Source organism: Micromonospora sp. DT178 (assembly GCF_049841695.1).
Lineage (GTDB): Bacteria > Actinomycetota > Actinomycetes > Mycobacteriales > Micromonosporaceae > Micromonospora.
In genome coordinates this window covers 280,333-336,047 of the sequence record NZ_JBNCKV010000005.1, presented here as the reverse complement: position 1 = coordinate 336,047, position 55,715 = coordinate 280,333, and the positions used below count along the sequence as shown (strand labels likewise).

51 protein-coding genes, 2 tRNA genes and 1 riboswitch (1 of these 54 running past the window's edge) are annotated in these 55,715 nt (G+C 73.1%); of the genes, 23 read left to right on the top strand and 30 right to left on the bottom strand.

What is annotated here, in order from left to right; translation table 11 throughout:
- Positions 1-2,411, top strand: a 2,411-nt coding sequence (locus ACLQ22_RS12430; RefSeq protein ID WP_425692396.1) for an LppU/SCO3897 family protein, incomplete at its 5' end; no start/stop codon positions are given.
- Between the two features lie 162 nt (positions 2,412-2,573).
- On the opposite strand, the gene ACLQ22_RS12425 is transcribed toward ACLQ22_RS12430, so the two are convergent.
- Entirely contained in the window at positions 2,574-3,314 is a 741-nt protein-coding gene (locus ACLQ22_RS12425; protein ID WP_425692395.1) for a helix-turn-helix domain-containing protein, read from the bottom strand.
- 366 nt (positions 3,315-3,680) lie between these two features.
- On the opposite strand from ACLQ22_RS12425, the gene ACLQ22_RS12420 reads away from it, so the two are divergent.
- The 3 genes from ACLQ22_RS12420 (at position 3,681) to ACLQ22_RS12410 (ending at position 6,149) form a co-directional block, all read left to right on the top strand.
- Positions 3,681-3,992 carry a hypothetical protein gene (locus ACLQ22_RS12420; RefSeq protein WP_425692394.1) on the top strand — a complete coding sequence of 104 codons (312 nt, stop codon included), beginning with the start codon at positions 3,681-3,683 and terminating at the stop codon, positions 3,990-3,992.
- Complete coding sequence (locus ACLQ22_RS12415; protein ID WP_425692393.1) at positions 3,992-4,237, top strand: flavin reductase; 246 nt, start codon at positions 3,992-3,994, stop codon at positions 4,235-4,237. The genes ACLQ22_RS12420 and ACLQ22_RS12415 overlap by 1 nt, the downstream gene beginning before the upstream one ends.
- Before the next feature lie 70 nt (positions 4,238-4,307).
- Positions 4,308-6,149, top strand: a complete 1,842-nt coding sequence (locus tag ACLQ22_RS12410) for an NHL domain-containing thioredoxin family protein (RefSeq protein ID WP_425692392.1) — start codon at positions 4,308-4,310, stop codon at positions 6,147-6,149.
- A gap of 51 nt (positions 6,150-6,200) precedes the next feature.
- Here ACLQ22_RS12410 and ACLQ22_RS12405 read toward each other — a convergent pair whose 3' ends face one another.
- Genes ACLQ22_RS12405 through ACLQ22_RS12395 form a run of 3 tightly spaced genes read right to left on the bottom strand, consistent with a single transcriptional unit; the run spans position 6,201 to position 8,408 of the window.
- A complete protein-coding gene (locus ACLQ22_RS12405) occupies positions 6,201-6,950 on the bottom strand; it encodes a LamB/YcsF family protein (protein WP_121397300.1) in 750 nt (249 codons plus the stop codon).
- A complete protein-coding gene (locus ACLQ22_RS12400; RefSeq protein ID WP_425692478.1) occupies positions 6,934-7,890 on the bottom strand; it encodes a biotin-dependent carboxyltransferase family protein in 957 nt (318 codons plus the stop codon). Before ACLQ22_RS12400 ends, ACLQ22_RS12405 begins: the two co-directional genes overlap by 17 nt.
- The gene (locus ACLQ22_RS12395; protein ID WP_425692391.1) at positions 7,788-8,408 is read right to left on the bottom strand and encodes a 5-oxoprolinase subunit B family protein; all 621 of its coding nucleotides are present in this window, start codon (positions 8,406-8,408) and stop codon (positions 7,788-7,790) included. The genes ACLQ22_RS12400 and ACLQ22_RS12395 overlap by 103 nt, the downstream gene beginning before the upstream one ends.
- A 107-nt stretch (positions 8,409-8,515) precedes the next feature.
- On the opposite strand from ACLQ22_RS12395, the gene trhA reads away from it, so the two are divergent.
- Positions 8,516-9,193: a PAQR family membrane homeostasis protein TrhA gene (gene trhA / locus ACLQ22_RS12390; RefSeq protein ID WP_425692390.1), complete on the top strand. Its 678-nt coding sequence runs from the start codon at positions 8,516-8,518 to the stop codon at positions 9,191-9,193.
- Between the two features lie 63 nt (positions 9,194-9,256).
- Here the strand turns inward: trhA and ACLQ22_RS12385 are convergent, their stop codons facing one another.
- The gene (locus ACLQ22_RS12385) at positions 9,257-9,541 is read right to left on the bottom strand and encodes a DUF6458 family protein (RefSeq protein ID WP_425692389.1); all 285 of its coding nucleotides are present in this window, start codon (positions 9,539-9,541) and stop codon (positions 9,257-9,259) included.
- Positions 9,542-9,656: 115 nt separating this feature from the next.
- Between ACLQ22_RS12385 and ACLQ22_RS12380 the strand changes: the two genes are divergently transcribed.
- The gene (locus ACLQ22_RS12380) at positions 9,657-10,196 is read left to right on the top strand and encodes a SixA phosphatase family protein (protein ID WP_425692388.1); all 540 of its coding nucleotides are present in this window, start codon (positions 9,657-9,659) and stop codon (positions 10,194-10,196) included.
- Positions 10,197-10,313: 117 nt separating this feature from the next.
- Here the strand turns inward: ACLQ22_RS12380 and ACLQ22_RS12375 are convergent, their stop codons facing one another.
- The 4 genes from ACLQ22_RS12375 to ACLQ22_RS12360 form a co-directional block, all read right to left on the bottom strand.
- Complete coding sequence (locus ACLQ22_RS12375; protein WP_013730795.1) at positions 10,314-10,583, bottom strand: DUF6458 family protein; 270 nt, start codon at positions 10,581-10,583, stop codon at positions 10,314-10,316.
- An 845-nt stretch (positions 10,584-11,428) separates the two neighbouring features.
- Complete coding sequence (locus tag ACLQ22_RS12370) at positions 11,429-13,285, bottom strand: acyl-CoA dehydrogenase (protein ID WP_425692387.1); 1,857 nt, start codon at positions 13,283-13,285, stop codon at positions 11,429-11,431.
- A 150-nt stretch (positions 13,286-13,435) separates the two neighbouring features.
- On the bottom strand, positions 13,436-14,563 hold the full coding sequence (locus ACLQ22_RS12365; protein ID WP_425692386.1) for a PP2C family protein-serine/threonine phosphatase: 1,128 nt from the start codon (positions 14,561-14,563) through the stop codon (positions 13,436-13,438).
- 100 nt (positions 14,564-14,663) lie between these two features.
- Positions 14,664-15,305, bottom strand: a complete 642-nt coding sequence (locus ACLQ22_RS12360) for a septal ring lytic transglycosylase RlpA family protein (RefSeq protein WP_425692385.1) — start codon at positions 15,303-15,305, stop codon at positions 14,664-14,666.
- A gap of 232 nt (positions 15,306-15,537) precedes the next feature.
- Between ACLQ22_RS12360 and ACLQ22_RS12355 the strand changes: the two genes are divergently transcribed.
- Positions 15,538-16,089 (top strand): phosphoribosyltransferase family protein, encoded by a 552-nt coding sequence (locus ACLQ22_RS12355; RefSeq protein WP_425692384.1) that lies wholly within the window; start codon positions 15,538-15,540, stop codon positions 16,087-16,089.
- Between the two features lie 138 nt (positions 16,090-16,227).
- On the opposite strand, the gene ACLQ22_RS12350 is transcribed toward ACLQ22_RS12355, so the two are convergent.
- The gene (locus ACLQ22_RS12350; RefSeq protein ID WP_425692383.1) at positions 16,228-16,764 is read right to left on the bottom strand and encodes an alpha/beta hydrolase; all 537 of its coding nucleotides are present in this window, start codon (positions 16,762-16,764) and stop codon (positions 16,228-16,230) included.
- 104 nt (positions 16,765-16,868) lie between these two features.
- Between ACLQ22_RS12350 and ACLQ22_RS12345 the strand changes: the two genes are divergently transcribed.
- Positions 16,869-17,300, top strand: coding sequence for an ASCH domain-containing protein (locus ACLQ22_RS12345; RefSeq protein WP_425692382.1), 432 nt, complete (start codon positions 16,869-16,871; stop codon positions 17,298-17,300).
- A 75-nt stretch (positions 17,301-17,375) separates the two neighbouring features.
- On the opposite strand, the gene ACLQ22_RS12340 is transcribed toward ACLQ22_RS12345, so the two are convergent.
- Positions 17,376-18,257: an LLM class flavin-dependent oxidoreductase gene (locus ACLQ22_RS12340; protein WP_425692381.1), complete on the bottom strand. Its 882-nt coding sequence runs from the start codon at positions 18,255-18,257 to the stop codon at positions 17,376-17,378.
- A gap of 110 nt (positions 18,258-18,367) precedes the next feature.
- On the opposite strand from ACLQ22_RS12340, the gene ACLQ22_RS12335 reads away from it, so the two are divergent.
- Both ACLQ22_RS12335 and ACLQ22_RS12330 read left to right on the top strand, forming a co-directional pair.
- The gene (locus tag ACLQ22_RS12335; protein ID WP_425692477.1) at positions 18,368-18,688 is read left to right on the top strand and encodes a PadR family transcriptional regulator; all 321 of its coding nucleotides are present in this window, start codon (positions 18,368-18,370) and stop codon (positions 18,686-18,688) included.
- Between the two features lie 163 nt (positions 18,689-18,851).
- Complete coding sequence (locus ACLQ22_RS12330) at positions 18,852-19,949, top strand: hypothetical protein (protein ID WP_425692380.1); 1,098 nt, start codon at positions 18,852-18,854, stop codon at positions 19,947-19,949.
- Between the two features lie 33 nt (positions 19,950-19,982).
- On the opposite strand, the gene ACLQ22_RS12325 is transcribed toward ACLQ22_RS12330, so the two are convergent.
- Positions 19,983-20,762 (bottom strand): DUF4253 domain-containing protein, encoded by a 780-nt coding sequence (locus ACLQ22_RS12325; protein WP_425692379.1) that lies wholly within the window; start codon positions 20,760-20,762, stop codon positions 19,983-19,985.
- Between the two features lie 95 nt (positions 20,763-20,857).
- Positions 20,858-21,559 carry an SAM-dependent methyltransferase gene (locus tag ACLQ22_RS12320; RefSeq protein ID WP_425692378.1) on the bottom strand — a complete coding sequence of 234 codons (702 nt, stop codon included), beginning with the start codon at positions 21,557-21,559 and terminating at the stop codon, positions 20,858-20,860.
- Positions 21,560-22,121: 562 nt separating this feature from the next.
- Here ACLQ22_RS12320 and ACLQ22_RS12315 point away from each other — a divergent pair.
- Positions 22,122-22,934 (top strand): alpha/beta fold hydrolase, encoded by an 813-nt coding sequence (locus tag ACLQ22_RS12315; protein ID WP_425692377.1) that lies wholly within the window; start codon positions 22,122-22,124, stop codon positions 22,932-22,934.
- 233 nt (positions 22,935-23,167) lie between these two features.
- Here ACLQ22_RS12315 and ACLQ22_RS12310 read toward each other — a convergent pair.
- Positions 23,168-23,241: transfer RNA gene (locus ACLQ22_RS12310), tRNA-Gly, on the bottom strand.
- 459 nt (positions 23,242-23,700) lie between these two features.
- Between ACLQ22_RS12310 and ACLQ22_RS12305 the strand changes: the two genes are divergently transcribed.
- Complete coding sequence (locus ACLQ22_RS12305; protein WP_425692376.1) at positions 23,701-24,687, top strand: zinc metalloprotease; 987 nt, start codon at positions 23,701-23,703, stop codon at positions 24,685-24,687.
- Positions 24,688-24,830: 143 nt separating this feature from the next.
- Here the strand turns inward: ACLQ22_RS12305 and ACLQ22_RS12300 are convergent, their stop codons facing one another.
- The gene (locus ACLQ22_RS12300; RefSeq protein WP_121397318.1) at positions 24,831-25,382 is read right to left on the bottom strand and encodes a pyridoxamine 5'-phosphate oxidase family protein; all 552 of its coding nucleotides are present in this window, start codon (positions 25,380-25,382) and stop codon (positions 24,831-24,833) included.
- Between the two features lie 78 nt (positions 25,383-25,460).
- On the opposite strand from ACLQ22_RS12300, the gene dcd reads away from it, so the two are divergent.
- The gene (gene dcd, locus ACLQ22_RS12295) at positions 25,461-26,039 is read left to right on the top strand and encodes a dCTP deaminase (protein WP_121397319.1); all 579 of its coding nucleotides are present in this window, start codon (positions 25,461-25,463) and stop codon (positions 26,037-26,039) included.
- A 54-nt stretch (positions 26,040-26,093) separates the two neighbouring features.
- Here dcd and ACLQ22_RS12290 read toward each other — a convergent pair whose 3' ends face one another.
- Positions 26,094-27,134: an NlpC/P60 family protein gene (locus tag ACLQ22_RS12290; RefSeq protein WP_425692375.1), complete on the bottom strand. Its 1,041-nt coding sequence runs from the start codon at positions 27,132-27,134 to the stop codon at positions 26,094-26,096.
- Between the two features lie 12 nt (positions 27,135-27,146).
- A riboswitch (cyclic di-AMP (ydaO/yuaA leader) is annotated at positions 27,147-27,280 on the bottom strand.
- Positions 27,281-27,518: 238 nt separating this feature from the next.
- On the opposite strand from ACLQ22_RS12290, the gene ACLQ22_RS12285 reads away from it, so the two are divergent.
- Positions 27,519-29,543, top strand: coding sequence for an N-acetylmuramoyl-L-alanine amidase (locus tag ACLQ22_RS12285; protein WP_425692374.1), 2,025 nt, complete (start codon positions 27,519-27,521; stop codon positions 29,541-29,543).
- 62 nt (positions 29,544-29,605) lie between these two features.
- On the opposite strand, the gene ACLQ22_RS12280 is transcribed toward ACLQ22_RS12285, so the two are convergent.
- The 3 genes from ACLQ22_RS12280 to ACLQ22_RS12270 form a co-directional block, all read right to left on the bottom strand.
- Positions 29,606-30,604, bottom strand: coding sequence for an NlpC/P60 family protein (locus ACLQ22_RS12280; protein ID WP_425692373.1), 999 nt, complete (start codon positions 30,602-30,604; stop codon positions 29,606-29,608).
- Between the two features lie 144 nt (positions 30,605-30,748).
- Entirely contained in the window at positions 30,749-31,792 is a 1,044-nt protein-coding gene (locus ACLQ22_RS12275) for a hemolysin family protein (protein ID WP_366641440.1), read from the bottom strand.
- Positions 31,785-33,098, bottom strand: a complete 1,314-nt coding sequence (locus tag ACLQ22_RS12270) for a hemolysin family protein (protein WP_425692476.1) — start codon at positions 33,096-33,098, stop codon at positions 31,785-31,787. The genes ACLQ22_RS12275 and ACLQ22_RS12270 overlap by 8 nt, the downstream gene beginning before the upstream one ends.
- A 122-nt stretch (positions 33,099-33,220) precedes the next feature.
- Here ACLQ22_RS12270 and ACLQ22_RS12265 point away from each other — a divergent pair, with 122 nt between their 5' ends.
- Positions 33,221-33,901 (top strand): GOLPH3/VPS74 family protein, encoded by a 681-nt coding sequence (locus tag ACLQ22_RS12265; RefSeq protein WP_425692372.1) that lies wholly within the window; start codon positions 33,221-33,223, stop codon positions 33,899-33,901.
- 59 nt (positions 33,902-33,960) lie between these two features.
- Here the strand turns inward: ACLQ22_RS12265 and ACLQ22_RS12260 are convergent, their stop codons facing one another.
- Positions 33,961-36,162, bottom strand: coding sequence for a (Fe-S)-binding protein (locus tag ACLQ22_RS12260; protein ID WP_425692475.1), 2,202 nt, complete (start codon positions 36,160-36,162; stop codon positions 33,961-33,963).
- Between the two features lie 383 nt (positions 36,163-36,545).
- On the bottom strand, positions 36,546-36,809 hold the full coding sequence (locus ACLQ22_RS12255) for a cell division protein CrgA (protein WP_121397325.1): 264 nt from the start codon (positions 36,807-36,809) through the stop codon (positions 36,546-36,548).
- A 226-nt stretch (positions 36,810-37,035) separates the two neighbouring features.
- Here ACLQ22_RS12255 and ACLQ22_RS12250 point away from each other — a divergent pair, with 226 nt between their 5' ends.
- From ACLQ22_RS12250 to ACLQ22_RS12235, 4 genes are read left to right on the top strand one after another with little or no spacing between them, the layout of a single operon-like run.
- Positions 37,036-37,842, top strand: coding sequence for a DUF881 domain-containing protein (locus tag ACLQ22_RS12250; protein ID WP_121397326.1), 807 nt, complete (start codon positions 37,036-37,038; stop codon positions 37,840-37,842).
- Positions 37,839-39,950 (top strand): class E sortase, encoded by a 2,112-nt coding sequence (locus tag ACLQ22_RS12245; protein ID WP_425692371.1) that lies wholly within the window; start codon positions 37,839-37,841, stop codon positions 39,948-39,950. The genes ACLQ22_RS12250 and ACLQ22_RS12245 overlap by 4 nt, the downstream gene beginning before the upstream one ends.
- 2 nt (positions 39,951-39,952) lie before the next feature.
- Positions 39,953-40,240 carry a hypothetical protein gene (locus ACLQ22_RS12240; protein ID WP_425692370.1) on the top strand — a complete coding sequence of 96 codons (288 nt, stop codon included), beginning with the start codon at positions 39,953-39,955 and terminating at the stop codon, positions 40,238-40,240.
- Positions 40,241-40,247: 7 nt separating this feature from the next.
- Positions 40,248-40,898, top strand: coding sequence for an aminodeoxychorismate/anthranilate synthase component II (locus ACLQ22_RS12235; RefSeq protein ID WP_425692369.1), 651 nt, complete (start codon positions 40,248-40,250; stop codon positions 40,896-40,898).
- Between the two features lie 171 nt (positions 40,899-41,069).
- Here ACLQ22_RS12235 and ACLQ22_RS12230 read toward each other — a convergent pair whose 3' ends face one another.
- The 8 genes from ACLQ22_RS12230 to ACLQ22_RS12195 all read right to left on the bottom strand — a co-directional run bounded on the left by ACLQ22_RS12230 (position 41,070) and on the right by ACLQ22_RS12195 (position 50,837).
- Positions 41,070-41,687, bottom strand: coding sequence for a SanA/YdcF family protein (locus ACLQ22_RS12230; protein WP_425692368.1), 618 nt, complete (start codon positions 41,685-41,687; stop codon positions 41,070-41,072).
- A gap of 208 nt (positions 41,688-41,895) precedes the next feature.
- Positions 41,896-43,701 (bottom strand): Stk1 family PASTA domain-containing Ser/Thr kinase, encoded by a 1,806-nt coding sequence (gene pknB, locus ACLQ22_RS12225; protein WP_425692367.1) that lies wholly within the window; start codon positions 43,699-43,701, stop codon positions 41,896-41,898.
- Positions 43,698-45,098, bottom strand: coding sequence for a serine/threonine-protein kinase (locus tag ACLQ22_RS12220; RefSeq protein WP_425692366.1), 1,401 nt, complete (start codon positions 45,096-45,098; stop codon positions 43,698-43,700). The genes pknB and ACLQ22_RS12220 overlap by 4 nt, the downstream gene beginning before the upstream one ends.
- Before the next feature lies 1 nt (position 45,099).
- The gene (locus tag ACLQ22_RS12215; RefSeq protein ID WP_425692365.1) at positions 45,100-46,605 is read right to left on the bottom strand and encodes a peptidoglycan D,D-transpeptidase FtsI family protein; all 1,506 of its coding nucleotides are present in this window, start codon (positions 46,603-46,605) and stop codon (positions 45,100-45,102) included.
- On the bottom strand, positions 46,602-48,092 hold the full coding sequence (locus ACLQ22_RS12210) for an FtsW/RodA/SpoVE family cell cycle protein (protein ID WP_425692364.1): 1,491 nt from the start codon (positions 48,090-48,092) through the stop codon (positions 46,602-46,604). Before ACLQ22_RS12210 ends, ACLQ22_RS12215 begins: the two co-directional genes overlap by 4 nt.
- A 25-nt stretch (positions 48,093-48,117) precedes the next feature.
- Entirely contained in the window at positions 48,118-49,560 is a 1,443-nt protein-coding gene (locus ACLQ22_RS12205; protein ID WP_121397333.1) for a PP2C family protein-serine/threonine phosphatase, read from the bottom strand.
- Positions 49,557-50,042: an FHA domain-containing protein FhaB/FipA gene (locus tag ACLQ22_RS12200; protein ID WP_121397334.1), complete on the bottom strand. Its 486-nt coding sequence runs from the start codon at positions 50,040-50,042 to the stop codon at positions 49,557-49,559. The genes ACLQ22_RS12205 and ACLQ22_RS12200 overlap by 4 nt, the downstream gene beginning before the upstream one ends.
- A 6-nt stretch (positions 50,043-50,048) precedes the next feature.
- Entirely contained in the window at positions 50,049-50,837 is a 789-nt protein-coding gene (locus tag ACLQ22_RS12195) for an FhaA domain-containing protein (RefSeq protein ID WP_088996759.1), read from the bottom strand.
- A gap of 226 nt (positions 50,838-51,063) precedes the next feature.
- On the opposite strand from ACLQ22_RS12195, the gene ACLQ22_RS12190 reads away from it, so the two are divergent.
- From ACLQ22_RS12190 to ACLQ22_RS12180, 3 genes are all read left to right on the top strand, one after another.
- Positions 51,064-51,149: transfer RNA gene (locus tag ACLQ22_RS12190), tRNA-Leu, on the top strand.
- A 66-nt stretch (positions 51,150-51,215) separates the two neighbouring features.
- The gene (locus tag ACLQ22_RS12185; protein WP_425692363.1) at positions 51,216-52,331 is read left to right on the top strand and encodes an NAD-dependent epimerase/dehydratase family protein; all 1,116 of its coding nucleotides are present in this window, start codon (positions 51,216-51,218) and stop codon (positions 52,329-52,331) included.
- Positions 52,328-53,134 carry a WecB/TagA/CpsF family glycosyltransferase gene (locus ACLQ22_RS12180; RefSeq protein ID WP_121399152.1) on the top strand — a complete coding sequence of 269 codons (807 nt, stop codon included), beginning with the start codon at positions 52,328-52,330 and terminating at the stop codon, positions 53,132-53,134. The genes ACLQ22_RS12185 and ACLQ22_RS12180 overlap by 4 nt, the downstream gene beginning before the upstream one ends.
- 72 nt (positions 53,135-53,206) lie before the next feature.
- Here the strand turns inward: ACLQ22_RS12180 and ACLQ22_RS12175 are convergent, their stop codons facing one another.
- A complete protein-coding gene (locus tag ACLQ22_RS12175) occupies positions 53,207-55,072 on the bottom strand; it encodes a S8 family peptidase (protein WP_425692362.1) in 1,866 nt (621 codons plus the stop codon).
- 217 nt (positions 55,073-55,289) lie between these two features.
- On the opposite strand from ACLQ22_RS12175, the gene ACLQ22_RS12170 reads away from it, so the two are divergent.
- On the top strand, positions 55,290-55,715 hold the 5' portion of the coding sequence (locus tag ACLQ22_RS12170) for a hypothetical protein (protein WP_425692361.1). Its footprint extends 174 nt past the window's final position; the window shows 426 of its 600 coding nt (coding positions 1-426); it begins with the start codon at positions 55,290-55,292; its stop codon lies off the right edge, out of view.

Sequence of the window (55,715 nt, the reverse complement as noted above, 5' to 3'; positions counted from 1 at the left end):
GCGGCGCCGCCCGGGTCCCGCAGCCCGCCCCGGCCCCCGCACCCGCCCCCCAGCCCTGGCCCGCCCAGGACGACCCCAACCGCTCCGGCGGCTGGGTCAGCGGCCAGCAGCAGGACGAGCAGGCCCGTCCCGGCGGCTGGGCCGACGGTGCCACCCCGGACGATCGGCCCCCGCAGGGCGACTGGGCCGCGCAGCAGGACGACCCGAACCGCTCCGGCGGCGGCCAGCAGCAGGACGACCCGAACCGCTCCGGCGGCTGGGCCGGCACCGCGCAACAGCAGGACGAGCAGCCCGCCTGGGGATCGGCCGAGCAGGCGTCCCCCGCCTGGGCGCAACCCGAGCCCGCCGCCCGCGGCGCCGCCCGGGTCCCGCAGCCCGCCCCGGCCCCCGCACCCGCCCCCCAGCCCTGGCCCGCCCAGGACGACCCCTCCCGCTCCGGCGGCTGGAACGCCGAGTCCCCTCAGGACCCCGCCAACGGCTGGCCCCCCGGGCAGCAGCAGGACGACCCCAACCGCTCCGGCGGCTGGGCCGGCACCGAGCAGCAGCAGGGCGAGCAGCCCGGCTGGGACGCCGGTGCGGAACAGCCTCAGGGTGGCGCCTGGGCCGCCTCCCGCGACGACGCGCCCCGGGACGACCAGCCTCAGGGCGACGAGTGGCCCGCCCGGGATGAGCGTTCCGCGCGGGGTGCCGCGTCCGTGCCCCCGATGCCCGACGACCGGGACGCGAACGGCTGGGGCGCCGCACAGCCCACCTCCACCCCGCCCGGCCGGGCCTCCGTCCCGGTGCCCGGCGACGGCGGGCCGAAGCCGTGGGCTCCCGCTCCGGAGAGCCCGCCGCAGTGGGCCGGCAACGCTGCCGAGCGCCCGGCCGTACCGGATGTCGAGCCGTGGTCGGCGGACGAGGTGTGGGGCCGCGCGGAGGCGAGCGAGCCGGCCCCGGGCCGCGCCGGCAACGGCTGGGAGCCGGAGCAGGCCGAGGAGCCCCCGATCTACCAGCCCGCACCGGGGCCCGGCATCTCGCCGGCCAACGCCGTGCCGCTGCCGCCGCAGGAGCAGCGGGTGCCCGGTGCCAGCCTGGCCTCCGCCCCGCCGGCCGACTACGCGCCGCCGGCCCAGTTCGCCCCCGAGCAGCCCGGCCGGGACGGCGGTCTGCCGGCGTACGAGCAGGAGCAGCCGGCTTGGGCCCAGGCCGGCTCCCGGCACGACGAGCCGCAGTCGCCCGCCGGTCCCGTGGTCCCCGCACCGCGCACCTCGCCGGAGGCGGGCGGACGGGCGGCCGTACCGTCGCCGGAGGGTGCCGAACCGGCCGCCGGCAGCGTCTCGGCGAGCGCCTCGGTGCCGCTGGCCAGCCGGGTGATGCCGCCGACCGACCAGGCCCTCCGCCCGGGTGGTGCGCCCGCGCCGCAGCCCCGGGTGTACGGCCGACCGGCCCGCCCTGAGCCGGCGGACGAGCCGGAGCAGGAGGACCCGCGCGGGCACCGACCGGACCACGCGCCGGCGCCCAGCTTCGACCAGGGCCCGGACCCCCGCTTCGACCAGGGACCGGACCCGCGCTTCGGCCAGGGGCCGGATCCGCGCTTCGAGCAGGGGCCGGACCCGCGCTTCGGCCAGGGCCAGGACAACCGGTTCGACCAGGCCCCCGAGGGCCGGTTCGACCAGGGCCCGGACAACCGGTTCGACCAGGGCCCGGATGGCCGCTTCGACGACCGGGACCGGGCGCCGAGCGGGACCGCCGTCTTCGGCGCGGTCTCCCCGGTGGCGCCCGCCTCGCCGGCCGCGCCTCCCGCCTTCCCGCCGGGCGTGCCGTCCTTCGTCGACGCGCCGGCCAGCAACCGACCGGTGAACGGGGTCCGGCCGCACGACGGCGCGGACCGCCCCGCCGACCCCTTCGGTACGCCGGCAGCCGGCGGCCCGGCACCCGGCTACGGGGCCGCCCCGACGGCCGAGCCCACGCCGGGTGGCGCGTTCCCGCCGGCGTTCCCACCGCCTCCGCAGCAGCCCGGCCCCTGGGACCAGGGCGGCCCGGAGCAGGAGCAGAACCGGTTCGACTCGTTCAAGCCGATCGCGGAGCCGAAGACCGAGGCCCCCACGCCCAAGGTCCGCAACGGCCGGGTGCTCGCGGCGGTGCTCGTCGCGGCGGTGCTCATCCTGGCGGTGCCGCTGGGCCTGCTCATGCTGCTCGGCAAGGTCGGCGGCGAGGACCCGGCCCCGGCGTTCGACCCGGCGGTCGGCAGCTGCGTCAAGAAGTCGGGCGAGACGGCGGCGGCGGCGGAGTGCGGCGAGGCGGGTGCCTTCACCGTGGTCTCCAAGGTGGACGCGAAGGACAAGTGCGCCGACCCGACCCAGCCGCACGTGGTGCTCCAGGGCGGCGGGGCGAACCGCGTGCTCTGCCTCAAGCCGGCAGGTCAGTAGCGACGAACACGGCGGCGGGGCCACGGGAGACCGTGGCCCCGCCGCCGTTTTTCCGGCCGGCAGTGCCGTGGAACGGATGCGAAGAACGACAGTGCCCGTGGTACGGCAACGGAAGCGCCCGCCACCGGGATCGGGGACGGGCGCTTTCGGGAGTCTGGTCGGTCAGGAACGCCCGGCGACCTGGGCGTCCGTCCACAGAGCCTCGAAATGCTCCACGTAGCGGTCGAACGCGCCGCCGGCACCGCGACGGCGCAGGTGCAGGGTCACCGAGTCCTGCCCCAGCCCGGCACCGATATGCGTCGCCACGATCGCCTCATCGTCGAAGATCCAGACCGACATCGCGACATGCCGGTCGGTCAGGCGGGTCGGCAGGTTCTCTGGTGACTTCGCGATCTCCGCCTGCGTCGTGGCGATACGGGTGGCGAGAGTGAGCGGCGTGTCCTCGATCCGCTCCCGACTGGTGGTGACCGAACTGGCCGGGTCGCCCAACAGAAAACGAACGTCGGCGCCCTCGCGCACCTTGGTGCCGAGCGTGACAGCCGCGTTCGGCACCTCCAACCAGACGAAGTAGCTGGTGTATCCGCCGAACCATAGTCGCTTGCGGGCCTGCCCGATCAGTTCACCGAACAGGGGGCGCGGAAGCTCGGACCGGCGCGGGTAGACGCCCACGATCTCGCGGTCTGCCCCTAGCTTGACCGCGCGGCGAACAACATCAGGCCACAGCACATCTACATCCTTACCCAGCACCGAGGCAACACGCACTCGCGATCGAGGGTGGGGAACGCGACCACGGCTGATCCACCGCTCGACCGTCTTCGCGTCCACATCGCACTTGGCAGCGAGGTCGGTGATCGTCAGGCCCGCCACGGTCAGGGCCTCGCGTAGGGCTTCGTTCCTGGGCACGGCAGGGGACCTTTCCTAGACGTCCCTCGATGGTCTCATGGCAGCGGTTCAACCGTCCGTAACTGGCTGGAAGCGTTTCGCAGTGCACGCCGTGAGCCGGTGAGGCGATGGAGGCCCGCCGGTCACGCTGCGGGGCCGCGCTGGGCGAGCAGCCGGGCGGCCCCTCCCACCAACTGCCGCACGAGGGGGAGCCATGCCCGAGGAGAGGCCGACACCGACACCCGCGCCGAGGAACGATCCGCCGCCGGCCCGCCCGGTCGTCCCCGGGCCGATCGGTCCGTTCATCCCGCCGTACCGGGGCCCAGGCCGCGTGAGCAACGTCGTCCCCGCGCCGCGCTGGTCCGCCCGGTGCAACCGGGGTCCGCAGTGACCGCCCGGACGCCGCCTCCCGTACGGATGCTGCGGGCCGGCGAGATCCTCCACCTGACCCGGGCCGCGTCCCCGCAGTTCGTGACCCCGATGCGCGTGCGCGTGATCCGCGAACTCGTCGACCGCTTCCCGCCGTACGGCTGGCTCTGGTTCGAGGGTTACCAGCTCGACGCCAAGGGCCGCGCGGTGGCGAAGCGCGAGCTGTTCGTCCTGCGCGAGGGCCTTGAGTGGGTCGTCACCGCGCCGCCCCCGGCCCGGCCTGCCCTCTCCCGCCGGCTACCGGCCCGGCCCCGCGTGGCGGTGGGCTGATGGTGCACGTCCGCGCCCACGTCCCCAGCCGGCCCACCTGGCGGTGCAGCGCCTGCGGGGTGGCGTGGCCCTGCTCGACGGCGAAGCTTCTCCTGCTCGCGAGGTACCGCGAGAACCGCGACGCGCTGATGGTCCACCTCGCCGAGCTGCGCGAGGAGGCCGCCGCGCAACTCGCCGAGTTGGACCACGGCAGCCCGCCGGCGGACCTGACCGTGCGCTTCACCGGCTGGGCCCGCGCCCGCTAGCCCGGCTCGCCGCTGTCGTCCGGGTCACGGAGCCCGGCTCGGCCCAGCGCGACATGGCAGGCTGACAACCATGGGAACGACACCGCGCGTACGTGCTCCCGAGCTGCGGGGCCGGCAGTGGCTCAACACGGGTGGGCGAGAGCTGAAGCTGTCCGATCTGCGGGGCAAGATCGTAATCGCTGACTTCTGGACCTTCTGCTGCATCAACTGCCTGCACGTGCTCGACGAGCTGCGCCCGCTGGAGGAGAAGTACGGCGACGTGCTCGTCGTGATCGGCGTGCACTCGCCGAAGTTCGAGCACGAGAAGGACCCGGACGCGCTGGCCGCCGCCGTGGAGCGGTACGGCGTCCACCATCCGGTGCTCGACGACCCCGAGCTGGAGATGTGGCAGCAGTACGCCGCCCGCGCCTGGCCCACCCTGTCGGTGATCGACCCCGAGGGCTACGTGGTGGCGACGATGGCCGGCGAGGGTCACGCCGAAGGGCTCGCCCGCCTCATCGACGACCTGATCGCCACCCACGAGGCGAAGGGAACCCTGCACCGGGGCGACGGACCGTACGTCCCGCCCGCCGAGCCGGAGACCACGCTGCGCTTCCCGGGCAAGGCGGTGCTGCTGGAGAACGGCAACCTGCTGGTGTCCGACTCGGCCCGGCACTCGCTGGCGGAGCTGGCCCCCGACGGCGAGACGCTGGTCCGGCGGATCGGCGCGGGCAGCCGGGGCCGGGTCGACGGTCCGGCCGGGGCGGCCACCTTCTCCGAGCCGCAGGGGCTGTGCCTGCTGCCGGCGCACACCGCCGAGGTGGCCGGCTACGACCTCGTCGTCGCCGACACGGTCAACCACCTGCTGCGCGGCGTACGGCTGGCGGACGGCGAGGTGGTGACGGTCGCCGGCACCGGACGGCAGTGGCGTTCCACGGTCGACGACCACTCGCACGACGCGCTCTCGGTCGACCTCTCCTCCCCCTGGGACCTGGCCTGGTACGACGACAAGGTCGTCATCGCGATGGCCGGCATCCACCAGCTCTGGTGGTTCGACCCGGTGAAGCGCACCGCCGGCATGTACGCGGGCACCACCGTCGAGGCCCTGCGCGACGGTCCGCTGGCCGAGGCGTGGATGGCGCAGCCGTCCGGCCTCTCCGTCTCCGCCGACGGCGTCCGGCTCTGGGTGGCCGACAGCGAGACCAGCGCGATCCGGTACGTCGAGAACGACGTCATGGGCACCGCAGTCGGGCAGGGGCTCTTCGACTTCGGGCACGTCGACGGGCCGGCGTCGGAGGCGCTGCTCCAGCACCCGTTGGGGGTGTTGGCGCTGCCGGACGGCTCGGTGCTGGTGGCCGACACGTACAACGGGGCGGTCCGCCGCTTCGACCCCGAGAGCGACCGGGTCTCGACGGTCGCCGACGGGCTCGCCGAGCCGAGCGACCTGGTGCTCACCCCGGCCGGCGAGGTCCTGGTGGTGGAGTCCGCCGCGCACCGGCTGACCCGGCTGGCGCCCGGCGCGCTCTCGGCGGCCGGCGCGAGCACCGTCGACGGTCCCCGGCACCGCACCGAGCGCAAGCCCACCGACGTGGCGGCCGGCGAGGTGACCCTGGACGTGATCTTCACGCCCGCACCGGGGCAGAAGCTCGACGAGACGTACGGCCCGTCGACGCGGCTGGTGGTGTCGGCGTCGCCGCCGGAGCTGCTGGTGGAGGGGGCGGGGACCGGCACCGAGCTGTCCCGCCGGCTGGTGGTCGACGGCACGGTGGCCGGCGGGGTGCTCCAGGTGACCGCCCAGGCGGCGACCTGCGACGCGGACGTCGAGCACGCGGCCTGCCACCTGACCCGGCAGGACTGGGGCGTCCCCGTCCGGGTGGTCGACGGCGGCGCCGCGCGGCTTCCGCTGGTGCTGCGCGGCCTGGACGACGCCTGACGCCGGTCGTCGTCGAGGAAGGGCCCCTCCCTCGGGGGAAGGGGCCCTTTCTCACGCGAACGGGGTGGGGGTGACGCCGGCGTCGATCAGGGCGGCGCGCACCAGTTCGGCGCAGCGGACCGCGCCGGGGGTGTCGCCGTGCAGGCAGATCGACTCGACCGGGCACGGGACGACGCTGCCGTCGACCGCGACCACGGTCCGCTCGGTGGCCATCCGCACGGCCCGGGCGGCCACCTCCTCCGGGTCGGTGACCAGCGCGCCGGGGGCGGTGCGCGGCACCAGCGAGCCGTTGGGCAGGTAGCCCCGGTCGGCGAAGCCCTCGGCGACCACCCGCAGCCCGGCGCCGGCGGCGAGCTGCGCGAGGACCGAGCCGGGCGGGCAGAGCAGCGGCAGCTGGTCGTCGTAGTCGCCGACCGCCGCGACCAGCGCCGCCGCCTGGGCCTCGTCGCAGGCGGCCGCGTGGTAGAGCGCCCCGTGCGGCTTCAGGTAGCGGACCCGGGTGCGGAACAGCCGGCAGAACGCCTCCAGGGCCCCGAGCTGGTAGGTGACCTCGTCGCGCAGCTCCGCGAAGGCGTACGCGATGTGCCGCCGGCCGAAGCCGGCGAGGTCCCGGTAGCCGACCTGCGCGCCGACGGCCACCCCGCGCTCGGCGGCGCCCTCGCAGACCCGCCGCATGGTGGACGCGTCGCCGGCGTGGAAGCCGCAGGCGACGTTGGCGGAGGTGACGAGGTCCAGCAGCGCGGCGTCGTCGCCGAGTCGCCAGATGCCGAATCCCTCGCCGAGGTCAGCGTTGAGGTCCATGGAACCTGACCGTAGTCCCTGGCCGGGCCTGTGCGAGCGGGGTCACGTCGTCCACCACCCCGACGACGGGGTACCCGCCGGTGGTCGGATGGTCGGCGAGGAAGATCAACGGTTGGCCGTCCGCCGGCACCTGCACCGCGCCGAGCACGATGCCCTCGCTGGGCAGTTCCCCGGCCACCGCGCGGGGCAGCGCCGCGCCGGTGAGTCGCGCGCCGACCCGGTTGCTGACCGGGCTCACCGTGTACGCGCTGCCGAACAGATGGTCCAGCGCGGCCGAGGTGAACCAGTCGTCGCGGGGGCCGAGCCGCAGGGTCAGCCGCAGCTCGGTCGGGGTGGGCGCCGCGACGGTGACGTCCACCGGGGCGGGCGGTCCGGTCGGTGTGCCCAGGGGCAGCCGGTCGCCGTCGCGCAGTGGCGGCGGGCCGAGCCCGGAGAGGGTGTCGGTGGCGCGGCTGCCGAGCAGGGGTTCGACGGCGAGCCCGCCGCCGACCGCGAGCCAGTTGCGCAGGCCGTCGCGGGGCGGGCCGATCCGCAGCACGGCGCCCGCCGGCACCGACAGCGGCCGGCCCACGTCACCGGGGCGGTCGCCGACCCGGACGGCGGCACCGGCACCGGTGACCGCGACGGCCGTCGCGCGGCGGAACCGCAGCTCGCATCCGGTCATCGTGATCTCCAGGCCGGCGGCGGACTCCGGGTTGCCGACGAGCCGGTTGGCCAGCCGCAGCGCCGCCGGGTCGAGCGCCCCCGACCGGGGTACGCCCAGGTGAGCCCAGCCGGCCCGGCCCAGGTCCTGCACGGTGGTCAGCGCCCCGGCGCGGAGCACCTCGACCGCCGGGGTCACGCGGCCACCAGGCGTACCCGGGTGCCCGGGGTGAGCCGGGCCGGCGGGTCGGCGTGCACGTCGAAGAGGGCCATCGCGGTGCGCCCGACCAGCAGCCAGCCGCCGGGCGAGGCCGCCGGATAGATCCCGGCGTACGGGCCGGCCAGGGCGACCGAGCCGGCCGGCACCCGGGGGCGCGGGGTCGGCAGCCGGGGCACCGCCAGCTCGGCGGGGAGCCCGGTGAGGTAGGCGAACCCGGGGGCGAAGCCGCAGAAGGCCACCCGGAAGGAGGTACGCCGCAGCCGGTCGACCACCGCGGGCACGTCCACGCTCCAGTGGTCGGCGACGAGGGGCAGGTCCTCCCCGTCGTACGTCACCGGAACCTCGACCAGGTCGGCGGCCGCTGCGGGCGCGCCGGGGGCGGCCGGTCGGGGCGGCCAGGTGGCGATCCTCGCGGCCGTCGTGGCCGGATCCGGCACGCCGTCGAGCAGGACGGTGGTGGCCGCCGGCACGATCTCGACGGCCGTCAGCTCGCCGCGTTCGCGCCGCCGCCACAGCTCGGCCCGCCACGCCTCCACCTGATCGGCGTCGGCACAGTCGATCAGCAGGGCGTGTGCGCCGACGGGTCGGATCCGCATCCCGCCATACTCCCCGACCGGCGCACGGCACCAGGGTCGGTCGACCGCCGTCCCACGTGACCGGACGCACTACTTGAAAGTAACCTACGGTGCCGTAACCTAAGGGCGTGACCACCTCCGCACCGCTTCGACTGAAGCCGGTCGACATCGGTAAGCCCCGGATGCGCGGCTGGCTGCACACGTACGCGTTCTTCGTCGCCCTCCTCTGCGGCATCGTGCTCAGCGCGATCGCCGCCACCCGGCCCGGCTGGGCCCCGCTGGTCAGTTGCCTCATCTACAGCGTGACGGTGTGCGGGCTCTTCGGCACCAGCGCGCTCTACCACCGGCGGGTGTGGTCCGAGCGCGGCTACCAGATCATGCGCCGGATGGACCATTCGATGATCTTCGTGTTCATCGCCGGCACCTACACCCCGTTCTGCGTACTGCTGCTGGAACCCCGGCCGGCCACCATCATGCTGGGGCTGGTCTGGGGCGGCGCGCTCGCGGGCGTGGCGCTCAAGCTGGTCTGGCCGCACGCCCCGCGCTGGGTCTCCGCGCCGCTCTACCTGGCGCTCGGCTGGGTCTCGGTCGCGATGCTGCCCGACATCCTGCATCAGGGCGGCGTCACGGCGCTGGTGCTACTGAGCGCGGGCGGCGCGATCTACAGCGTCGGCGCGGTCTTCTACGCGCTCCGCCGGCCCAACCCCTGGCCCACCGTCTTCGGCCACCACGAGTTCTTCCACGCCTGCACGCTCGTGGCCGCGCTCTGCCACCACATCGCCATCTACTTCGCCCTCTTCGCCTGACGGACACGCACCCGGGGGCCCCGCCGCGTGGCGGAGCCCCCGGAAAGACCGTGTTCCCTGACGTCAGACGGTGCGGCGCGGCCGACGCACCTCGCGGTACTCCTCCACGACCCGGTCGTCCTGCACCGGCACGACCTGCTCGGCGACCACGCGCTCACCGCGCACCGGGGCGACCACGGCCCGACGGCGCGAGTTCCAGAAGTGGAGGGTGAGCAGCAGGCCGGCCACGCCGGTCAGCATCAGCACCCAGCCGACCACGGCCAGGTTGAGCCAGCCGAGATCCGCCTCCACGGCGAACGCGAAGATCGCACCCAACGCGATCAGGAAGATACTGCCACCAAAGCCCATCTCGTCGCCTCCTCGGCTGTCCCCTGGCGTTTCCTTCCGCCGCGGCCATCGGTGAGGTTGCGGCATCCATCGACTTACCCAGGCGCTCTGATCGCCAATCGGGCAAGCTGAGGGCATGACGGACGCTTCCGCCCGGGGACGCACGCTGGTGCTGCTCCGGCACGCCAAGGCCGAGCCGCCCGGGGAGGTGGTGCCGGACGTGCAGCGCCCCCTGGCCGTACGGGGCCAGGCCGACGCGGCCGCGGCCGGCGCCTGGCTGGCCAAGCACGACCTGCTGCCGGACGTGGTCATCTGCTCGGCCGCCCGGCGCACGCGGGAGACCTGGCACAGCGTGGCGATGGGCATGACCGGATCCCCGCCGGAGGGCGGCTCGGCGGGCCCCGCCCCCGTCGTGCGCTACGAGGCCGACGCGTACGAGGCGCACCCGGAGGACCTGCTGGCGCTGGTCCGGGGCGTGGACCCGAGCGCCCGTACGGTGCTGCTGATCGCGCACAACCCGGGCATCTCGCTGCTCTCGGCGCTGCTCGACCCGGAGCGGGCGGACCAGGACGGCATGCGCACCAGCGACGTGGTGGTGCACCGGGCCGACGTCGACTGGCCGCAGCTCGCCGCGGGCAGGGCACCGATCACGGATCGGCACACCGCACGCGGCTGAGCCACCCGCCGGTGCGTGGCGGGTGGCTCAGGACGGCGGCGCCGTCAAACCGCGGCTCAGGGCGGCGGTGCCGTCAGGCGGCGGGCTCAGGACGGCGGTGCCGCCAGGCGGCGTGGCTCAGGACGGCGGCGCCGTCGGCGGCGGCGGATCGGGCGGCGGCGGCATCATCGCGGTCGGGTGCGAGAGTCGGTTCTCCTCGACGATCAGAGTCCGTGCCCGCTTGCGCCGGTCCTGCCAGAACCAGAGCGTGGTGAGCAGGACGCCCAGCCCGGCCAGGATGAACACCCAGCCGACCGCGCGCAGGTCGACCCACCAGACGTTGGCTCTGATGGCGAAGGTCAGGATCGCGCCGATGGCGATCAGAAAGATTCCGCTACCAATGCCCATGTGCGCTGCACTCCCCCGTGCGGTGGCTCTGGGCGTTCTCTGACGTGGCCTCGCGACGGTTACCCGCCACACCGCCCGGCTACCCGGATGGCGTTCCCCAATAGCCGACGGAAGCACACTGCGACGGGCAGCCCACCACTCTTCTCGATCGGCCCGGTTGCATCGCCACGGCTGCGCACGGTAACCGCGCCTCAGAAATCCGCGTCGTTACTCCCGGTAGCTAACGCCACGCGGCGTCACCGTCCGCGAAACGGACACTGCGCCTGAATATGGACCGATTGGCGCGAACAGGCGCTCCCACCGGCACCCCTCCGCAGACGCTTTGCTCTGCATCCATGGACGCAACAGGCACCCAGAGTTGCTGTTGCGTCCATGGATGCAGAGCAAAGGGCGGCGGGGGTGGGGTCGCGGGAGCGGCGCGTCCGTTACAGTGCGTGATCGGCTCGACCCTGGCGTGCCCGGAATGCCGCAGGGCGCCGGCCGCCGACGGAGGCAGCGGAACCCGTTCGTTCGAGGTCCGAGGCAGCGGGACCACCCTCGGGCGAAGGTCGAAAGCTGCGGGGACCGCGCTCGTTCGTGGCCCTCGGCGGGGCCCACGGACGCGACGACCGGATCCGGCTGCGACGAGCGGAATGGTCGGGCAAGTGCAGGTGGGACGGCGTGCACCCGCCCGGGGGCGGGCTCACGCGCCTCCGACGGCACCACTGGCGATGTCCGGCGCGGTCCCGGGTCCGGCGGCGGACGGACGACGACGGCCGGCGAGCTGTTGCCCGCCGGCCGTCGTGCCGATCATCGCCGGGTCGTCCCCGGCTCCGCCGCCGCGCCGTGGCGCGTCACGGCGTACCTCAGAAGGCCTCCTCCGGGAGGTCCATGACGTCCAGGTCGGTGCTCTCGACGATCCGCCGGTCGGCGCCGATGCGGGGCAGCACCTCGCGGGCGAAGAACCGGGCGGCGGCCACCTTGCCGGTGTAGAACGCCTTGTCGGCGGCGGAGACCTCGCCGGCCAGGGCCTTCAGGGCCACGTCGGCCTGCTTCTGAAGCAGCCAACCGACGACCAGGTCGCCGATCGCCAGCAGGAAGCGGCGGCTGCTCAGGCCGACCTTGTAGAGCGCCCGGGTGTCGCCGCCCTGCGCCTCGCCCAGCCAGCCGGTCATCACGCCCAGCATGTTCTGGATCTCGGCGAGCGCCTTGCCCAGCGCCTGCCGCTCCTCCTTGAGCTGACCGTTGCCGGCCTCGGTGGCGATGAACTCCTGGATCTCGCCGGCGACCGCCATCAGGGCCTTGCCGTTGTCCCGGACGATCTTCCGGAAGATGAGGTCGAGGCTCTGGATCGCCGTCGTGCCCTCGTAGAGGGTGTCGATCTTCGCGTCCCGGACGTACTGCTCCAGGGGGTAGTCCTGGAGGAAGCCGGAGCCGCCGAAGGTCTGCAGCGACTCGTGGCCGAGCAGCTCGTACGCCCGCTCCGAACCGACGCCCTTGACCAGCGGGAGCAGCAGGTCGTTGACCCGCTTGGCGAGCTTGGTCGCCTTCTCGTCGCCCGCCGCCTCGGCGATGGCGACCTTGTCCTGCCAGGTGGCGGTGTAGCAGACCAGGGCGCGCAGGCCCTCGGCGTACGCCTTCTGCAGCAGCAGCGAGCGGCGCACGTCCGGGTGGTGGGTGATCGTGACGCGCGGCGCGGTCTTGTCCGCCATCTGGGTCAGGTCGGCGCCCTGCACCCGGCTCTTGGCGTACTCCAGGGCGTTCAGGTAGCCGGTCGAGAGGGTGGCGATGGCCTTGGTGCCGACCATCATCCGGGCGTTCTCGATGATCATGAACATCTGCCGGATGCCCTCGTGCTTCTCGCCCAGCAGCCAGCCCTTGGCCGGTACGCCGTGCTCGCCGAAGGTCACCTCGCAGGTGTTGGAGACCTTCAGGCCCATCTTGTGCTCGACGTTGGTGGCGAAGACGCCGTTGCGCTCGCCCAGCTCACCGGTGTTCTCGTCGAAGTGGTACTTCGGCACCACGAAGAGGGAGAGGCCCTTGGTGCCCGGGCCACCGACACCCTCGACGCCGACCGGACGGGCCAGCACGTAGTGGATGATGTTGTCGGTCAGGTCGTGCTCGGCGGACGTGATGAAGCGCTTCACGCCCTCGATGTGCCAGGAGCCGTCGGGCTGCGGGACGGCGCGGGCCCGGCCGGCGCCCACGTCCGAGCCGGCGTCCGGCTCGGTGAGCACCATCGTGGAGCCCCACTGCTTGTCGGCGAAGAGCTTCGCCCACCGCTTCTGCTGCTCGGTGCCCTCGACGTGCAGCACGTGCGCGAAGGACGGGCCGGAGGAGTACATCCACACGGCGGCGTTGGCGCCGAGGATCAGCTCGGCGAGGGACCACACGAGCGCCCGGGGCGCGTTGCTGCCGTCCAGCTCCGTCGGGAGCTCCAGGCGCCAGAACTCGGAGTTCATAAACGCCCGGTACGACTTCTTGAACGACTCCGGCAGCGGCGCGGTGTGCGTGGCCGGGTCGAAGACCGGCGGGTTGCGGTCGCTGTCCGTGTAGCTGGCGGCCAGATCCTCACGGGCGAGGCGGTCGACCTCAGCGAGGATGTCGCGTGCGGTGTCGACGTCCAGGTCCGTGTACGGCTCCTGGCTGAACGCCTGGTCCGCCCCGAAGACCTCGAAGAGGTTGAACTCGAGGTCCCGAAGGTTGCTCTTGTAGTGGGTCATGCTCGCTGGCCCCGCTTCCGGACAGGTGTTACCGATCAGTAACCCCGACTGTATTACCGATGGGTAGGCAGCGACAAGCCGATCACCGAAGTGACGGCGATTACACACTTCCCGTTCGGGTTGCGGAAGGGGGCGTCGAGCCCGCCCGGCTCAGCTCTCGGCCGCGCCGACTTCCCAGCTCGGCACGGCGACCGTGGCGGCGGCGCGCGAGCCCGTGTACTCCATCAGGACCAGGGCGATGTCGTCGTCGAGCCGGCCGTGCACCCACTCGACCAGAGCGGTCTCCAGCGAGGCGAGCCCGTCGCCGACGGTGCCGTGGCCGAGCAGCCGCCAGGCCCGGTCGGCGGTCGGGAAGAACTCCCCGTCCCGGCGCGCCTCGCCGAGCCCGTCGGTGAAGAGCAGCAGCCGGTCGCCGGGCTCGAGCCGCTCGACCCGGGGGCGTACCACCGGCATGAAGCCCAGCGGCGGGGCGGGGGCCGGCGGTTCGAGCGGGATGACGGCGCCCCGGCGCAGCAGCAGCGGCGGCGGGTGGCCGCAGTTGACGATGGTGAGCGTCCCGCCCCGCTCCTCGACCAGTGCGGCGGTGACGAAGTCCTCGTCGCCCACGCTCCGGGCCACCGCCCGGTCCAGATCGGTCACGACGGCCCGCAGGTCCGCCCGCTCGTACGCCACGTGCCGGTACGAGCCGAGCACGATGCTGGCCAGCCGCACCGCGTCGAGGCCCTTGCCCCGCACGTCGCCGATGATCATCCGTACCCCGTACGGCGTGTCGACCGCCTCGTACAGGTCGCCGCCGATCTCGGCAGTGGCGGTGGACGAGATGTAGCGGGCGGCCACCGAGAGCGAGCCCACCTGTGGCCCGAGCGGGCGCAGCACGGCCTGCTGGGCGACCGAGGCGAGTCGGGACAGCTCGGCGATCCGCTCGGCCTGCCGCTGCCGTACGGCCGCCGTGGCCACCGCGATGGCGGTACCCAGCGCGATGCCCGCGACGGCGACCGTGGTGGGCAGCGCGACGGCCTCCTCCCAGAGGGCGAAGCCGGCCCCCAGGGCCGTGGCGGCCAGGCCCACGCCGAGCACGATCCGCCACGACGCCAGCGCGGCCGTCAGGAACGGCGCGGCCACCATGAGCGCGATGTAGTTCGCCGGACGGCCGTCGGCCAGCTCCACGGCCGAGACGATCGCGAGCAGGACGAAGGCCGCGCCGAGGCCGGCGCGGGATCCGGGGCTCAGCGGGCCGGGGCCCGACTGGAAGGGTCGCGTGCGTACGAGGGACAGCATGCCTGATGGACGTGAGCGGGTGAATGAACCTGGCCCGTCGGGCGAGCATGTTCTGCCCACCCGGATCGTGTCACCGGGCCGATCGCCAACCGGCCGGCGCTCAGCCGAGCACCTCGTACCGGACCTCCACGTGACCGGCGTCGAGCGAGGCGATCTCGGCGAACGCGGCGCGGGACAGGTCCAGGCAGCGCCCCTCGATGAACGGGCCCCGGTCGTTGACGCGCACCGTCACGGACTTGCCGTTCGCCGGGTTGGTCACCCGGACCCTCGTGTCGAACGGCAGGGTCTTGTGGGCGGCGGTCAGCGCGGACGGATCGAAGTTCTCGCCGTTGGCGGTGAGCTGCCCCTCGGAGTAGAACGAGGCGCCGCACGAGCCGCTGTCGACGACCGGGCGGGCGGTGCTGCTCTTCTTCGTCACGGTGGGCTTCGGCGCGGCGGTGCGTGGCTTGCTCCGGGAGGGAGCCTGGGCAGACCGGCTGGCCTTGGGGCTGGCGGTCGCGCTCGGCGACGCGCTGGCGCTCGGCGTAACGGCCGGCGGGGCGGCCGGCGAGGTGGGGGCCGCACTGGTCGGGAGGTCGCTGGGCGCGAGGTCGACCGCGGCCGGCCGGGCGGGCTCCGCGCCCGAGGTCAGCTGGACGGCGCCGACGGTGCCGCCGACGGCGAGGGCGACCCCGACCGCCGCGGTGGCCGCGATGCCGGCCGGCGAGGAGAACATGCGGGTACGGGAGTGCCTGCCAGCCACCGGTGCGGTCCTTTCGTCTTACGAGCAAATCGGGTCGGACCGTAACGAGAGAAGCACATCCGAAGTCAACGTGATCATGGCGGTATGACCGCAATTGCAGTGATACGTGTAGCCGATCATCCGAGTCGACGTGGGCCGGGCGGCCCGGGTGCGGGCGGCCCGGCGTTCCGCAGCCGGATGCGGGGGCGAGGGCCGCGCCGCCCGGGTGGCTCCCGTGGCGCAGGATGAGTCCATGCCCTCCGAGCTGAGCGGACGCCTCGCCGCGCTGGTCAGGTGGATCGATCCCGGCCCCGGCGCCACCCACCTGGTCAGCGACGTCTCCGGCTGGTGGCGGGACCCGGATGTCCTCGCCCGGCTGGGACCGGCCCTCGTGGCGCCGTTCCGGGCCGCCCGGCCGACGGTGGTGGTCTCGCCGGCGGTCACCGGCTACCTGCTCGGCCCGCTCGCCGCGACGGCGCTCGGGGTCGGCTTCGTGCCGGCGCACAAGCCGGGCGACGGCCGGCTGCCCGCCGGGCCGCTCACCTGGGCGCAGAGCCCGCCGGACTTCCGGGGCCGACGGGTCGACCTGGCCGTACGCGACCACGGCCTCGAAAGGGGCGACCGGGTGCTGGTGGTGGACGACTGGGTGGCCACCGGGGCGCAGGTCCGCGCGCTCTACGAGATCTGTGCCGCGCGGGGTGCGGAACCGGTCGGCACTGCCACGGTCGTACTCGACTGCCCCCCGGCGGTCGCCGCCGAACTGCGCGTCCGGGGAATCCTGGGCGGTGCCGACCTGACGGCTTGACCTGCACCTCGGTTCAGGTCGGTGGCCCGGGGCCGCGCGGCACGGCGACGCGCACGTGGTCAAGCTGGTCGACGCGGTCCTGGAGGCGCATGCGGCGAGCGGCGACGAGCGGAGGCTCGCCGCCGCCGGCTATGCCGGTCAGCTGAGCTGAACGAACGTCTCGACGGCCGTGCAGACCCGGCCGAGCGCCTCCGCCGAGCGGGCCAGCGGGCCAGGCACCATCAGCGCGTGGTCGGCCCGCTCGATCTCCACCACGTGCGGGGTGAGCCGGCGGGCGAGCGAGCCGTCCCACGACGGGTCCGCCGTGCCGCCCACCAGCAGGAACGGTGCGGTGGCGCGGTGCAGGCCGTCGACCACGGCGGGCACGTGGAGCAGCGGGGTGAGCCAGACGGCCGGCAGCCCGCGGTCGGCCGCGAGCGGCGTGGCCATCGAGCCGAGCGACTTGCCGACCAGCAGGTGCGTCGGCTCGGCGAGGGTCGGGGCGACCTGCCCGATCACCCATTCGATGGCCGGCCCCGGCCCCTCCCGGTCGGGGGCGAACCGCTCCGGCACCTCCCACGAGACGGCGTCCAGGGCGTAGCCGACGCGGCGCAGCGCCTCGCCGGCGTAGACGAAGAGCGGGAACCGGGTGTCGTAGCCCCGGCCGGGGATGAGCACCGCGCGCCTGTCCGCCATGCCGCCTCCCGATCGTCGCCCTACCCACCGTAGCGCCCAGCGCACCGACGGTGGGGGCGGAAATGCCACGACGGGTGATCGACGGCGACGGTACCGTCGGCAGGATGTGGCCTCGGATCGGTGGACTGCGCACCCTCGCCCTCGGCACCCCCGGCGAGCTGCGGACGCGGCTCAACACCCTGGTGCTCGCCGGGGTGAAGACGGCGACCGCCGGGCTGACCACCGAGTACGACGAGGAGGGCGAGGAGCTGGAGCACGCCGACGAGCGGCTGGCCCTCGTCGACGACGAGGACGCGCTGGTCGGCGTCGTGGAGGTCACCGGCGTCGAGGTGGTCCGCTTCGCGGACGTGCCGTGGGACTTCGCCCGTTCCGAAGGGGAGGGCGACCGCTCCATCGAGGAGTGGCGCGCCGGTCACGCCGCCTACTGGGCGCGCGTGGGCACCCCCGTCACCGACGACAGCGAGGTCGTCTGCATCCGGTTCCGGTTGGTCTCCGGCGGCGACGGCGGGATCACCACCGGAGACCTCGGCACCTGAGCGCGCCGGCTCGACGCGTCCGTCGGCCGGCCGGGCCGACGCCTCCGGCACCACCTGCGCCAGGTAGGCGCCCGGTCAGGCGCGACGCAACTCGGGCAGCAGCCGGGTGGCGACGTCCGCCAGGACGGCCTCGTCGCCGGCGTACCAACTGCTGGACCGGGGCCAGTGGGTGACCACGTCGGTGAAGCCGAGGGTGGCGGCCCGGCCGACCTGGTCGGCGAAGAAGTCGGCGCTGCGCAGCGAGAAGACCGGCGCCGAGTCGAGCGAGAGGTAGCGGTCCAGGGCGCCCGGGTCGCGGCCCGCCGCGGCGAGCGTCGCGTCCATCCGGGCGGCGGCCTCGGCCACCCCGTCCCACCAGCTCTCCAGGTCGTCCACCGTGGGCCCGGTGGTGACCCAGCCCTGGCCGAAGCGCGCCACCAGCCGCATCGACCGGGGCCCGTTGGCGGCCACCACGAACGGCACCCGGGGCGTCTGTACGCAGCCCGGGTCGTTGCGCGCGTCCACGGCGGTGAACCACTCCCCGCGCCAGGTCGTGCCGTTCTCGCGCAGGATGAGGTCGAGCAGCTCGGTGAACTCGGCGAACCGGTCCACCCGCTGGCGCGGCGGCAGCGTCTCCCCGCCCAGCACGGCCGAGTCGAAGCCGATGCCGCCGGCACCGAGGCCGAGCAGCAGCCGCCCGCCGGAGACGTCGTCGAGCGCGGTGACCTGGCGGGCGAACGCCGCCGGGTGACGGAAGTTCGGCGAGGCGACCAGCGTGCCGAGCCGGATCCGGGAGGTCGCCGTCGCGGCGGCCGTCAGCGTGGTCACGGAGTCGAACCAGGGTCCGTCGACCAGGTCCCGCCAGCCCAGGTGGTCGTACGTCCAGGCGTGGTCGAAGCCCCACTCGTCCGCCTGCGACCAGCGGCGACGCGAGTCGGACCAACGCTGGTCGGGAAGGATCACGATGCCAATCCGCATGATCGCCAGCCTAGGCCTCGCGGCGGGGGCGGGGCGGGACAGGCCGTCGCCGTCCGCACGGACCTTGACCATATATCGATGATCTGAATATGGTGTCGCCCGTGACCGCGATGCGAGAGCCGACCTTCCTGATCCTCACCGCACTCGCCGGTGGCCCTCGGCACGGCTACGGCATCATCCGCGAGGTCACCGCCCTGTCCGCGCAGCGCGTCACCCTGCTGCCGGGCACCCTCTACGCCGCCCTCGACCGGTTGCACGCGCAAGGGCTCGTCGCGCCCGACCGCGAGGAGATTGTCGACGGCCGGCTCCGCCGCTACTACCGCCTCACCCCGGACGGGATCGGCGCCCTGGACGTCGAGACCGCCCGGCTGCGCCAGCTCGCCACCGCCGCCGAGACCCGGCTGCGCGCGCTCCGCCCCGGCACCGCCTGACCCGCCCCGCTCACCCGCCCCCGCACCACCGACTCCGGGCAGCACGACCGCACCCGCCGCACCCGCACCACCGCTTCCGGGCAGCACGACCGCACTGCCGCACCCGCTCTGGCACCACCGTCTGCCGCACCGCTCCCGGTGCGTACCGATCGGAAGGACAGTCATGCCGACGACCGGCGACCCGCTCGCCCGCCGCTACCGGCGGCTGCTGTTCTGCCACCCCCGCGCCTACCGGCGGGCCCGGGCCGACGAGATGGTCGGGGTCCTGCTGGACGCGGCGCCGCCGGGCCGCACCCGGCCGACGTCACGCGAGGCCGCCAACCTGATCCGGCACGGCCTGCGCTGCCGGCTGGGCCGACCGGCCAGCCGCACGGTCGGCGTCTGGGCCACCCTCACCGCCGTCGTCTGCGGCCTGTTCACCGCCGCGCTCGCCACCCGGGCCGCCTGGGAGACCTCTCCGCCGCAGCCCGACCGGGCCGAGACCGCCGCCGTATTCGCCGCCGTGCTGCCCGGTCACGACCTCGGCGACGTCGACCTGGCGCCGGCGTTCTTCACCTTCTACAGCCAGCCGCTCACCGTCCGGGCGCTCGACAACCTGCTGCTCGGCGACGGCGGCGAATACCAGCAGAGCGCCGTCGTGGCCGGCGCGGCCGGCACACCCCCGATGCCCGCCGACGAGACGCTCGCGCTGGCGCAGCGGCGCCTGCGCGAGACCGGCTGGCAGGTGTACGAGCCGATGGTCCGCAGCAACCCGGGCTGTGTCGACAAGACGTGCGTCCCGGTCGTCACGATCACCGACACCACCCTGCTCGCCCGGCGCGGCGACACGGTCCTCCAACTCCGTGTCGCCGCCCCGCCCTTGCCCGACGGCAGCAACCTGTCGCTGGCCCTGAGCCGGACGGCCCCGCCGGCCGTGCTGCCGGCCGGCGTCGCCGGCGGCCTGCTGGGAGCGGCCCTCGGCTGGCTGGTCTTCGGGTGGGCCAGCCGGCGCACCGAGGCGGGGCACCCCGCCCGGGGAGCGGTCACCGTCCTGCTCGCGATCACCCTGTTCCTCTGGTGGACGCCCGTGCTGCTGGCCGCCCCGAGCCTGCTCCGGCACCACCGCGCCGAGCCGCACCCGACGTGGCACCCGCTGTGGGAGTGGCTGGGCCAGCCGGCGGCCTCACTGCTGTTCGTGGTGGGCGCGGCGAGCGCGCTGCTGGGGCTGGCGCTGGCCGCCGTACCCCGGCGCAGCCCACTGCCGACGACCGCCGTCGGCTGACCGCCGGGGCATCATCCGGCGGGGCGGCCGTCGTCAGTCCCACCAGAACGACCAGGAGTGCATGCCGAGGAGTTCATCGGCATAGGCGGTCAGCGAGCCGGCGCCCTGCCAGACGTTGTCCGGGCAGAAGGCGAAGTGCTCGGCCGCGACCGCCAGGGCGTGCCCGGTGGACGTCGGTGGCGCGGCGACACTGAGGTTCAGGGTGGCGAAGCCGACGCCGACCACCCGTACGCCGAACCGGTCCTCCCAGCTGCGCAGCACCGCCGAGATCTCCCCGGCGTCGCCGGTGTGGTTCGTCGGGCCGGACCAACCCACCACGGCCAGGGTGTCCGCGCTGCGGGTGGCCGGCACGAGCCCGAGACGCGTCCGCCCGTCCACCAGGAACTCCGCGCACTCGTCGGCGAGCACGTCGGGCGCCTCCGTCAGGTCGCCGGGCCTGACGAGACCGGGCCAGTTCCGGCCGAACGGGGCCCTGGCGGCCGACGTCTCGTCCTCGTCGACCGTCGTGCAGCCGGCCCACCATCGGGCCAGCAGTTCCGTCACGTCGTGGCGCTCCGGCGACGACATGTCGGCCGGCCGGACCTCGCCGTCGGCCCACGGGCGGCTCTCGTCGCTCGACAATCCGCTCAGCAGCAGCGGCCACAGCCCGGACTCCGGATGCAGCGCCCGCATCCGCGCCCACAGTCCCGGATCGGCGGGGGCATCGCTCAGCCAGTACGGCGGCGGTCCGCCGTCCTCCGGCTCGACCATGCGGCCGGGCGGCAGTGCCGCTGGCGGTAGCGAACTCAGCAACTGGGAGAGGTCCGGAAGCACGGCGAGAGCGTAGGGGGCCCGTACGACCAATCCCGGCCCTCCCGCGACAACCCGGGCCTACGGGGCCACGAACGGCTCGTCGTGCCGCGAAGCGGTCAGGCCGGTGTCAGGATCAGCCATCCGAAGCCGACGACGTCGCGGTAGCCGGTGAGGTATTCGACGCGCCGCTCGTCGGCGAACGCGCGCGCCTCCGACGTACCGAGGCGTTCGATGCCCGCACGCCAGTCGGACTCGAAGTCGTCCCACTCGGCGAGGGTGGACACGGCGACGTGCAGCGGTCGGAACCCCGCGTCCACGGCGAGCTGGGCCAGGCCGGCCAGGTCGGGCATGTCGCCGAAGGTCTCGCGGACCTGTTCGCCGGGGCTGGCCTGGTAGAAGCCGTCCGCGAACAGCAGTTTGCCGCCGGGCAGGGTGAGCCGGTGCAGCGCGGCGAGGGCTCCCGCGGCGTCGCCCCAGATGTGGCCGGCCCCGACGTTGACGACGAGGTGGGCGGGCCGGTCCCAGGTGGCCGCGTCAGCGCTGTGGAACGTGACCCGGTCGGAGGCGCCCCGCTCCGTCGCCCGCAGCCGGGCCCGCTCGGCGTCGCGCTCCACGCCGTCGCCGGCGATGCCGTGGGCCGCGCACAGCCGCAGGAGCAGCTCGCCGTTGCCGCAGCCAAGGTCCAGGGCTCGCCAACCCGCCCCGGTGGGGGTCAGTCGCCGGATCAGGTCCGCCACCCGCTCCTCGCCGAGCGGCGAGTTGAAGGTCAGGTTGGCCGCGGCGGCGGCCAGGTACGTACTGCGATCCGGGCTGTTCACCGGCACACGGTACGACAGCGGGCCCGTGCCCGAGGGGCGTCGAAATCGACGGTCGGCGCTCCCGTCCTGGTCAGGGCCTTGGCATAAAACGGGAGACGGAAATCGGACCCGCGTTGCTGGCCGTGATGGTGAACGAGGTGGTGTCGTCCGCCGGGCTCACGTCGGTCAGGCTGGCGATGAAATCCGGGCGGAACGTGTACGAGCCCGTGCCCAGTTCGCCCGCCGGGGGTGCCGGCCGGCGCGGTGAGGATGACGTCGGCACGCCACGGACACGGCTGGCTCAACGCATACGATCATGCCCGTGGAGGGTCTGGGAGCCCTCGGCGCGGTGCTCTGCGGCGCGCTGAGTTGCCTGTTCGTCTGTCTGATGCTCTGTGCCGTCGCCGCGGCTTGGGCAACTTGGCCCAGAGGCCGGGGATGACCGGGGCTGATGCCGCGCGACATGACAGAGCACTGATTGCGGCCTGTGAGTGCGCTTCGGCAATGCCACACTGCACGATACGGCGACTGTGTCTATGCGCCGCACTCTGGTGTTACGTCGGGTGTCCAGCGGAGAGGCGGTATGGATCTTGCGCTGCCGGACGGCCGGGTCCTGGGCTGGGCCGAGTACGGCGATCCGGCCGGGCCGCCGGTGGTGTTCCTGCACGGCACGCCGGGCTCTCGGATCAGCCGCCCGGACGACACGGCGTTGGCGGGCGTCCGCCTGATCACCGTGGACCGGCCCGGGTACGGTCGGTCCACACCTGTCCGACAGCCAACGCTCCTCGGCGTCGCTGACGACGTCGGTACGCTGATGAGTTCTCTGCGGATCGAGCGCTTCGGCCTGATCGGGTTCTCTGGTGGGGCACCGTACGCCGTGGCCTGTGGGGCCCGGTTCCCGCATCGACTGACCGGGGTGGTCACAGCAGGCTTCACCGGCCCTTACCGGGAACTGCGCACGGTGCGTGGCTGGCAGCGGTTTCAGGCGTGGGCCTTGCGGACCGTTCCGGGGTTAGGGCGCCGCTACGTGACCCGCGCCGCCGCGTGGTACGCCGAGGATCCGCTCAAACAGCACCGGCAACTGCTTGCCGCGAACCAGGACCCCTGGTTGCAGCCCTACGAGGAGTCCAACCGCGAAGGTGCCCGCCAAGGCGCGGCCGGGCTGGCCGCCGACTGGCTCGCCACCGACATCCGCCCATGGGGGTTCGGCCTGCGCGACGTCCGCTGCCGCGTCCTCATCTGGGCCGGTCGACACGACCCCGGCCGAGCCGTTCCCGACGCACCGCTGATCGCCGCACGGATACCCAACGCCAAGATTCGCATCAGCGAGGACGCAGCCCACACGCCCTCTCCGGCCCGCTGGCAAGCGATGCTGACGTGGGCAACGAGCGGTTGAGAACCGGCGCTCCCAGATGACCCCGGAACCGGAGCGGATTGAAGCACATCCGCTATTCGACATGGCAGGACGTTGGTCGGCGGCCAACCTGCCGCCCCTCGATGGCCGGCCCCTGTCGCACCGGTGCTGTTCAGGGCCCAGGTACTCAAGCTCGCCGAACTGAGCATGATCACGGGTCCGGAGAACGTCGAAGGCCCTGGCTGGGACCGCAGTCCTGACCAGGGCCTTTCGCGTGGAGCGGGTGACGGGAATCGAACCCGCACTGTCAGCTTGGGAAGCTGATGTTCTGCCATTGAACTACACCCGCAGGCGGCACCACTGTACCTGAGTCGTCACGCCGGTGCACCCAGGTACCCCTCCGACACCACCCGCGCCGCGATCTTGGCAGCAAACGGCCCCCAAAGGGGCCTGAACTTACCAAGATCGCGCAGCACCACCGCCCGCCGCACCACCGCCCGCCGCGCCGGCGCCCGCCGCGCCGCCGCCCGCCGCGCCGCGCGCGCCACCCACGCCGCGCCGCCGCCAGCCACGAGCCGCCCGGCAGCGCAGCCCGACGAGCCCGATCCGCGCGCCCTGGTCCGAACCGGGACCGTGAGTCCCGCCCCCATCGCCGTACGTCGATCATGGAACGCGTACCGCCAGGAAAAAGTTCCACGGCGGCAACATATGGGCGTTCTCAAATACCTCGATCGGTTGTAACGTCTGCCCAACGTTCCAGCCACGGCGTGACATACCCCCTGTCGCGCCGCCAGAAAGAGGTGGGCCCATGGGACTCCGTCCCAACCTGCTGACCCGGCGTACGGCCGGTGTCGCGTCGACGACCCTCGCGCTGCTGCTCAGCACCGCCGCCGTGGGTGTCGTGCCGGCCGCTTCGGCCTTCTCCGCCGCCCCGAGCGAGGTCTGCGTCGAGCCGGCCGACGTCCACTCGGACGCCCGCGTCAAGCCCGGCGGCGGCGCCAAGCACGAGCCGAACGAGCTGACCCTCGCGGAGACCCGCGAGCGCGAGGCCGACCTGGCCGCCGCGCTGCGCGAGCGGGCGCGGTTCCGCGCCGGCGCCGGTGCCTCCACGATGGCCGCCACCGTCACCATCCCCGTGGTGGTGCACGTGATCCAGGAGAACAGCACCCGGGCCGGCGGCAACATCCCCGACTCGATGGTCAACTCGCAGATCAGCGTGCTGAACCAGTCGTTCAGCGGGGCGACCGGCGGCGCGTCCACCGCGTTCAACTTCCAGCTCCAGAAGATCAACCGGGTGACGAACCCGTCCTGGTACCCGATCGTGCAGGGTTCCTCGGCGGAGCGGTCGATGAAGACCTCGCTGCGTACGGGCGGCAAGAACACCCTCAACATCTACCTGGGCGAGCTGAGCGACAGCCTGCTCGGCTGGGCGACCTTCCCGACCCGGAAGCTCAGCAGCATGGACGGCGTCGTCGTGCTGAGCGAGTCGCTGCCGGGCGGCACCGCCACCAACTACAACCAGGGCGACACGGGCACCCACGAGGTCGGCCACTGGCTGAACCTCTACCACACCTTCCAGGGCGGCTGCTCCGGCTCGGGCGACAGCGTCAGCGACACCGCGGCCGAGGCGTCGCCGGCCTCGGGCTGCCCGACCGGTCGGGACACCTGCACCGCGCCCGGCGTCGACCCCATCACCAACTTCATGGACTACAGCTACGACTCCTGCATGTACCAGTTCACCGCCGGGCAGGCCAGCCGCATGCTGACCGCCTGGAACGCGTACCGCGCGGCGTAGTTTCCGCCGTACGACCCGCACCGGTGCCGGCCTCTCTCGACGGGGCCGGCACCGGCGTCTGTGCGGCCGGGCACACGGGGGCGGGGCGGGGGTCACGGTGCGGCGCCCCGGAGGGGGGACGCCCCAGGGCGCCGCACCGCGTCTCAGGCGGCGGGGCGGGCGGCGTGGTCGCCGGCGCACCCCGACCGGGTCTCGGGCATGAGCGCGGTGCCGCCGGCGGCCGCGCGGGGGTCGAGCCACACCTGGACGGCGGGCCGGCCGTGCCCCTCGCCGGCGCCGCCCGCGACGCCGGACTCACGGCGGGCCAGCATCGCCACGTCGACGGTGAACTCGAAGACCCGCCAGTCGACCTGCGGCGCGGCCCGGTGACTGCGGGCCAGCCGGGCGACCCGGGCCGGGTCGGTCACCGGTTGGGCGTGGCCGGCGACGTAGGCCTCGTCGTCGCTCTCCTCCGGCGGGAAGGAGTGCAGCGCGTAGCGGCCGTCGCGCTCCAGGTCGCGCCGCTTGGGCGAGTCGACGACGAAGCAGAAGAGCCCCTCGTCGGTGATCACCGGGGAGACCGGGTGCACCCGGGGACCGCCGTCGGCGCGGACGGTGGCCAGGTAGCCGAAGCCCGGCCCGTACTGCTGCATGAGAAGGCGGATCCCGTCGGCGAGGCGGGGCTCGTCGGCGGCGAATTCGGACCAGGAAGCCATGTGGGCATCCTATCGAACAAACGTTCGAACACGCACTCCGACACGCAGGTCACGCGCACCGCTCGCTAAGGTGTGCGGATGCTGCTCTCCGACCGCGACCTGGCCTCCGAGATCGAGGCGGGCACGCTCGCGCTGGAGCCGTTCGAGCCCGCGCTGGTGCAACCGTCCAGCATCGACGTACGCCTGGACAAGCTCTTCCGGGTCTTCAACAACCACCTCTACACCCACATCGACCCCGCGCAGCAGCAGGACGACCTCACGTCGATGGTCGAGGTGCCGGAGGGCGAGCCGTACGTGCTGCATCCGGGCGAGTTCGTGCTCGCCTCGACGCTGGAGGTGATCACGCTCGGCGACCAGCTCGCCGGCCGCCTCGAAGGAAAGAGCTCACTGGGCCGGCTCGGCCTGCTCACCCACTCCACGGCGGGCTTCATCGACCCGGGCTTCTCCGGTCACGTGACCCTCGAACTGTCCAACGTGGCCAACCTGCCGATCACCCTCTGGCCGGGCATGAAGATCGGGCAGCTCTGCATCTTCCGGCTCTCGTCGCCGGCCCAGCACCCGTACGGCTCGGCCGTCTACGGCTCGCGCTACCAGGGGCAGCGCGGGCCGACCCCGAGCCGCTCCTGGCAGCACTGGCGCACCTGGCCGACCCGCTGACCCGACCTGCGGGCCCGCGGAGGGCCCCCGCCGGGCAGGGACCCTCCGCGCGCCTCAGCCAGGTCGGCCGTAGCTGTGGATCGGGCCGTCGTCGACCCTCTTCATCTTGATCGGCACCCCGGCGCGGGAGGCGTGCACCACCCAGCCCCCGCCGACGTACATGCCGACGTGGTGCAGGTCGCTGTAGTAGAAGACGAGGTCACCCGGGCGCAGCTCGCCCCGACTGACGGACGCGGTGGCCCGGCGCTGCTGCGCGGCGTTGTGCGGCAGCGAGACCCCGGCCTTCGCCCAGGCGGCGAGCATCAGGCCGGAGCAGTCGTACGAGTTCGGCCCCTCGGCGCCCCAGACGTAGGGCTTGCCGATCTGCGCGCAGGCGAACTTCACGGCGGTGCCGGCCGCGCCGCCGGGATAGCTGGCGGGGCAGGGTGCGGGGCGCAGCGGCCCGCCGCCGCCGTTGCCGTAGATCCGCAGCCGCAGCTTCTGCAACCGGTCGATCTCGGCGTTGATCTGCTTCTTCTTCGCCGCGAGCTGGGCCTCGGTGCGGCTGAGCTGGACGACCATCTCGTCCAGCGGCGCCTTCTTGGCGGCCAGCCGGTCGCGCAGCTCGGCGACCTGCCGCACGTCCTGCTGCTGGTGCTGGGCGAACCGGTCGAGCAGTTCGAGCTGCCCGACCATCTCGCTCGGTGAGCGGCTGCCCAGCAGGGCGTTGAGGGCGGAGACGTTCTCGCCCTTGTAGGCGCGGGCGGCCAGCGCGGCCACCTTCTCCATCGCCTGGTCGACCTGCTTCTCCAGCGGCCCGATCTGCGCGGCGAGCGCGTCGGCCTGCTTCCGCCTGGCGGCCAGGTCCTGTCGGGTGGCGTTGTGCCGTTCGATGACCGGTTCGAGCTTGTTCCAGTCCTCGTCGATCTGCCGCTCGATCTCGGCGACCGTCGGTTCGGCATGGGCCGCCGTGGCGCCGCCGGTCAGGACGACGGCGAACGCGGCCAGGGCGGCGAGGGCGGTGGTGCAGCGGTACCAGCGTGGGCGCGGCGCAGCCGTCACCGGGTCGGCGAGGGCCGACCGGGTCGACGGTGGCCGCGGGGCATGGTGTGCCACCGGGCTTCGTACTCCTTCTTCCGGACCGCCTACCGGGTTAGCTGACGGGTTCGGGCGGGAAGGGGCGCCCTACCGCAAAACTGCGGATTCACCCCGGGGAACCTGGGTCCCCGGCTCGCTCGGGAGCGACTCGGCGGTGTCGGACCGTCACCGCCCTGGTTGGACGGATTGTCACCGGCCGACGAATGACCAGAGTAGAGACGACCGTTATCGATCCGCAACCCTGCGGGCAGTGACACTCCGTACCCACCCGGGCCGGGCGGATCCGCAACCCGGGCGACGAAGATTTCCTTCCTTTTGAAGTGTCTGACGGAAAGGTATTGACCAGAGGCGGCGGGCGGGGCGAAGGTGGCCCCAACTTCGCCCGTCCGAACTGGGGGTCTGATGCACCTGTCAGCGACATCGAGGAGCAGACGCGTCCTGCTGGCCGCCGCCGTGGCCGCCGCCATGGCGGCGACGCCGCTCACCGCCGCCGGATCCGCCGCCGCAGCAGCGCCGGTGGACGACCGGCAGCAGCAGTACGCCGCCGCGGCGGCCGAGTACGGCGTGCCGGAGAGCGTCCTGCTCGGGGTCTCCTACCTGCAGTCCCGCTGGGACACCAACGCCGGCACGCCGAGCACCAGCGGCGGCTACGGACCGATGCACCTCACCGACGCCGAGCACGTCGCCGCCATGTCCGGCGGCACGCACCACGACGAGGGCACCGAGGACCCGCGCGGCGACGACTCCCGCCCGTCCCTGGCCGAGGCCCACGAGCCGCCGGCCGCTCCGCCGCCCGCCGAGGCCGCACTCCGGACCGTCGACGCCGCCGCCGACCTGACCGGCGCCAGCGAGGAGGCGCTGCGGACGGACGTCACGGCGAACATCCGGGGCGGCGCGGCGCTGCTGGCCGCGTACCAGAAGGAGATCGGCGCCCCGGTCGGCGCCGACACCGACCCGGCGGCCTGGTACGGCGCGGTGGCCCGGTACTCCGGCGCGGACAGCGCCGACGCCGCGGCGGCCTTCGCCAACGAGGTGTACGCCACCATCGCCACGGGCGACAGCCGGGTGACCGACGACGGGCAGCGGGTCACGCTGGCCGGCCGCGCGATCCAGCCGGACCGCTCCTGGCTGGACCGCCTGAACCTGCGCAAGCTCGCCCGGCCCGACGGGCTGGAGTGCCCGAGCGACATCTCCTGCGAGTGGATCCCGGCGCCGTACCAGAACTACGGCCCCACGATCGAGGACTACGGCAACCACGACCTGGCCGACCGACCCGCGCAGCAGAAGATCGAGTACATCGTCATCCACGACACCGAGGGCTACTTCGGTCCCAGCGTCAACCTGGTCAAGGACCCGAAGCGGGTGGGCTGGCACTACACCCTGCGCTCGGTGGACGGGCACATCGCCCAGCACATCAAGACCAAGAACGTCGGCTGGCACGCCGGCAACTGGTACGTGAACTCCAAGTCCATCGGCCTGGAGCACGAGGGCTTTGCCGGGCACGGCACCTGGTACACCGAGGCGATGTACCGCACCTCGGCCAAGCTGGTCCGCCACCTGGCTCGGGCGTACAACATCCCGCTGGACCGCAACCACATCATCGGGCACGACAACGTCCCCGGCACCATCGCCGCGAACGTGCGCGGCATGCACTGGGACCCGGGACCGTACTGGAACTGGTCGCACTACTTCGACCTGCTCAAGGCGCCGTTCTTCTCGACCGGCACGCACCGCACCGGGCTGGTCACCATCGACCCGGACTTCGCCACCAACCAGCCGCCCTTCACCGGCTGCAACCGGCAGCCCCCGGGCGTGCCGAACCCGCCCCCGGCGACCGCCCCCTGCCCGCTGCGCGGCTCCTCGGCGCTGTTCCTGCACAACGCGCCGAGCCACGACGCGCCGCTGCTCAACGACATCGCGCTGCGACCCGACGGCACCCCGAACACCACGTACGTCTCCGACCACGGCGCCCGCGTCTCGGCCGGACAGACGTACGCGCTGGCCGAGGTGCAGGGCGACTGGACCGCGATCTGGTACCTCGGCCAGAAGGGGTGGTTCCACAACCCCGCCGCCAAGCCGACGGCGAAGTGGTCCGTCGGGCTCGTGGTGACCCCGAAGGCCGGTAAGGCCACCATCCCGGTGTACGGCCGGGCCTACCCGGAGCAGGCCGCGTACCCGGAGGGGGTGCCGTACCAGACGATCTCGCCGCTGCAGTACACCCTCTCGGCCGGCCAGCGGTACGCCGTCGGCAACCTGCTCCCCGGCGAGTACTACCGGGCCACCACGTTCGACGGCTCCGCCCCCCACGACCGGACGGTCGTCCGGGGCGACAACAGGTACGTGCAGGTCCAGTTCGGTCACCGGATCATGTACGTCAACCTGGACGACGTGAACGTGGTGCCGTCCCCGCTGGGCGCGCCCCGCTGATCCATCCGCACGACGAGGGCCCCCGGTCGATCCGACCGGGGGCCCTCGTTGCGCGGCGCGGATCAGCCGGGCCTGCGGAACCCGGCCACCGGCATGGTGTTGATGCTGGAGACGTTGACCGGCTTGCCGGCCCGGGGCGCGTGCACCATCTTGTCGTTGCCGAGGTAGAGGCCGACGTGGTGCAGGTCGCTGAAGAAGAAGACCAGGTCACCGGGGCGCGCCTCGGAGCGCGGGATGGCCTTGCCCTCGTTCCACTGCGCACCCGTGAAGTGCGTCAGGTGGATCCCCGCCGCCTTGTAGGCGTACTGGGTCAGGCCGGAGCAGTCGAACGAGTTCGGGCCGGTGGCACCCCAGACGTACGGGTCGCCGACCTGCGCGCAGGCGGTGCGGATCGCGGTCCGGGCCGCGTCGCTGACCACGCCGTTGATGGTCGGGCACTTCTCCGTCTTGACGGTGGTGACCGGCAGCGACGCCTCGAGCTTCTTGATGTCGGAGTCGATCTGCTTCTTCTTGGCCGCCAGGTCGTTCTGCTGCTTCGTCTGCGAGACGATGAGCGTGTCGAGCTTCTGCTTCTCGGCGTCGAATTTCTCGCGGACCTTGGTCACGCCCTCGAGCTGCTTGCGCTCCTGCGCGGCCAGCCGGTCCAGCAGGGTCAGCTGCTCGGTCAGCGTGTCGGGCTTGGCGCTGACCAGCAGCGCGCCGATCTCGTGGGACGGGCCGGAGATGTAGTAGCGGGAGGCCAGGTCACCGACCCGGTCCATCGCCAGCTCGCTCTCCAGCGCCAACGGCTGGATCTTCTTCTGCAGGTCCTCCGACTTCTTGCGGTTGACCTTCAGCTGCGCCCGCACCTTGTTGTACTGCTCGATGGTGGGCTCGAGCTGCTCCCACTTCTTGTCGATCGCGGCCTCGATCTCGTCGACCGAGGGCTCGGCGTGGGCGGGCGCGGCCAGCATGCCGGCGCCGACCGCCGCCGCGGCGACCAGGGTGAGCAGACGGTGGGCGACCCTACGCAGGCCACCCGGACGAGCAGACCGTCCCGGTGCGTGACGATGAGGGGGCATGGTTGCCACCGGCACCGACTCCTTTTGCAACCCGGCCGCTTGGCGCCTCGCGCGAGGGAAGAGGGGCGAGACAGACGACCCACAGCGGCCGGTGCCCAACATTAGGGAAGGCCGGCAGCGGAATCAAGGCGACCGAGCGCCACTTCACGCCTGCGCAACCGCTTGCGTACCAAGGGTGTCGGCCCGCCTGCCAACGATCGCGGTCAGTACGTCGTCGAGCGTGACCACCCCGAGCGGGCGGCGGCCGTCGCTGACCAGCACCATGTGCCGCCGCTCCCGGCGCATCGACAGCAGCAGGTCGGCGAGCGTACGGTCCGGCGGCACCACCGCCAACGGCCGGTACACGTCCGCCGGCACGGGGGCCCGCCGGCTCGCGCCCGCGTACCCGAGCACGTCCTTGACGTGCACGAAGCCGAGCACCCGGCGGGTGGAGCGCTGCACCACGGGGAAGCGGGACCTGCCCGTCCGGGTGGCCAGCACCTCCAGCGAGGCGGGCGAGACGTCCTCGGCCACGGTGGTCACCGTGGACCACGGTTGCAGGGCGTCGGCGGCGGTCCGGCTGTGCAACGCGAGCGCACCCGTGATCCGCGCGTGCTCCTCCGCGTCGAGCAGCCCCTCCGTACGCGCCTGCGCCACCAGCCCGGCCAGCTCCTCGGCGGTGAAGACCGTCTTCACGGCCTCGGTCGCCTCCACCCGCCACAGTCCCAGCACCCGGCGGGACGCCCACTTCATCGCCACCAGCAGCGGCTTGGTGGCCAGGCAGAACGCCAGCATCGCCGGCCCCAGCCAGAGCGCCGACGGCTCCGGCCCGGCCAGGGTGATGTTCTTCGGCACCATCTCGCCGACCACGGTGTGCAGGAAGACCACCACCCCGAGGGCGAGTACGAAGGCCACCGGGTGGACCACCCCCTCCGGCAGCCGCGCCGCGCGGAACGCCGGCTCCAGCAGGTGCGCGAGGGCGGGCTCGGCGATCGCGCCCAGCCCCAACGAGCAGACGGTGATGCCGAGCTGCGCCCCGGCGATCATCAGCGGGATCTGGTTCATCGCCGACAACGCCCAGCGGGCCCGCTTCGAGCCGGCCGCCAACGGCTCGACCACCGTGCGCCGGGACGCGATCAGCGCGAACTCGCTGCCCACGAAGAACGCGTTGCCGAGCAGCAGCGCGACGGTGACCAACAGCTCAGGCATCGCCGTCCGGCTCCTCGGGACGGAGCACCCGGACCTGCTCGATCCGGTGCCGCTCGACCTCCACGACGGTGAACTCGAAGCCCGACTCGTCGACCGTCTCGCCCGCGAGCGGGATGTGCCCCAGCCGGGCCATCAGGAACCCGGCGAGCGTCTCGTACGGCCCCTCGGGCAGCCGGAAGCCGGTCTGCTCCGCCAGCTCGTCGGAGCGCAGCACCCCGTCGACGAGGACCGTCCGCTCCCCGCCCGGCACCCTCAGCCCGGCCGCGTCCACGTGGTCCACCGCGTCCGGGTCGAACTCGTCGGCGATCTCCCCGACCAACTCCTCCACGAGGTCCTCCGTGGTGACCACGCCATCGGTGCCGCCGTACTCGTCGACGACGATGGCGAGGTCGGCACCCGCGCTGCCGAGCGCGGCCAGCACGCCGTCGAGGTCGAGGCTCTCCGGCACGTACACCGGTTCGCGGGCCACCGACCCGACCGTGGTCGAGCCGCGCAGGGCCAGTGGCACGCCCAGCGCGTCCGGCACCCCGGCGACGCCGGTCACCAGGTCGAGGGTCTCCTCGTACACCGGGAACCGGGTCCGCCCGGTCCGGCGGGACAGCGCCAGCAGCTCCGCCACGGTGGCGGTGGCCCGCAGCGCGACGACGTCGACCCGCGGGGTCATCGCCTCGGCGGCCCGCTTGTCGCCGAAGCGGATGGTCCGGCGCAGCAGCATGGCGGTGTCCGGCGGCAGTGCCCCGGCCCGCGCCGAGATGGCCGCCAGCAGCCCCAGTTCCTCCGGCGAGCGGGCGCTGGCCAGCTCCTCCTGCGGCTCCACGCCCAGCAGCCGGACCAGGCGGTTCGCCGAGTCGTTCAGCGCCCGGATCAGCCAGCCGAAGGCGCGGGAGAAGGCGCGCATCGGGCCGGCGGTGGCGAGGGCGGTGGGCATCGGCCGGGCCAGCGCGAGGTTCTTCGGCACCAGTTCGCCGAAGAGCATGGAGAGCAGGGTGGCCAGGGCCAGGGCGAGGAACGGGGTGAACCGGCCGGTGGCGTCCCCGGCGACCGGCCGCAGCAGCGGGGTGAAGAGGCGGGCCAGGGCGGGCTCGGCCAGGTAGCCCGTGAGCAGCGCGGTGAGCGTGATGCCGAGCTGCGCCCCGGAGAGCTGGAAGGAGAGTTCCCGCAGCGCCCGGCGTACGGTCGCGGCCCGGCCGTCGCCCGCCGTCGCCCGCCGCTCGATCTCGGGTCGGTCCACCGTGACCAGGGCGAACTCGGCCGCGACGAAGAACGCGTTGCCGCCGGTCAGCAGCACGAAGCCGACCAGGGGCAGCAGCGTGGTCAGCAGCAGGCCATCGATGGTCGTCTCACCTCGGCGAGATTCTCGCACGGTCGGCGACCCCGGTCACGGGCGGAAGATCTGCCGGGCTCGCCGGTCCCGGCTACCGTCGGGGCATGGCCCCGCTCACGCTCGCCCACGAACTCGCCCTGCTCGGCTACGACGACGCGGGCGTCAACCGGCTCGGCCGGCCCACGCTCGACTACGGCCTGGCCGGGGCCCTGCTGCTGGAGCTGACGCTCGCCGGTCGGGTCGAGATCGCGGACGACCGGCTGGTGGTGGCCGACCAGACCCCCGTGGGGCAGCGGCAGCTCGACGACGCGCTGACCCGGATCGCCACCGATCCGAAGCGGCGCAAGCCGAGCGACTGGATCAGCCGGCTCGCCAAGGACCTGCCCGAGCAGGTGCTGGACGGGCTGGTCACCGCCGGCGTGCTCCGCCGCGACTCGGACAAGGTGCTGTGGGTCTTCCCGCGTACCCGCTACCCGTCCACCACCGGCGCGGAGCCGGCGGTGGAGACGCAGACCCGGCAGCGGATGGTCGCCGCCGTGGCCGCAAACGGGCCGGTGGACGGGCGGACGGCCGCGCTCATCGGCCTCGCCCGGGCCGTCGGCCTGGACCGCAAGCTCTTCGCGGAGCTGCCGAAGGAGCAGGTCAAGCGGCGACTGACCGAGATCGCCGCCGGCGACTGGGCGTCCGCCGCCACGCGCAAGGCCATCGAGGAGACCCAGGCCGCCGTGCTGATCGCCACCACCACGGCGGCCACGGCCGTCATCGTGACCACCACGACCTCCTGAACGACGACGGCGGCGACACCGGGAGGTGCCGCCGCCGTCGGGCGTCGCAGGGGTACGCGTCAGCCGGCGACCGGCAACCGCTCGGTGTCGGTGCCGCCCGGCGCCTGCTCGGGCTTGACCGACCGGAGCAGCACGCTGGCCACGTCGACGACCTCGACCTGCTCCCCGGCGCCCTTGCCGTTCACCCCGTCGTTGAGCATCGTCGAGCAGAACGGGCAGCCGACGGCGACCGTCTTCGCCCCGGTGGACATGGCCTCCTCGACCCGGTCCACGTTGATCCGCTTGCCGATCTTCTCCTCCATCCACATCCGGGCGCCGCCGGCGCCGCAGCAGAAGGAGCGCTCGCTGTTGCGGGGCATCTCGGTGAGCTCGCCGGAGATCGCCGTGCCCAGCACCTCGCGCGGCGGGGCGAAGACCCGGTTGTGCCGGCCCAGGTAGCAGGGGTCGTGGTAGGTGACGCCGCCGTCGACCGGCTGCACCGGGGTGAGCTTGCCGGTGGCGACCAGGTGCGCCAGGAGCTGGGTGTGGTGGACCACCTCGAACTCGCCGCCGAGCTGGCCGTACTCGTTGCCGAGGGTGTTGAAGCAGTGCGGGCAGGTGGCGACGATCTTCCGCTTGCTCTTCTCCCGGCCCTCGAACGCCTCGTTGAGGGTCTCGACGTTCTGCTGGGCGAGCATCTGGAAGACGAACTCGTTGCCGATGCGGCGGGCCGGGTCGCCGGAGCAGGTCTCGCCCTCGCCGAGGATCGCGAACTTCACGCCCGCCTCGTTGAGCAGCGTGGCGACCGCCCGGGTGGTCTTCTTGGCCCGGTCCTCGAAGGCGCCGGCGCAGCCGACCCAGAAGAGGTACTCGAAGTCGTCGACCTCGCCGACCCGCGGCACCTCGAAGTCCAGGCCCTTGGTCCAGTCCTCGCGGGTGTTCTGCGGGGCGCCCCACGGGTTGCCCTTGTTCTCCAGGTTGCGCAGCATCACGCCGGCCTCCGACGGGAAGCTCGACTCGATGAGCACCTGGTAGCGGCGCATGTCGACGATGTGGTCGACGTGCTCGATGTCGACGGGGCACTGCTCGACGCAGGCACCGCAGGTGGTGCAGGACCAGAGCACGTCCGGGTCGATGATGCCGCCTTCCTCGGCGGTGCCGATCAGCGGCTTCTCGGCCTCGGCCAGCGCCAGCACGTCCATGTGGGCGAGCTGGGCGGCGGTGGCCTTCTCCTCGCCGGTCAGGTCCTTGCCGCCGCCGGCCAGCAGGTACGGCGCCTTCGCGTACGCGTGGTCGCGCAGGCTGAGCACCAGCAGCTTCGGCGACAGCGGCTTGCCGGTGTTCCAGGCCGGGCACTGCGACTGGCAGCGGCCGCACTCGGTGCAGGTGCTGAAGTCCAGCAGGCCCTTCCAGGTGAACTGCTCGACCTGGGCGACGCCGAACTGGTCCTTCTCGGGGTCAGCCTCCTCGAAGTCCAGCGGCTTGCCCTGGCTCGTCATCGGGCGCAGGGCGCCGAGGCCGGAGACGTTGGCGCCCGGGTCACGCTTGAAGAAGATGTTGAAGAAGGCCAGGAAGCGGTGCCAGGCGACGCCCATGGTGACGTTCAGCGCGATCACGATGAGCCAGGTCATCGAGATGGCGATCTTGACGAGCGCGGCGATGCTGACGCCGGCCTCCCAGTTCGGCAGCACCCCGCCGACGGCGTGGCTGAGCGGGGCGGCCCAGACCGGGTACTCGAAGTGGTCGGTGGCGACCTTGAAGCCCCGGATGACGAAGCCCATGATCAGTACGGCGAGGATGATGCCCTCGACGAAGTAGCCCTGCCACATGGTCGAGCCGGTGAACCGGGACTTCCCGCCCGGCCGGGTGGGTCGGTTGCGGAGCCGGATCGCGATCAGCACCAGGATGCTGACGAGGCCCAGGATCGCGAGCCACTCGGTGACCAGCCCGTAGATCGCCCAGTTGCCGACCAGGGGCAGCCCGCCGGTCGGGGAGACGACCTCGAAGTACGCCTCCAGCACCAGCAGCGACAGCACGATGAAGCCGACCATCACGAACCAGTGCGCCGCACCCACCACGCTCCAGCGGAGCATGCGGGTGTGGCCGGCGGTCTCGGCCAGCATCGTCTTCGTGCGGGTGCCCTTGTCGCCGAAGCGGGTCGGGTCCGGCTGACCCAGCCGGATGACGGCCACCATCTTCATGACCGCGCGTACCGCAAGCCACACCGCCACGGCGGTGATGGCGAACGCGAGGATCGTGGTGACGATCTGGACGCTGCCCATCGAGTTGGCCTCCCCGGTCTGCTGCCTGTCGAGCGGCTCGGCGACCGGGGCCCGGGTCAGGGCACGATCGGCGAGCCGCAGCCGCCGCACCCTCGACCGGACCGGTCGATGACCTCGCTCCGCTCGGTCATGCAGTGCAGCCTACGCGCAAGGTTACCCAGGAGTAACGTGAGTCATCTCGCACCGGGCCGCGCCGCCCTGCGCACACCTTAGGGCGAACGCACCGCGACCGCCGGGTAGGGGCTCCACCGAGTGACATGGATTGCCACGCCACCGGCCCGCAGACCGGACAGCGTCGACGGCAGGGCTGATCGCGCCCGGACACCCCGCCGCCGGGCCGGCGGCGGGGCGCGGCGCTCAGCGCCGGCGGGAGAGCGGGACGCTCAGCGCCAGCGGGAGAGCAGGATCAGTGAGGCGACCATGGCGCCGAAGCCCACCGCGAGGTTCCAGTAACCCCACGACATGACCGGGTACTCCTGCTCGGAGAGGTAGTAGACCACCAGCCAGCCGATGCCGAAAACGATGAGGGCGACCGCCGAGACCGGAAGCCACACCGGGCTAGGCTTGCGCGTCGCCGCCGTCGCCGTCGGACGGACGTCCGTCGGCGGGGTGTACACCTTCTTCTTGCGAACCTGAGACTTGGGCACGACGCTCTCCAGAGGGGTTACGACCTCGTCCGGCCTGACAACCGGGCGCGGGGGCGACGGTCCATGGCCAATAATGTTCGACAGCTAGCGTAGTCCCGAAGGCCCGTCCAATCCACGAATGGGGCGAGGCCAGTGCACGGAGTGACCGAAAAAGGCGGGACTGTTCGGGTCGCCGCGGCGGCTCGCGCCTGCGCGGGCTGAACCAGACGACGGGAAGGAACGCTCGGTGGAGTACACATCCGGCGCGGCCTCCTGGCAGAAGGTGCTCCGGCGGGCGGTCGCCGGGCTGCTGCCTCGGCGCCCACGGCAGCGACGACCGGGCTGGTCGATCGGGGTGCCGCTGATCGCAGCCGCGGCCGGGCTGCTCTTCACCACCACGGCCACCACCGCCGGCGGCACCGCCCTGCGCGAGGACCGCCGGCCCCAGCTCAACCAGTTGATCGAGGACCGGCGCGCGGAGGTGGCGGCCAGCGAGCGGCGGGCGGCCGACCTGCGCGACGAGGTCGAGGGCCGCACGAGCGCCCTGGCCAGCTCCGACGGCCCGATCAGGGAACAGCAGGACCGGGCCGCCGCCAGCCGCGACGACGCCGGCTTCACCGCGCTCGCGGGGCCCGGGGTGACGGTGGAGCTCGACGACGCGCCCCGGCGCAACGACGGCACGCTGCCCGCCGGGGCCACCAACGACGACCTGGTCGTCCACCAGGGGGACGTGCAGGCGGTGGTGAACGCCCTCTGGGCGGGAGGCGCCGAGGCCATGTCCATCATGAACGTCCGCGTGCTGTCGACCAGCGCGGTACGCTGCGTGGGTAACACCCTGCTGCTGCACGGCCGGGTGTACTCCCCACCATTCAAGATCGTAGCAATCGGCGATCCGGCTGCCCTACGGCAGGCCCTCGCCGACTCACAGGGAGTCCGGTTGTTCAGGGACCTGGTCGACGACTACAAGCTCGGTTACAAGGAGACCGTCTCCACGGTGACCGTGCCGGCGTTCGAGGACTCGACCACGCTGCGCTCGGCGACGGTGCCCCGGTGAACGGCATACCGGACGACCGGTCCGAGGACCGCGACGGCCGGCACCGCGACGAGGGCGACGGGCCGACCGCCTTCCTGCCCAAGGTCGACCGGCCGGGGCCCACCCCGGCCCGCCCCGCCGGCGCCTGGCCGGAACCCACGCTCCCGCCCCGATCCCCGGCTCCCCGGCCGCCGCACGGGCCCGACCCGGCCGCCGGCGACGGTCGCACGCCCGCCGGGCCCTCCGCCGGGTGGTCGCGCGCCGTGTCCGACCCCGCCCGCCCGACGCCGGAGCCCGGCCGTCCCGCGAACCCCGGCCATTTCCCGCCGCGCGCCGACCAGGCCCGCCCCGCCGCCGGCCCGGCCCGGCCCACCGAGCCCGGCCGCCCCGGTCCGGCGGACTTCGGCCGCCCCTGGCCCGCCAATTTCGGACGCCCCGGCTCCGCCGACCCGGAGCGGCGCGGCCCCGCCGACCCCGGCCGCCCCGGTCCTGCCGGCCCCGGCCGCGAGGAGCCCACGGATTTCGGCCGCCCGAGGCCCGCCGACTTCGACCGGCACGGGTCCGGCTTCGACCGGCAGGGGTCCGACTTCGACCGGCAGGGGTCCGACTTCGACCGGCAGGGGTCCGACTTCGACCGGCGTCGGTCCGGCGACCTCGACCGCCCGGCGCCCGCCGGCGTCGACCGCTCGGCCGACTTCGAGCGTCCCGGGCCCGCCGACCTCCGCCACCCCGGCCCCGCCGACTCCGACCGTTCCCGGGCCGCCGACTTCGACCGTTCCCGGGCCGCTGACGCCGACCGTTCCCGGGCCGCCGACTTCGACCGGCGTGGGGTCGGTGACTCCCGCCGGGCCGGCCCTGGGGGCTTCGATCGGCCGGGCCCCGCCGACCTCCGCCGCACCGGCCCGGCCGACTCCGGCGCGTCCGCCCGGCCCGGTGCCGGCGGGTCGCCGCCGTGGTCCGGTGCCGGCCCGGTCCGGCCGGCCGCCCCACCGCACCCCGCGTCACCGTCCGACGACCTCCGGCTGCCGGGCGCGACCGGGGCCGGTCCCGCTGGCGGGCACCCGGTCCGTCCACCGGTCGATCGGGCCGCCGCCCGGGAAGGCCGGCCGGCCGCCGACGCGCCGACCGCCTTCATCCCCAAGGTGGGCGCGTCGGCCAACGGCCCGTCGGGCCCGGTCTCCCCGGCCGGCCCGGGCCGCGACGTCGATCCCGGGGCCACCGCCCTGATCCCGGCCGTCTCCGGGCGTACGCCGACCGCCCCGGCCGCACTCGTCGAGTCGACCGCCCTGATGGGCGCGGTGCCGCGTCCCCCGAAGACGGACGAGCCGGAGGGCTCGGACACTCCCGCCGAGCAGCCTCGGCCACGCCGGGGCGAGCGGGTGGTCCAGCTCCGCCCGGAGCAGACCGGCGAGGGCTACAAGAGCGTCTACTCGGAGCTCACCCGGCCGTCGCTGGGCTCCCGGCTGCGTACCGGCATCCGGGTCAGCGGTGAACTGCTGATCACCTTCGGCCTGGTGGTGCTGCTCTTCGCCGGCTACGAGGTCTGGGGCAAGTCGGCGATCGTGGACGCCCACCAGAACGACCTCAGCCAGCAACTGGCGCAGGCGTGGGGTCCCGAAGGCGACCCGACGGTGGCGCCGTCGGCCAGCGCCTCCACCAAGCCGAAGCCGCCCGTGCAGGGCAAGCCCATCGCCGGTCTCCACATCCCCAAGCTCGACAAGAACTGGGTCGTCGTCGAGGGCGTCACCCAGAAGGACATCCGGTACGCGCCGGGCCACTACCCCTCCAGCGCCCTGCCGGGCCAGGTCGGCAACTTCTCCGTCGCCGGGCACCGCAACCGGGCCACCTTCTGGCGGCTCGACGAGCTGAACGACGGGGACGCCATCGTGGTGGAGGGCAAGACCGACTGGCACGTCTACAAGGTGACCCAGAGCCGGATCGTGAAGCCCACCCAGGTCGAGGTCGTGGCGCCCGTGCCGGGCAAGCCCGGGCAGAAGCCGACCAAGTCGATGCTCACCCTGACCACCTGCAACCCGAAGTTCGACAACTACCAACGCCTGATCATCCACGCCGAGCTGGCACGCAGCCAGCCGAAGTCGGCGGGGCGCCCGGCGGAACTGGGGGCCTGACGGTGTACGGCTGGATCTGGCGCAAGCTCCCCTTCGGGCTGCCCGGCAAGCTCGTCGGCAGCCTGCTGATCACCAGCGCGATGGTGGCCCTGCTCTGGTACGTGGTGTTCCCGTGGGCCGAGCCCCTGCTGCCCTTCGACGACGTGCAGGTCACCCAGGATTCCGGCGACCCCGGCGGCGACTCGGTGCCGGGCGGCGGGGAGGGCGAGAACGCCCCGCCCGGCGACGAGCACGAGCTGCCGTACGACACCGACGAGAACAACACCCCGCCTCCCTCCCCGGACGAGTGAGCCCCTGATGCGTGTCCTGGTGATCGACAACTACGACTCGTTCGTCTTCAACCTGGTGCAGTACCTCGGCCAGCTCGGCGTGGACTGCGAGGTCCGGCGCAACGACGAGATCGAGGTCGCCGAGGTGGGCAGGGTCGGCGCGGCCGGCGTCCTGCTCTCGCCCGGCCCCGGCAGCCCCGACCGCGCCGGCATCTGCCTCGACGTCGTCCGCGCGTACGGAGGCGAGCTGCCGATCTTCGGCGTCTGCCTGGGCCACCAGGCGATCGGCGAGGCCTTCGGCGCCACCGTGACCCGCGCCCCCGAGCTGCTGCACGGCAAGACCTCCGAGGTCCGCCACCGCGACGTCGGGGTGCTCGCCGGCCTGCCGGACCCGTTCACCGCCACCCGCTACCACTCGCTCGCCGTGCTGCCCGAGACGCTGCCCGAGGAGCTGGAGGTCACCGGCTGGACGGGTTCCGGGGTGGTGATGGCGATGCGACACCGTACGCTGCCGATCGAGGGCGTCCAGTTCCACCCGGAGTCGGTGCTGACCGAGGGCGGTCACCTGATGCTGGCGAACTGGCTCGCCGCCTGCGGTCACCCGGAGGCGCTGGAGCGCGCCCCGGCGCTGGCCGCCGAGGTGGACGCGCGCCGCCGCGCCGCCTTCGCCACCGCCTGACAGGTCTCGCGGGTCGGATCGTCAGTACTCGTCACGGAATGCCTGACGGTGGCATGGTCACCGACCTGCCCGAGGCAGCCCCCGGGGGGTCACGCCACGGGTGCGCCAGCAGGCCGGAGATGCCCTTCGGGCCGGGGCCGCCGGTGCGGCTTGCGCCCGCCCACCGCAGGGTCAGCCCTTCAGGGCGTCCTCGATCGCCGAGTCCGCGGGTGAGCTGACCGCGGGCGACCTGCCCCGGACCGCGTCCCATGCCGCCTTGCCGCTGGCGAAGTAGTCGCGGACGGCCTTGCCGACGAGCAGGGCGGTCCCGCAGCCGGGACAGCGGGCGGCCACCCCGTCGACGTCGAGGCCGAGGTGCCGGCACAGCGTCACCGCGCGGGACAGGTGGTAGGACTGGGTCACGATCAGGGCGCGCTCGACGCCGTACACGTCGCGCGCCCGGGCGCAGGTGTCGTAGGTGTCCAGGCCGTACGGGTCCGCCACCACTCGGCGCGCATCGACGCCGAGCCGCTCGGTCAGGTGGGCCGTCATCGCCGCCGTCTCGTCGCCTGACGCGCCGCCCCCGTCGCCCGACACGAGGACGACCCGGGCCCGCCCGCTGGTCACCAGCGCGGCGGCGGTCTCCAAGCGGCCGGTGAGGCGGTCACCCGGTTGACGGCGGTCCGCCGCCACGGCGGTGCCCAGGACGATCACGACGTCGGCGGCCGGCGCGTCGGCCTCGCCATAGAGGTGGCCCTGGGCGGAGGTCGTCGTCCAGAGCCAGGGAAGGCTGGCCAGAAGCAGCGCCACGAGGCCCAGGACCGCCGCGCGGATCAGGCGTCGCCGCCACCGGTTCGTCCGCTCCGCCGCGCCCGTCGCCGGCCGATCGTCGTCGCCGACAGCCCGAGGACGCCGCCCGGCGGCAACAGAAGGACGCCGCCCGGCGGCATTGCCAGGACCCTGACCGGCGGCATCCGCAGGGCGCTGCCCGGCCGGGTCCCCCGCGCTCACGGGCGGGTCAGCGCTCGGGCAGCCGGATCGGCGGAGTGGTCGGCAGCGGGAAGCCCCCGCCGCCGCCGTCACCGGGGGTGGTCGGCGTGGTGCTGGGCGTCGGGCTTCCCGAGTCGGTGGGCGTCGGCTCGGCCTGCGGCACGGTGACCACGATCGTCACGGTCTTGCCCCTGGCGAGGTCGCTTCCGGCCGGCGGGTCCTGCGAGGTGACCTGGCCGGCTTCCTCCGGCGGCACCTCGCGGCCCTGCTTGACGCTGATCCGGTAGCCCGCCTCGTCCAGCTCCTCCTTGGCGTCGTCCTCGCTGGAGCCGACCACGTTGGGCACCTTGCCGACCTTGCCGTTGGAGACGGTGAGGGTGACCGTGCTCTCCGCGGCGACCTGCTTGCCCTCGTCGGGCGAGACGTCAAGGACGATGCCCTCCTTCTCGGCGTCGTCCTTCAGCTTCCGCTCCACCTTGAAGCCGGCCGCCTCCAGCCGCTTCTTCGCGCTCTCGTAGGTGGAGCCGACGAGGTCGGGCGGGATGGCCTTCATCTCCACGCCGCCGCAGACCCGGACGACGACCTCGCGGTTGGGCTCCAGCGCGGAGTTGGCGGGCGGGGCCTGGTTGACCACCTGGCCCTTCTGGCAGGTGCCGAAGACCTGCTCGCCCTCCTTGGGCACCAGGTTGGCCTGCTCGATCCGGGCGAACGCCTCCTGCTGGGTCAGGCCGGTCACCGTGGGGACCGTGGCCCGGTCGTCGCCGTCGCGCTGGCTCAGCAGGGCGGCGGCGAGGGCGATCACCGCGAGGACGCCCACCGCGGCGAACGTCGCGATCAGCCAGGACGACGCCTTGCGCCGGCGCGGGTCGCCGACCCGGGCCGGCATCTGCCGGGTCTGCGGGGCGCCGGGGGTGCCCGCGTAGCCGCCCGCGGCCGGGGCGAGCTGCGTCGTCTCCTCCTGCGGCAGCACGGGGGTCGCCATCACCGGGCGGCCGGCAGCCGCGCGGAGCAGGTCGGCCCGCATCTCGCCGGCGCTCTGGTAGCGGTTGAGGGGGTTCTTCGACAGCGCCTTGAGCACGATCGCGTCGACCGCGGGGTTGACGTCCGGGTTGATGTCGCTCGGGGTCGGGGGCGTCTCCCGCACGTGCTGGTAGGCCACGCTGACCGGGCTGTCGCCGACGAACGGCGGATGCCCGCAGACCAGCTCGAAGAGCACGCAGCCGGCGGCGTAGACGTCGGAGCGGGCGTCGACCGCCTCGCCGCGCGCCTGCTCCGGCGAGAGGTACTGCGCCGTACCGATGACCGCACTGGTCTGGGTCATGGTGGTGGCGCCGCTGGCCAGCGCCCGCGCGATGCCGAAGTCCATCACCTTGACCTGGCCGGTCTGGGTGAGCATCACGTTGCCGGGCTTGATGTCGCGGTGGATGATGCCGTGCCGGTGGCTGAACTCCAGGGCCGCGCACATGTCGGCGCAGATCTCCAGCGCCCGGCGCGGCTGGAGCCGCCCCTCGACGCCCAGCACCTCCTTGAGGGTCCGCCCGTTGACGAACTCCATCACGATGAACGGCAGGGTCTCGCCCGTGGGCGCGGTCTCCTCGCCGGTGTCGTAGACCGCGACGATCGCCGGGTGGTTGAGGGACGCGGCGTTCTGCGCCTCCCTGCGGAACCGCATCTGGAAGGTGGCGTCCCGGGCGAGGTCGGTGCGGAGCATCTTGATCGCGACATCCCGACCGAGCCGGAGATCGCGACCGCGGTGCACCTCGGCCATACCGCCGTAGCCGAGCAGCTCGCCGACCTGGTACCTGCCACCGAGCAGGCGGGCCTGCGCTGTCATCGCGTCTGTCGTCCTTCGCTCGTCGTCTCGTCGCTGCCCGACCGGGGCAGTTCCTGTCGACGGTACGACGTTCCGGTCGGATCGTCGCGTCCGTCGGGCCACAGCGCGCCGGACGTCACCGTCCGCGAGGTGGCCGCACCCGACTTCGTGTTCTCCCGCAGGTTGTAGGAAATCACGCCGGAGCAGACGAGGACCAGTACGGCCACGAGGATGGCGAGGAACACCATCCCGGACCGGGACCGCTGCCCGCCCGGCTGGTGCGCCGGCGGGACGGCGTGTCCCGCGTACGGCATCGGGCGGGCCTGCGGCACGGGCGCCGCGCCGCGCGGGTAGCCGTTCGGCGCCATCTGTGGGCGGGGCGCGACCGTGGTGGGGCGGTGCGGTGTGGCAGCCGGCCGGGGGTTCGCCGCGGGCGGCCGGTGGGCCGTCATGGGCGGACGCGGCGGCTGCGCGGCGACGTTCGACGGCCGGTGGGGCGACACCGGCGGGCGCGGCGGCGGCACCTGGGCGCGGCCGGGCGGGCCGGCCGGCGACGCGGGGGCGGCGGAGATGGGCTGGCCGGCGGCCCGGGCCTGCTGGGAGAGCTGGGCCTTCAGCTGACGGGCCACCCCCGCCAGCGTGGCGGCGCTCGGCCAGCGTGCGGCCGGGTCCTTCGCCAGGGCCCGCTCGACCACGGCCCGGACCTGCGGCGGGATGTCGGCGGGCAGCGGGCGGGGCGCCTCCCGGACGTGCCGCATGGCGATCTCGAGGGGGTTGTCGCCCTCGAACGGGCGCCGGCCGGCGAGGCACTGGTAGGCCACCACGCCGAGCGCGTAGACGTCGGACGCGGGCGTGGCGACTCCGCCGGTGGCCTGCTCCGGGGAGATGTACGAGGCGGTGCCGAGCACCGAGCCGGCTGCGGTGAGCTGGGCGACCAGCTCCGAGCGGGCGATGCCGAAGTCGGTGAGCACCAGGGTGCCGTTGGGCCGGACCAGCAGGTTGCCGGGCTTCACGTCCCGGTGCACGATGCCCTTCACGTGCGCCGCGTGCAGCGCGTCGGCGGCCTGGGCGACGAGCGCCATCGTGCGGGCCGGGGTGAGCCGGCCGACCCGGGCCAGCGTGGCCGACAGCGCGTCGCCCTCAACGTACTCCATGACCAGGAAGGCGATCTGCTGGTCGTTGCCGAAGTCGTAGACGTCGACCACACCGGGATGGTTGATCGTGGCCATGGTGCGGGCCTCGCCCCGGAAGCGCTCGGCGAAGTCGGGGTCGTCGAGCAGCGCGGGGAGCAGGCTCTTGACGGCGACCGTACGGCCGAGCACCTGGTCGGTGCCGCGCCAGACGTCGCCCATGCCGCCGCTGGCGATCCGCTCGTCCAGGCGGTAGCGGTTACCGAGCTGCACCCCGGGGCTGAGCATGTCAGCGGCCCCCCGGGTCGGCGATGGCGGCGCGCATGATCTGCCCGGCGATCCGGGCCGCCTCGGCGCTGCCGCCGGGGCCGGCCTGCTCCAGCACGACGCAGACCGCGGAGACCGGCGTGCCGTTCTTGTCCAGGGCGAAGCCGATGAACCAGCCGTGGTCGGGCCGGTCCGGCGCGGACTGGGCGGTGCCGGTCTTGCCGCCGACCGTGTAGCCCCTGAGCTGCGCGTTCGTGCCGGAACCGTTCTCGACCACGCTGACCATCATGTCGCGCAGGTCGCTGGCGACCTGGCCGCTGATCGGCTGCCGCAGTTCCTTCGGCTTGGCGGTGTAGTGGCTGGTGGTGCGGTCCGGGCCGAGCCACTGGCGGACCAGGTACGGCCGCATCTGGCTGCCGCCGTTGGCGACCGACGCGGCGATCATGGCGCCCTGGAGCGGGGTCATCCGCACGTCGCGCTGCCCGATGGAGGACTGGGCCAGCGCGGCCGGGTCGGCCCCGCCGTCGGCGTTCTGCATGCTGCCGGTCCGGCTCGCCGCCACCGGGTGGCCGCCCTCGTTGAGGTGGCCGACGGTGAGGTCCTCCTGCTCGAAGCCGAACTGCCGGGCCTTCTCCTTGATCTTGTCGGGGCCGAGCCGCACGCCGAGCTGCGCGAAGCCCGTGTTGCACGACTCGGTCACCGCGTTGATCAGGGTCACCGCGTCCTCGGGGCAGATCGACGGGGCCGCGTTGCGGATCGGCGTGCCCGAGGTCGGCGGGGTCCAACTGGGCCCGGCCGGGATCCTCGTCTGCTGACCGACGCCGTTCTCCAGCGCCGCGGCGGCCACCACGATCTTGAAGGTGGAGCCCGGGGGCAGCACCTCGCCGAGGGCCCGGTTCTTCAGCGGGCCCTCCGGGTCCTGCTCCAGCTTGTTGTACGCGGCCGTGGCCTCGTTGGTGTTGTGGCTGACCAGCGGGTTGGGGTCGAAGCTGGGCATCGAGACCAGCGCCTGCACCGCCCCGGTACGCGGGTCGACGGCGATCGCCGCGCCCTTGGAGGCGTCGACCCGGTTGTTCCGCAACTGCTCGAACGCGGTGTTCTGCGCGCCCTTGGAGACCGTGAGCAGCACGTTGCCGCCGCCGGACTGGTCACCGGTGAACATGTCCTTGACCCGGTTGGCGATGAGCTGGTCGCTGGTGCCGGCCAGGAAGTCGTTCTCGAACTTCTCGATGCCCGTCTCGGCGAGGTTGACCGGCTTGTAGCCGAGCACGTGCGCGTACCTCGCCCCGCCCGGGTAGGCGCGCTGGAACTTCAGCTCGCCGTCGGTCTCCTTGCTGAGCGCGAAGGCGGTGCCGCCGGCCTCGATGTTGCCGCGCCGGCGCTCGTACTCGGCGACCTGGACGCGACCGTTGTAGTCGCTGGTGCGGTACTCGTCGGCCTTGTAGGCCTGGATCCAGTTCAGGTTCGCGAAGAGCAGACCGAAGAGAACCATGACGACGATGCCGACGCGGCGCAGGGGTGCGTTCACGGCCTGATCACCTCCGTGGGTGCACCGTGCAGCTGCTCCGGCGGACCGCCGGACGGTCGGCCCGCCTTGCCGCCGGCGCCGGTGACGGGCCGGCGGGCGCCGTCGGAGATCCGGAGCAGGACCGCGATGAGCAGCCAGTTGGCCATCAGCGAGGAACCGCCGGCGGAGAGGAACGGGGTGGTCTGGCCGGTCAGCGGGATGAGCTTGCTGATCCCGCCGACGATCACGAAGACCTGGAGCCCGAGGGTGAAGGCCAGGCCGCCGGCCAGCAGCTTGCCGAACGAGTCCCGCACCGCCAGCGCCGCCCGCAGCCCCCGCTCGACGATCAGCAGGTAGACCACGAGCAACGCGGACAGGCCGAAGAGCCCGATCTCCTCACCGATGCCGGCGAAGATGAAGTCGTTCTGCACCTCGGGCAGCAGGCCCGGCTGGCCGCCACCGGGGCCCGCGCCGAACAGGCCGCCCGTGCCGAGCGCGAGCAGGCCCTGCACGAGCTGGTAGCCGTCGTTGTACGGGTCGGCGAACGGGTCCAGCCAGATCTGCGCGCGCAGGTAGAAGTTGGCGAACGGCCCGCCGACCACGTCGCCGAGCACGTACGCCAGGTAGACGCCGCCGAAGAAGAGCACCAGACCGATGAGCAGCCAACTGACCCGTTCGGTGGCGATGTAGAGCGTCACCACGAACATGCCGAAGTAGAGCAGCGAGGTGCCGAGGTCCTTCTCGAAGACGAGGACCAGGACGCTGATCAGCCAGACCACGACCACCGGGCCGAGGTCGCGCCCGCGGGGGAAGTCGATGCCGAGGAACCGGCGGCTCGCCAGCGACAGCACCTCGCGCTTGCGCACCAGGTAGTAGGCGAAGAAGACCAGCAGGGCCAGCTTGGCGAACTCACCCGGCTGGATGGAGAAGCCCCCGACCCGGACCCACAGCTTCGCGCCGTTGATCTCGGAGAACCGGCTGGGCAGCACCGCCGGGATCATCACCAGCACGATGCCGGCCAGCCCCAGCGTGTACGCGTAGCGGGACACCGAGCGGTGGTCGCGCATGAGGGCGAGCAGGCCGGCGGCGAGGACGACCGAGGCGAGCGTCCAGGCCAGCTGCCGGCCGCCCGTGCCGGCGAAGATGGCCAGGTCCTCCCGCTCGGCGGGCGCCGCGCTGCCCAGGTCGAGCCGGCGCAGGAAGCCGACCCCGATCCCGTTGAGCAGGGCGACCGCCGGCAGCAGGGCCGGGTCGGCGAAGGGTGCCAGGAACCGGATCACCAGGTGCAGGCCGAGGAACACGGCGGTGAGCGCGGCGGCCGGCATCCAGAAGTCGGCCGTGACGGTGTCGAGCACCTTCGCCTCGACCATCGCCCCGTACGCGGCCACCAGCACCATGGCGACCAGCAGCAACGACAGCTCGGCGTTGCGCCGGGACCGGGCCAGGCGTACGCCGGGCTGCTCGCCCGTGGTGGCGGGCGAGGATGCCGGAATGGCCGCTGCGGTCACGGAACGTCCTCGGATCGAGCCGCGCCTACTCCGGCGACCGGCACGCGGCGGGGTCGAGCGCCGGCGAGTCGGTGTCGGAGGGCGGGGCGTCGGGCGTGGTGGTCGGCGCGGCCGGCGTGCTCGGCCGGCCGCTGACCGGGGCGCTCACACTCGCGCTGACGGTCGGAGCGGGCGACACCGGCGCGGTGGTCGGCGTCGGGGCGGTGGTGGCGGCCACGGCGCTCGGACTCGGGCTCGGCGGGCAGATGGGCTTCAGGTTCGGGTTCATCGGGTCGTCGCTGGTCAGCTCGGCCAGTCGACGCTCGGCATCGGGCTCGCTCTTGGCCGGGATGCCCTGCTTGACCTGCTCCTGGGCGGCCAGCGTCAGGTCCTCCAGGTCCGCCGGGCTGGTGGAGTGCACCGTCGACAGGTCCATGCCGGCGATCTCGCCCTGGATGCCCCGGAACACCGCGACCTGGCCGTTCTCGGTCGCGCCGACGTAGTACTGCCGCTGGGTGTAGCTCCAGCCGCCGAAGACCGCGCCGCCGACGAGCACCAGCAACGCCACCGAGATCGCGGCGGCCCGTACCGGCCGACGCCGCGGGCGCTCCGACTCGTCGTCGGCACCGGCCGCCGGTTCCTCGGGAACGGGCGGGCGGGGCGCGGAGAGGGCGGAGGCGCGGGCGGCCGGCGTGGACACGTCGGCGGAGGTCGCCATGCCCCGGTCCCGGGCGGCGGCGCCGCCGACGATCGGGCTCGCCTCGACGATGTCCTGGTCGGTGGCGTCCGCGATGATCACCGTGATGTTGTCCGGGCCGCCGCCGCGCAGGGCGAGCTGCACCAGCCGCTCGACGCACTGCTGCGGGTCGGTGTACTCGCGCATCGTCTCGCCGATGGTGTCGGCGCTGACCACACCCGAGAGGCCGTCGCTGCAGATCAGGTAGCGGTCGCCGGGGAGCACCTGGCGGACGCTGTATTCCGGGTCGATGTCGCGGCCGTCGAGCGCCCGGGTGAGCAGCGAGCGCTGGGGGTGGCTGCTCGCCTCCTCGGCGCTGATGCGGCCCTCGTCGACGAGCATCTGGACGTACGTGTCGTCCTTGGTGATCTGCGCGAACTCGCCGTTGCGCAGGAGATAGGCCCGCGAGTCACCGATGTGGACCATGCCCAGCTTGCTGCCGGAGAAGAGGGTCGCGGTGAGCGTGGTGCCCATCCCCTCCAGCTGGGGGTTGGCGTCCACGGTGTCGCGGAGCTGCTGGTTGGCGGTGCCCACGGCCGAACGCAACGCGTCGACGAGGGCGTCACCGGGGACGTCCTCGTCGAGCGGCGCCATGGCACCGATGACGATGTTGCTGGCGACGTCACCGGCGGCCATGCCGCCCATGCCGTCGGCGACGGCGAGAAGCCGCGGTCCGGCGTAGACGGAATCCTGATTACCGTCTCGGATCAGACCGCGGTCGCTGTGGGCCGCATAGCGCAGGGTCAGAGTCATGGCCGTAATTCGAGAGAAGTGCGGCCGATCCGGATCGGCACGCCGAGGGGGACGGGGGTTGGTCCGGTGACCTTAGCGCGATCCAGGTAGGTGCCGTTAGTCGAGCCGAGGTCCTCGACGAACCACTGGCCGTCGCGCGGCACCAGTCGGGCGTGCCGTGCCGAGGCGTAGTCGTCGGTGATGACGAGGGTGGAATCCTCCGCCCGGCCGATGGTGATCTGCGCTTCGCCGAGGGTGATCCGGGTCCCCGCCAGCTGACCGGCGGTCACCACGAGCTGGTGCGCCGCCCTGCCCCGCTTCGCCTTCGTCGGCTTCGCCGCCTGCCCGAGCGAGGCGCCGACGGCCCGGGGCGCGGCCACCAGCCGGCCCGACCGGGCGCCCGCGAAGAGGTCCCGGCGGATCACGCCGACCACGGTGAACACGAAGATCCACAGCAGGATGAGGAACCCGAACCGGGCGACGGTGATGACCAGTTCCGGCAAGGCGGGTCAGCCGTCCACGCGGAAGGTCAGCGTCGTGGTGCCGAGCTGGATCATGTCGCCGGGGTTGAGGGCGACGGCGGAGACCCGCTGGCCGTTGACCATGGTGCCGTTGGTCGACCCGAGGTCCGTCAGCACGACCTGACCGCCGTCGAAGTCCAGCCGGGCGTGTCGCCGCGAGATCCCGACGTCGGGCAGGCGCAGGTTGGCCTGGTCGCCGCGGCCGATCACGGTCGAGCCCATCTGGAGGGGGTAGGTGCGCCCGTCGCCGGAGACCAGCCGCACGTTGCGGCCGCCGCCGTGGCCGGGCGGAGGACCGTAGCCGCCGCCCTGGTCGTACGCCGGGTAGGCGGGCGGGCCCGCGTCGTAGCCGGGCGCCGAGACCGGGGCGACCTCGCCGCCGGTGTAGACCTCGGCGGTGACCCGGAACATCCCCGTGTCCAGCCCCTCGCCGCGTTCGATCTCGACGATCACGTCGCCGTAGACCGTCCAGGCCTGCTCGCCGATGAACTCCGCCTGCGACTGGGCCAGCTCCTGGGCCAGCGCGGCGGCGTACGGCGCCAGACGACTGTGGTCGTAGGGCGAGAGATCGATCACGTAGCGGTTGGGCACCAGCGTGCGCCCACCGGCCAGGATCGCCTTGTGCGCCTCGGCCTCCCGCTGCATGGCGTTGAGGATCTCCACGGGGTGGACCACCCCTTTGAAGACCTTGGCGAAGGCCCCCTCGACCAGGCCTTCCAGACGCTTCTCGAAGCGTTGCAGCACGCTCACCGGCTCCTCCTCGGGTCCCGAGGACATGATGGTATCCGGCCGGCGCGCGCGCAGCTCACACGCCGCTCGGCCGTCTGACGGCGGCCCGTTCGGACGGGCCGATACTGCCGTGCTACTCTTTCGTCCGCCACGAACGGTAACCGCTCCTCGGACGGTAACCGATCGTCGCAACGACCACGGACCGGCTAGGATGTCCGGGGCCCGCTGGAGACAGCAGGTCCGGCACAGACTACAGTGTTCGAGGTCAGGCCACGGGGAAGTGGCGGAATGGCAGACGCGCACGGTTCAGGTCCGTGTGCCCGAAAGGGCGTGGGGGTTCAACTCCCCCCTTCCCCACCAATACGCGAGGGCTCCGCAGCGATGCGGGGCCCTCGCGCCGTATCGGGGCGTGCCGTACGTCACGCTATGCTCCGATGGTTTCTGCCTCCGATGGACCAGGAGTGGCGTGTGAGTGTCGCGTTCGTGACCGGGTCGGGCGGTCTTATCGGCTCCGAGGCGGTCCGGCACTTCGCCGGCCTCGGTCTCGAGGTCGTCGGCATCGACAACGACATGCGGCAGGAGTTCTTCGGCGCGGAGGCGTCCACCGCGTGGAACGTCCGCCGGCTGACCGACGAGCTGGGGTCCGCGTACTCGCACCACAGCATCGACATCCGCGACCGGGCCGCGCTGGCCAAGCTGTTCAAGCGGTACGGCACCGACGTCGCCGTGGTGATCCACACCGCCGCCCAGCCGTCGCACGACTGGGCGGTGCGCGACCCGTTCACCGACTTCGACGTGAACGCCGCCGGCACGCTCAACGTCCTGCAGAACGTGCGCGAGCACTGCGTCGAGGCGCCGCTCATCCACTGCTCCACCAACAAGGTCTACGGCGACCGGCCGAACAGCCTGCCGCTGGTCGAGCTGGAGTCCCGCTGGGAGATCGAGCCGGGGCACCCGTACGAGCAGGGCATCCGTGAGGACATGTCCATCGACGCCTGCCTGCACTCGATCTTCGGCGCCTCGAAGGTGGCGGCCGACGTCATGGTGCAGGAGTACGGCCGCTACTTCGGCATGCGGACGGCCTGCTTCCGGGGCGGGACGCTGACCGGCCCGGCGCACTCCGCGACGGAGCTGCACGGCTTCCTCGGCTACGTGATGCGCGCCAACATGGAGCGCCGCACCTACAAGATCTTCGGCTACCAGGGCAAGCAGGTCCGCGACGCCATCCACAGCTCGGACGTGGTCTCCGCGTTCGAGGCGTTCTTCCGCAACCCGCGCTCGGCGGCGGTCTACAACCTCGGCGGCGGCCGGCACTCGAACACCTCCAACCGCGAGGCGTTCGCGCTCGCCGAGCAGATCACCGGCCAGGAGATGATCACCGAGTACGTCGAGGCCAACCGGATCGGCGACCACAAGTGGTGGATCGGCTCGAACGAGGCCTTCCAGGCCGACTACCCCGAGTGGAAGCAGGTCTACGACGTGCCCATGATCATGCGGGAGATCTACGAGGCCAACGTGGACAAGTGGGTGCCAAGCTCATGACCGGCAAGGGCAAGCGGAACGTCCTCGGGGTCCTGGTCGACGCCACCGACTACGCCGCGGCGACCGAGCAGGTGGTGGCGGCCGCACAGGAGCGCCGCCCGCTGGCGCTGACGGCGCTGGCCGTGCACGGCGTGATGACCGGGGTGCTCGACCCGGCGCACAACGCCCGGCTGAACTCCTTCGACGTGGTCACCCCCGACGGCCAGCCGGTGCGCTGGGCGCTCAACCTGCTGCACGGCGCGGGGCTGACCGACCGGGTCTACGGCCCCACCCTGACCCTGCACGTGCTCTCCCGGTTCGCCGACGAGGGGCTGCCGGTCTACCTCTACGGGTCGACCGAGGAGACCCTGGCCCGGCTGATCCCGGCGCTGGAGCGGATGTTCCCGGCGCTGAAGATCGCCGGCGTGGAGCCGTCCAAGTTCCGGGCGGTGCAGCCGGGCGAGGACGTGGAGATCGCCGACCGGATCCGGTCCAGCGGGGCCCGGCTCGTGCTGGTCGGGCTGGGCTGCCCGCGCCAGGAGGTCTTCACGTACGCCATGCGGCCGCTGCTGGACATGCCGATGATGGCGGTCGGGGCGGCCTTCGACTACCACGCCGGGCTGCTGCGCCAGCCGCCGCCGTGGATGCAGCGGGCCGGCCTGGAGTGGTTCTGGCGCCTCGGCTTGGAGCCGAAGCGGCTCTGGCGACGCTACGTGATCCTCAACCCGGCCTACCTGACCCGGCTCGCCGGGCAGAAGACGGGGCTGTGGAAGGCGCGGCCGCCGGCTCCGGCCACGGAGCGACCGGCGACCTTCGCCGTCTGATTACCGACAGACGCCGAGAGGGGCCCCTTCCCACGCACGAGGCGGTGGGAAGGGGCCCCTCTCGTCACTCCGTCAGAGGGTGAGGGTCCAGGTGTTCAGGTAGCCGGTGTCGCCCGTGTAGACGTCCCGCACCCGCAGCTGCCAGGTGCCGTTCGCCGCCTCGCTCGACAGGTTCGCCGTGTAGGTGGCGTTGATGTTGTCCGCGCCGTCGAAGAGGCTGCTGTTCTTCAGCCGGTAGGACGAGCCGTCCGGGGCGACCAGGTCGATGACGACGTCACCACGGTAGGTGTGCACGATGTTCACCGCGACGGTGGAGGCCGACGAGGCGTTACGGGCACAGCCGGAGATCACGATCGAGCTGCTGGCCGTGACGCCCGTGTCCGGGATCGCGACGTCGGTGCCGTTGGTGCCGGAGCAGCTGCCGCCACCGGTGCCGGTGACCGTCAGCGAGTAGGTGGCGGTCCTGCTGCCCGAGGCCGCGGTGCCCGTCACGGTCACGGAGTAGGTGCCGGGCTGCGTGCTCGCCGAGGTGCTGACGGTCAGCGTCGAGGAACCGCCCGAGGTGACGGTGGCGGGGCTGAACGAGGCGGTCGCCCCGGACGGCAGCCCGCTGGCCGAGAGGCTCACCGACTGGGCGGAGCCGTTGGTCGTGGCGGTGCCGACCGTGGCGGTCACCGAGCCGCCCGGCGCGGTGGAGCCGGAGGTCGGCGAGACCGAGACCGAGAAGTCGTCGGTCGGCGGCGGGGTGTCGCCGTTGACGACGTAGAGCAGCTTGTTGGGCGAGCCGGTGCCCGGGTTGCCCACCACGTTGCTGGTGGCATTGTTCACCAGGTAGTCGCGGACCTGCTGCGGCGTCCAGGCCGGGTTGGCGCTGGCCACCAGGGCCGCGGCGCCGACCACGTGCGGCGTCGCCATCGAGGTGCCGCTGATCGTGTTGGTCGAGGTGTCGTTGGTGTGCCACGCCGAGGTGATCGACGAGCCGGGCGCGAAGATATCCACGCAGGTGCCGATGTTGGAGAACGACGACCGCGCGTCGGTGTTGGTCGTCGAGCCGACGGTGATGCCCTCGGCGGTCCGGGCGGGCGAGGTGTTGCAGGCGTTGGCGCCGGAGTCGTTGCCGGCCGCCAGGCCGTAGCTCACGCCGGAGTTGATGGAGTTGCGCACGGCGGTGTCGAGCGAGGCGTTCGCGCCGCCGCCGAGGCTCATGTTGGCCACGGCGGGCTTGACCGCGTTGGCGGTCACCCAGTCGACGCCGCCGATGACGCCGGCGTTCGTGCCGCTGCCCTGGCAGTTCAGCACCCGTACGCCGACCAGCTGGACGCCCTTGGCCACGCCGTACGCCGAACCGCCGACGGTGCCGGCGACGTGCGTGCCGTGCCCGTTGCAGTCGTCGGCCGAGCCGCCGTCGACGGCGTCGTAGCCGGAGACGGCCCGCCCGCCGAAGTCGCTGTGGCTGAACCGGATGCCGGTGTCGATGATGTAGGCGTGCACGTTGCTCGCCGTGTTCGGGTACGTGTAGGAGCTGTTCAGCGGCAGGGCCCGCTGGTCGATCCGGTCCAGTCCCCAGGAGGGCGGGTTGGTCTGGGTGCCGCTGATGGAGACCGTGTGGTTCTGCTCGACGTACGCCACGGCGGGGTCCGCGGCGATGCGGGCGGCGGCCCTGGCGTCGACCCGGACCTCGAAGCCGCGCAGGGCGGCGCCGTAGGTGCGGGCGACCGCGCCGCCGTGCCGGCCGACCAGCCGCTGCGCGGTGTCGCCGACGCTGCTGCGGGCGACCGAGCTGTCCTTGAAGACGACGATGTAGCTGTCGGCCACGGCCGTGGCGCCGCCCGCGGCGCGGATCGTGCCCACCGGTTCGGCGGCCATGGCGGGCGTGGCGGTGGCCACCATGGCCAGCGCGGCCACCCCGACGAGTACGGACCTGCGTGGAAGACCCATCTTCTACTCCCTCCGACCGGCACCGACCGTCCAACTGTTCGAGACGAGTGAATCGATGAATGCCGATCAAGCTGAGGGTAGGGGGGCGCAATCAGGAATTCAAACATGTCGACTTCCCCATAACACCGGGAAGATGGCCCCTAGGGGAGGCGGCTGCGGGACGAACCGGGGACCTGCCCGGATTCACGATCGTCGAAAACGGGCAAGGCTGTCCGTCATGGAGATGCACCTGACCGTGCTGCTGTCGCTGACCGCCGTCTGGCTCGTCGCCGGCTGGCTCGCGGACGGGCTGCCCCGGCTGGATCACGCCCGGGCCCTGCGCCGGCGTACCGGATGGGTGCTCGCCCTGACGCTGACCGGCCTGGGCCTGACGGTCGCCGTGCTGGCCGCGGGGCTCTCCAGCGCCGGCGCGACCCCGGCGGACCGGGCGGCCGCCGGTCTCACCCTCGCCGCCGCCCCCGCGCTCGTGGTCGCGGCCTGCACGGTCCGCCGGGTACGCCGGCTGCGGGCGGGCGCGGGCGCCCTCTCGTCGGCCCCGGGCACCCCGGCGCCGCACGGCCTGCGGGCCTCCGCCGCGCACCCGCTCATCGGGCTCCCGGTGCAGGTCACGGGGCTGGCGATCCTGCCCGCGGTGGCTGCGGCG

Excerpts from the sequence above, each read along its gene's own strand:
- ACLQ22_RS12415 (WP_425692393.1), top strand. The coding sequence starts at position 3,992 with ATGGTGCACGTCCGCGCCCACGTCCCCAGCCGGCCCACCTGGCGGTGC.
- ACLQ22_RS12410 (WP_425692392.1), top strand. The coding sequence starts at position 4,308 with ATGGGAACGACACCGCGCGTACGTGCTCCCGAGCTGCGGGGCCGGCAG.
- ACLQ22_RS12405 (WP_121397300.1), bottom strand. The coding sequence starts at position 6,950 with ATGGACCTCAACGCTGACCTCGGCGAGGGATTCGGCATCTGGCGACTC.
- ACLQ22_RS12395 (WP_425692391.1), bottom strand. The coding sequence starts at position 8,408 with ATGCGGATCCGACCCGTCGGCGCACACGCCCTGCTGATCGACTGTGCC.
- ACLQ22_RS12385 (WP_425692389.1), bottom strand. The coding sequence starts at position 9,541 with ATGGGCTTTGGTGGCAGTATCTTCCTGATCGCGTTGGGTGCGATCTTC.
- ACLQ22_RS12380 (WP_425692388.1), top strand. The coding sequence starts at position 9,657 with ATGACGGACGCTTCCGCCCGGGGACGCACGCTGGTGCTGCTCCGGCAC.
- ACLQ22_RS12375 (WP_013730795.1), bottom strand. The coding sequence starts at position 10,583 with ATGGGCATTGGTAGCGGAATCTTTCTGATCGCCATCGGCGCGATCCTG.
- ACLQ22_RS12370 (WP_425692387.1), bottom strand. The coding sequence starts at position 13,285 with ATGACCCACTACAAGAGCAACCTTCGGGACCTCGAGTTCAACCTCTTC.
- ACLQ22_RS12365 (WP_425692386.1), bottom strand. The coding sequence starts at position 14,563 with ATGCTGTCCCTCGTACGCACGCGACCCTTCCAGTCGGGCCCCGGCCCG.
- ACLQ22_RS12355 (WP_425692384.1), top strand. The coding sequence starts at position 15,538 with ATGCCCTCCGAGCTGAGCGGACGCCTCGCCGCGCTGGTCAGGTGGATC.
- ACLQ22_RS12350 (WP_425692383.1), bottom strand. The coding sequence starts at position 16,764 with ATGGCGGACAGGCGCGCGGTGCTCATCCCCGGCCGGGGCTACGACACC.
- ACLQ22_RS12345 (WP_425692382.1), top strand. The coding sequence starts at position 16,869 with ATGTGGCCTCGGATCGGTGGACTGCGCACCCTCGCCCTCGGCACCCCC.
- ACLQ22_RS12340 (WP_425692381.1), bottom strand. The coding sequence starts at position 18,257 with ATGCGGATTGGCATCGTGATCCTTCCCGACCAGCGTTGGTCCGACTCG.
- ACLQ22_RS12335 (WP_425692477.1), top strand. The coding sequence starts at position 18,368 with ATGCGAGAGCCGACCTTCCTGATCCTCACCGCACTCGCCGGTGGCCCT.
- ACLQ22_RS12330 (WP_425692380.1), top strand. The coding sequence starts at position 18,852 with ATGCCGACGACCGGCGACCCGCTCGCCCGCCGCTACCGGCGGCTGCTG.
- ACLQ22_RS12315 (WP_425692377.1), top strand. The coding sequence starts at position 22,122 with ATGGATCTTGCGCTGCCGGACGGCCGGGTCCTGGGCTGGGCCGAGTAC.
- ACLQ22_RS12305 (WP_425692376.1), top strand. The coding sequence starts at position 23,701 with ATGGGACTCCGTCCCAACCTGCTGACCCGGCGTACGGCCGGTGTCGCG.
- ACLQ22_RS12300 (WP_121397318.1), bottom strand. The coding sequence starts at position 25,382 with ATGGCTTCCTGGTCCGAATTCGCCGCCGACGAGCCCCGCCTCGCCGAC.
- dcd (WP_121397319.1), top strand. The coding sequence starts at position 25,461 with ATGCTGCTCTCCGACCGCGACCTGGCCTCCGAGATCGAGGCGGGCACG.
- ACLQ22_RS12285 (WP_425692374.1), top strand. The coding sequence starts at position 27,519 with ATGCACCTGTCAGCGACATCGAGGAGCAGACGCGTCCTGCTGGCCGCC.
- ACLQ22_RS12280 (WP_425692373.1), bottom strand. The coding sequence starts at position 30,604 with ATGCCCCCTCATCGTCACGCACCGGGACGGTCTGCTCGTCCGGGTGGC.
- ACLQ22_RS12275 (WP_366641440.1), bottom strand. The coding sequence starts at position 31,792 with ATGCCTGAGCTGTTGGTCACCGTCGCGCTGCTGCTCGGCAACGCGTTC.
- ACLQ22_RS12265 (WP_425692372.1), top strand. The coding sequence starts at position 33,221 with ATGGCCCCGCTCACGCTCGCCCACGAACTCGCCCTGCTCGGCTACGAC.
- ACLQ22_RS12260 (WP_425692475.1), bottom strand. The coding sequence starts at position 36,162 with ATGGGCAGCGTCCAGATCGTCACCACGATCCTCGCGTTCGCCATCACC.
- ACLQ22_RS12235 (WP_425692369.1), top strand. The coding sequence starts at position 40,248 with ATGCGTGTCCTGGTGATCGACAACTACGACTCGTTCGTCTTCAACCTG.
- pknB (WP_425692367.1), bottom strand. The coding sequence starts at position 43,701 with ATGACAGCGCAGGCCCGCCTGCTCGGTGGCAGGTACCAGGTCGGCGAG.
- ACLQ22_RS12220 (WP_425692366.1), bottom strand. The coding sequence starts at position 45,098 with ATGCTCAGCCCCGGGGTGCAGCTCGGTAACCGCTACCGCCTGGACGAG.
- ACLQ22_RS12205 (WP_121397333.1), bottom strand. The coding sequence starts at position 49,560 with ATGACTCTGACCCTGCGCTATGCGGCCCACAGCGACCGCGGTCTGATC.
- ACLQ22_RS12195 (WP_088996759.1), bottom strand. The coding sequence starts at position 50,837 with ATGTCCTCGGGACCCGAGGAGGAGCCGGTGAGCGTGCTGCAACGCTTC.
- ACLQ22_RS12185 (WP_425692363.1), top strand. The coding sequence starts at position 51,216 with ATGCTCCGATGGTTTCTGCCTCCGATGGACCAGGAGTGGCGTGTGAGT.
- ACLQ22_RS12180 (WP_121399152.1), top strand. The coding sequence starts at position 52,328 with ATGACCGGCAAGGGCAAGCGGAACGTCCTCGGGGTCCTGGTCGACGCC.
- ACLQ22_RS12175 (WP_425692362.1), bottom strand. The coding sequence starts at position 55,072 with ATGGGTCTTCCACGCAGGTCCGTACTCGTCGGGGTGGCCGCGCTGGCC.